We start from the raw sequence: 55492 nt of genomic DNA, 5'->3' as shown, positions 1-55492 counted from the left end.
GAATCTGCGGCTCGTCATCGACGATCAGGATCAAGGGTGCATTTGTGGTCATGGAAGCCTTCAGAAAAAGCGAACACTTGCCGCATGCTACGTTATTGAAAGGCGAAACGCCTCAGCCCTCGCTGTCGCCGAGCGGTTGTGGATGCAGCGGCAGATGCAGGGTCAAGGTCGCCCCCCTTCCGTCAAGGCCGGTATCAACAGTCACGCGACCGCCGTGCGCGCCCACCATGCCTTGGCAGATTGCCAATCCCAGCCCTGTACCCTGTCCGCCTCTATCACCCCGTGCGGCGGTGTAGAACATATCGAAAATCCGGGCACGTTCCGCCTCTGGAATACCGGGGCCCTGGTCGCTCACAGCCAAGCGGATCTCTTTATTGTCATGCTCGACCGCAACGCGCAGGCGCCCGTGCTCCGGGGAAAACCGCGCCGCGTTTTCCAATACGTTGATCAGGGCCTGTTCGATCAGGGCAGGATGCACATAGAGCAGCGGCATATCGAGGGGAACCGACGTTTCGACATGCAGCGGTGCCAGTACAGGCTTCAGTCGGCTCAGGGCGCTGGCCACGACGTCGCCTGGGGAGACCCAGTCGCGGGCCAGCTGCAGCCCGCCATGACCCAACCGGGTCATGTCGAGCAGGTTCTGGATATACCGATCCAAACGTTCGGCTTCGAGACGTGTCGTGTCCAGAAGCGATTGGCGATCCTCGGCGCTGATGCTGTCGCCCAGCGTGGCCAATGTGTCGATAGAGCCGCGCATGGCGGTAAGCGGGGTGCGCAGGTCATGCGATACGGAGGCCAGCAAGGCGCTGCGTAGCTGCTCGGTTTCCCCATGCAGGCGTGCAGCCTCCAGGTCTTCGGCCAGACGCGCCCGCGCCAGCGCCTGGGCCAGCGGCTGACCCAGCGCAGCAAACAGCCGGCGCTCCTCGGCGCTCAGGCTCCTGCCGTCTTTCAAGGCAATACCCAGCAGCGCCAGAGGGCCCTCTTCGGATGCCAGGGGCCACCACCACCAGCGCCCATGGGGCAAGGTATCCGTTCCATGGCCCGCTGGCTGCTCGTGCTTCCACGCCCAGTCAGCCGCGGCACGCTCGCTTTCATTCAGGACGCTGGCGGTCCCAGCCTCGACATGCCACTGCTCATGGCTATCCCGGCTCATCAGACAGACCTCGATGTCGGTGGAACTCAGCTGCTGCGCCGCAGCCTTCAGTACCGCCTGCCGGTCAGTGGCGGCCGTCAGCTTGCGGGAGAGCTCCAGCAGGGCGCCGGTTTCGGTCTGGGCCTGTCTGAGGCTGTTCAGCTGCCCTCGCTGGCGGGCCGCCAGATTGCCGGTGAGCGTTGCCATGAACAGAAAGAACATGAGCGTCAGCACATCCTGTTCACGTTGAATGGTGAATGAGAACAACGGTGGGATGAACAGAAAGTTATAGGTCAGAAAACTCAGGACCGCGCACAGGATGGCCGGACCACGGCTACTGCGAATGGCGACCAGCAAAACGGCGGTCAGGAACACCAGCGAAATATTGGGAAGCTCAAGCAGGCTGGAGGCGGCCTTGGCCAGAAGGGCAGCGCCCACGGTAGCACCGATCGCCAGCAGGTAATCCCGGCCATTGCGTTGGGGCACCTTTGGCAGGGAGGTGCCCACCTCCTCACGGGCATCCAGCACACTGATCTCAAGCCCCGCCTCGAACTGTAGCAAGCGCGAGGCCAACCCAGTACCAAACAGACGGCGAACCCAGGTGGGCCGGCTGCGCCCAACCATCAACAGGCTGGCCCGCGTTTCCACGGCGTAATTCACCAGGGATTTCGCCACCTCTCCGGCCCGTAGAATGATCACTTCGCCCCCGAGCCGCTCGGCCAGACGCTGGGCGGCTTGCAGGCGGGCGCGCTCGGCCTCGTCCTGTGTCCGCCCGGTCTCGACATGTACCAGGCTCCACGGCAGGTGCCGGCGCTCCGCCACTCGACTCGCATGGCGCACCAGCCGCTCCGCCTGGCCGTCACCGTTGACCGCTACCAGCAGACGCCCCAGGAGCGCCGGAGCATCCTCCCCCTGGGCGCGATAACGCCGGGCCAGATCCGAGTCGACCCGCGCCGCTGCCGTCTGCATGGCCATCTCGCGCAGGGCAGTAAGGTTGGTCTGGCTGAAAAAGGCATCGATGGCAGCCCGCGCCTGCTCGGGCACATAGACCTTACCCTCGCGCAGCCGCTCCAACAGCTCGCGCGGCGGCAGGTCGATCAGAACGATCTCATAGGCATCCTGCAACAGCCGGTCCGGCACGGTCTCGCGCACCTGTACGCCGGTCACATCACGAACCTGATCGTTCAGGCTTTCCAGATGCTGGACGTTGACGGTGGTGTAGACATCGATCCCGGCGGCCAGGAGCTCTTCGATGTCCTGCCAGCGCTTGGCGTGGCGGCTCCCCGGCGCATTGGTATGCGCCAGCTCATCAACCAGCACGAGCCGGGGTGGATTGGCGAGTACACCGTCCAGATCCAGCTCCGCCAGATGCATGCCCCGGTAGTCGTATCGCCGTAGCGGTTGTTGCGTAAGACCGGCGACCAAGGCTTCGGTCTCCGCGCGTCGGTGGGTTTCCACAACGCCGATCCGCACGTCCACGCCCTGTCGCTGCAAAGCCTGGGCGGCCTGGAGCATGGCGTAGGTCTTGCCGACACCGGGCGCCGCGCCCAGGAATACCTTTAGCCGGCCACGTCCTTCGGCGTGGTCGGCAAGCAGTGCATCGGCGCGCTCGGCGGCATCGGTCATCGCGTACGCTCATCTAGGGCCAGATTAAGTTGCAGCACATTAACCACTGGCGGCCCGATCAACGAGCGTTCCGTATGCTCGACGACCAGTTTTTCCAGCTCATCGGCCGGTATGCCACGCGCCTGGGCTATCCGGGCGATCTGATAACGGGCGGCAGCCGGTGGCAAATCCGGGTCAAGCCCGCTGCCCGACGTCATGACCAACGCCAGCGGCGCCGGACCACTGCCCTGCTCATTCCCCAGCGACTCGGCGATTCGCTGTACCAGTGCCGGGTTGGACGCCGCGAGATTGCTCGCACTGCTGGACACCGTGGCAAAATCACCCGCCGAGGGACGCGGGTGAAACCATTGGTTTCCAGTAAAGGGCTGTGCGATCAATGCCGAGCCGATGACCTGACCCGCCGGGTTGCGAATCAGACTTCCATTGGCCTGGCTGGCAAAGGCGGCCTGTCCGACACCAGCGACCACCAGCGGGTAGGCCACGCCAGTGATCAGACTCAGGACCAGCATCATGGACAGGGCGGGACGAACGTGCGCAAACATAACGATTCTCCTAAGGAAGACCGGCCGCTCAGGCCAGCCCTGCGGCAGTCAACAGCATATCGATCACCTTAATGCCCACGAATGGCACCAGCAGACCGCCGAGGCCGTAGATCAGCAGGTTACGGCGCAGTAATTGGCTAGCATTGGCGGCCTGGATACGCACGCCGCGTAGCGCCAGGGGGATCAGCACCACAATGATCAGGGCATTGAACACAATGGCGGACAGGATCGCGCTTTGCGGACTGTGCAGGCCCATCACGTTAAGCGCGCCCAACTGCGGATAAATACTGGCGAACAATGCTGGCAAGATGGCGAAGTATTTGGCCACGTCATTGGCGATGGAAAAGGTGGTTAGCGCACCACGTGTAACCAATAGCTCCTTGCCCACCTGCACGACGTCCAAAAGCTTGGTAGGGTCGGAGTCCAGATCCACCAGGTTGGCCGCTTCGCGAGCCGCCTGGGTGCCGTCGTTCATGGCCATGCCCACATCAGCCTGGGCCAGCGCCGGAGCATCGTTGGCTCCATCACCGCACATGGCGACCAGCTTGCCGTCCGCCTGTTCCTCACGGATGCGGGCCAGCTTTTTTTCAGGCGTGGCTTCGGCGATCACATCATCGACCCCCGCCTCGGCCGCAATCGCCGCGGCGGTCAGCGGGTTGTCACCAGTCACCATTACCGTGCGGATACCCAGCTTGCGCAGCTCGGCGAAACGCTCACGGATGCCGGGCTTGACCACGTCCTTCAGGTGAATGGCTCCGAGCAGTTGTCCATCGGCGCAGACCAGTAGCGGTGTTCCGCCATCCTTGGCAATGCGGTCGATCTCGCGGGCCAGCACATCGGGCAGTTGGCTACGTGTCATGCCCAGAAAACGCAGCACGGCGTCCACTGCCCCCTTGCGGTAGACGTGGCCGTCCCAATCAATACCGGACAGGCGTGTCTCGGCGCTAAAAGTGATTGGCGTGACCGCATCACGGGCAGGCTCGTTCATGGGATGTAGGGCCCGCAGGTATTCGACAATGGATTTGCCCTCAGGGGTATCGTCCACCAGTGACGCCAGCAGGGCGCCTTCAGCCAGCTGTTTGGCCGTGATACCGCTTGCCGCATACATGGCGCTGCACCGGCGGTTGCCAAAGGTGATGGTGCCGGTCTTGTCCAGCAACAGCGTATGCACGTCCCCGGCAGCCTCCACAGCACGGCCGGATTTGGCAATCACGTTCAATCGCACCAGACGATCCATCCCGGCAATGCCAATGGCCGAAAGCAGGCCGCCAATGGTGGTCGGAATCAACGTCACCAGCAGTGCCGCCAGGTACAGCATGGGCAGATCGCCACCGGCATAGCGAGCAAAGGGCTGAAGCGTGGCGACCACCAGGAGAAAGATCAGAGTCAGGCCGATCAACAGGATATCCAGCGCGACCTCGTTAGGCGTCTTCTGCCGTTTGGCCCCCTCCACCAGGGCGATCATCCGGTCTAGCGTAGATTCGCCCGGATTGGTCGTGATGCGTACCAGCAGCCAGTCCGAGACAATCTGGGTATTGCCGGTTACGGCCGAGCGATCCCCGCCGGACTCACGGATGACCGGGGCGGATTCGCCTGTAATAGCCGCCTCGTTGACAGCAGCGATCCCCTGGACGACCTCACCATCTCCCGGAATCAGCTCACCTGCCTCGACGCGGACCACATCTCCTTTGCGCAACCCCACGGCCGGCACCATTTCGAACAGACCGTCCGCGGTCTGGCGACGGGCCATAAGGTCCTGCCCTACGCCTTTCAGGCTATCGGCACGCGCCTTGCCGCGTCCTTCGGCCAGGGCTTCGGCAAAGTTGGCAAAGAGCACCGTGAACCACAGCCACAAAGTGATTTGTACGGCCACGGCGGTACTCACCCCGGCTTGCGGCAAAAAGCACAGCACGGTGGTGAAGACGGCAGTCAGCTCCACGACGAACATGATCGGCGAGCGCACCAGCTGCCGTGGGTCCAGCTTCACAAAGGCCTGGACCAGCGCGGCCTGCCAGAGCGGTTTGCCGGGCGCAGGCGCAGCGGCAGCAGTGGTCGGTTGGGTATGCATGTTCATATCAATGTCCACCGAAAAGCATCAGTTGATCGGCAATCGGCCCAAGGGCCAGGGTCGGCAGGAAGGTCAGGCCACCTACCAGAAGGATGGTCAGGGTTAGCAGCGTGACGAACAGCGGGCCGTGAGTAGGAAAGCTGTTTGGTCCCTGCGGTACGGTACGCTTGGCGGCGAGGCTCCCGGCAATGGCCAGTACCGGCAGGATGTAGCCATAACGGCCAAGCAGCATGGCCAGCCCCTGCATCAGATTGTGAAAGGACGTGTTGGCACCGAACCCGCCAAAGGCCGAGCCGTTATTGGCGGTGGCGGAGGTATAGGCATAAAGCAATTGGCTGAAGCCGTGGGGGCCGGGGTTGCTGATGGCCGATACCGGTCCCGGCAGGCTGATGGCCAGAGCCCCCAGCACCAGCACGCCCAGCGGCATGACCAGGAGTGTTGCCACCAGCAGGCGAACCTCCCGTGCTTCAAGCTTCTTGCCCAGGTATTCCGGGGTGCGCCCCACCATAAGCCCGGCCAGGAACACCGCAATCAGGACGTTGAGCAACATGCCGTAGAGCCCGGCGCCTACCCCGCCAAAGATAACCTCGCCCAGCATCATATTGAACAATGCCACCAGCCCGGACAGCGGCGAAAGGCTGTCATGCATTGCATTGACTGACCCGTTGGAGGCCGCCGTGGTGGCAACCGACCAGAGCACCGAGGCTGTGATGCCAAAGCGGCTTTCCTTGCCCTCCAGCGAGGCGCCCTGCTCAACCGCCAGCGAGGCCAGAGCCGGATTGCTCTGCCATTCGGACCACAGCGATACGCCTATGCCGATCAGCAAAAGGCCCAGCATGCAGGCCAGAATCGCCCGGCTCTGCCGCAGATCCTTCACATAATGGCCAAAGGTAAACACCAGTGCGGCCGGGATCAGCAGCAGCGAGACCATTTCCAGGAGATTGCTCAGCGCCGTCGGGTTTTCGAAGGGGTGCGCGGAGTTCACGCCGAAAAAGCCACCGCCATTAGTGCCCAACTGCTTGATGGCGATTTGACTGGCGGCTGGCCCCAGCGGCAAGGCTTGCGTACCGCCCTGGACCGTCTTGGCGTCGATATAGGCCGAAAAAGTTTGCGGAACGCCCTGCCAGATCAGCAACACGGCCAGCACCAGGCTGAGCGGTAGCAGGATATAGAGCGTCGCGCGGGTCAGGTCGACCCAGAAATTACCCAGTGCCAGCGCGCTGCGGCGGGTAATGCCGCGGCTCAAGGCTACCAGCACGGCAATCCCGGTCGCAGCACTTACGAAGTTTTGTACGCCCAACCCTACCATCTGACTGAAATACGACAGCGACGCCTCACCGCTGTAGGCCTGCCAGTTAGTGTTGGTGACAAAGCTGATCGCCGTGTTCAGTGCCAGGGTCCATTCAAGACCCGGCAGATGCTGCGGATTGAGCGGCAGATACGCTTGCTGCAGAAGCATCAGAAACAAGGCCAGCAAGCCGACCAGATTGAACATGAGCAGTGCCAGGGCGTATTGCTGCCAGCTCTGCTCATGATGGGAATCGACTCCGCCAAGGCGATAGCCCACCCGCTCCAGCGGCGCCAGGACCGGGGTAAGCCAGGTGCGCTCGCCTTCGAGGGCACGGTAGAAAAAACGCCCCAGAAGAGGCGCTGGCGCTAGGAACAACGCCAAAAACAGGAAAATCAACAAGCCATCGGCAGTGCTCATGGTCGTGGCCTCACGAACGGTCGGCGCGCATCAGCGCCACCAGCAGGTACACGAACAGGCCCACGGCCAATAGCAGGCACAGGCTATCCAGAACGCTCATGACTCTCTCCTTTACGCGGCACGACCGCTGATGGAGAGCATTGTCGGGAGGAGTCCTGTAAAGGATCGAGACGTAAGCCCCCAGGGAGGCGTAAAGAAAGCGTTAAGAAATGCAGGGCGACCCGTCAGGACCGGCCCTGCAAGGGAAGGTATTACACCTTGAACTGGCCGAGCAGATGACCCAACTGATCGGCAATGCCACGCAGCTGCTGGCTGGCCTGACTCGTCTGCACGCTCGCCGTGGCGTTGGTTTGAGCAAGGCCGGCCACCTGCACGACGCTCTGATTAATCTCCTCCACCACATGGGACTGCTGCAGGGTAGCGCTCGCAATCGAGGCGTTTACCGCTGCAAGGTTACGCAGGGTCTGGTTGATCTGCTCAAGGCTGTCGCTGGCCTGACCGGCCTGCTCGATGGTGTGCTGCGAAGCCTGCCGGCTCTCCTGAATGACCCGAACCGCCGCGCCTGAATTGGCCTGCAGCCGCTCGATCATGGCATGAATTTCCTGGGTGGACTTCTGCGTGCGCTGTGCCAGAAGCCTGACCTCATCGGCCACTACCGCAAACCCGCGCCCCTGCTCACCGGCACGTGCTGCCTCGATAGCAGCGTTAAGGGCCAGGAGGTTGGTCTGGTCGGCAATGGAGCGGATCACGTCCAGTACGGTGCCGATCTGGGTACTCTCCTGCGCCAGTGATTCAATGACCTGGGCGGCCTGAAGAATGGTATCTGACAACCCTTCGGTCTGGTGGAGGCTGGTCTGGATACTGACCTGCCCCTGATCGGCCCGACGCTCAGCACACTGCACCTCGCCTGAGGCCTGCTCGGCGTGGCGGGCCACGTCCTGGATGGCATGCGTCACTTCATTGATAGCCGTGGCGAGCATATCCATCTGCTGGGTCTGGGTATCGCTGTGCCGCTGGCTTTGGGCCGCAATGGCACCCAGCTCGCCTGAATGACGATCCAGCGAATGAGCAGCCGTCAGTAGCTGACGAATGAGTTCACCCAAATGCTCCGAAAACCGGTTGAAATGGCGGCCCAGCTCAGACAACTCGTCACGGCCCGACGTGTCGAGCCTGTGGGTCAGGTCGGCCTCGCCACTGGCGATACTGGCCATTGCCCTGACGGTCGACGTCAGCGGTCGGGTAATGCTGCGCTGAATGAGAAAGATCAAGACGCCCATGAGCACTACGATGACGGCCCCGACGCCTGCCGTCTGCCAGACCTGTGCGCGAAACTCGACCTGCAGATCATCCAGGTAGACGCCTGTTCCCAGTACCCAGCCCCAGGGCTCGAACTGCTTGACGTAGGAAACCTTGGGCACCGGCTCACTGGCACCGGGCTTGGGCCAACGGTAGGCCACAACCCCACCGCCGTTTTTTGCCACGACTACCATCTCATTGAACAGCGCTTTGCCGTCAGGATCTTTATAGGTAGAAAGGTCCTGCCCGTCGAGCTTGGGGTTCATCGGATGCATGACCATGCGCGGTTGCAGATCATTGACCCACAAGTAGTCGTTGCGACCGTAGCGAAGCGCTTTGAGCACAGCCAAGGCGCCTTGCTGCGCCGCCTCGCGACTGAGCGTACCGCCCGCTTCCAACGCCTGAAAATGCGTGAACACACCTAGAGCGGTTTCGACCACATGCTGCGTCTTTTCGGCCTTGCCCTGATAGAGGTGCTCATAGGACGCCCTGAGCGTCAGCGCGCCGAAGGCCAGCAGCATCAGGGCCGCGACGGTCAGGATCAACCACAGACGCGCACGAACGGGGTATTTGCGTAAGACATCCATGCAACAGGCTCCTGTTTATTCTTGTTGAAGCTCACATGACATGACGGTGCCCGGACTCTTTTTCGGGCTGTCTTTGGATTCATCGACTCCCTTTCGGGGATCTGAAGCCCGACCCGATGACTGGCTACGCTCGCCCGGCCAGTGGCTCTTTGGGCGGATGCGACAGAATGAAGCAAACTTTCGCCTAAACCTTCGCGTCTATTGGCCGATAGTCCTGGCAGCCAAGTTGAACTCCTGAACAGGTCGCACATGCCCAAGCACAATCCGTCCGATGACTCCCTCTCGCTGCTGCTGTTCTCATTGCGCAGCGGAAAGCTCATGGCCATCAACCTGCTCAAGGTCAGCGAAATCATTCCGTGCCCGCCCCTGACGCGCATGCCTGAGTCGCATCCACATGTCAAAGGCGTCACGACCCTGCGAGGCGCCTCGCTATCGGTGATTGACCTGAGCCGTGCCATTGGCGAACAGCCCCTGGTCGACCCTTCTGGCGGCTGCCTGATCGTGACCGAGATCAGCCGTACCAAGCAGGCGCTACACGTCCAGAACGTTGCCAAGATCATTCACTGCCGGTCGAGCGACATCATCCCGCCCCCCTTCGGCTCGGGTAGTCGCGCCTTTGTCACCGGCGTGACCCAAGTGGAAGGCACGCTGGTTCAGGTGTTGGATATCGAAAAGGTTATCCACGGTATTGCACCGCCTGCCATACCGCAGACGCCTTCGGCCCTGAACGAAGAAGATATCGAAGCCCTGGAGGCAACGCGTATCTTGATCGTGGATGACAGCCAAGTCGCGCGCAACCTGTCGCTTCATGCCTTGCAGACATTGAATATCCGCTGCCATGTTGCCCGCAGCGGCAAGGAAGCCATTGAAAAGCTTCTAGAGCTACAAGGTACAGATGATGAGATCAACGTGGTTGTCTCCGACATTGAAATGCCGGAAATGGACGGCTACGCCTTTACCCAGAGCCTGCGCGAGAGTCCGGACTTCAGCAGTCTCTACGTACTGCTGCATACGTCACTGGACAGCTCCATGAACAGCGACAGGGCCAAGAAGGCAGGTGCCAACGACGTACTCACCAAGTTCTCTCCACCGGAGCTGACCCGCTGCGTGATTCGAGCGGCCCATGCCGTTCAGGGGCGCTGACCTCGCCTGTCAGCCTCGATACGGTAGAATGTCCGGGTCCGGTGAAGATCCGGGCATTCCAACCGTTACCCTGTGAGGCTTTATGGACCCGAAGGATCTGCAACTGCTGGTGACCCGTGAAATGCCCTATGGCAAATACAAGGGTCGCGTCATTGCCGATCTACCCGGCCATTACCTCAACTGGTTTGCCCGCGAAGGATTTCCCAAGGGCGAAATCGGCCGCCTGATCCAGCTGATGCAGGAGATCGACCACAACGGTCTGTCACCGCTGCTCGAACCGCTGCGCAAAGCGCACCCGCCCAAGTCTGGAACCCGCTTTCCAGACAAGCCCCCGCGACCCAAGCGGTTCTCCTTCGACTAGCCGTCTTTCTTCCGCCTGAACACCTGAGGCGTTAGGACAGCGCGTTCCGTGCTCGTTGCATTCCAGACGACGCAATCAAGTTGCTATCAACTCGTTATTGATAACGATTATCATAATATATAGCATCCGCATCCTATCTCCGCGTCTGGCGGTTCTTACCAAGGAAAAGAAGAAGAAATGCGGCGTCTTATCGTCCCCGTGCTCTCTCTGCACGCCTTCACCTGCTATGCCCAGGAAACCCCATCCGACTCCGAGCCAGCCTCGTTATTGCAGATGGAAATCACAGCCAACGTGACCGAAAGCGCTCAAGGCCCCGTTGAGGGTTATCGGGCAACCCGTTCGGCCAGTGCCACCCGTACCGATACGGCCATCCACGAGACGCCGCAGTCCATTAGCGTAGTGCCGCGTCAGGTCGTAGAAGATATTGGTGCTACCCGGCTTGAAGATGCCCTGGACTACGCGGGTGGCGTAGAGCGAGGCAACAACTTTGGCGGACAGGGTCTGACTGAGTTCCTGGTGCGGGGCTTTAGTACCCAGGAGTTCTACCGCAACGGCTTTGCCGTCAACCGTGGCTATCCCAACATGCCGGATGCCAGCACGATCGAGCGCCTGGAGGTACTTCGTGGCCCTGCATCCATGCTGTATGGCCGAGGCGACCCGGGCGGCACGTTCAATATTGTCAGCAAGCAGCCCCAGGCCGATCGGAAAACCGTTCTGGGCAGCCAGTTCAACACCCAGGGGCTGCGCCGCGGCACGCTGGACACCACCGGTGCACTGGATGAAAACGCCGAATTTACCTATCGCCTGAATCTGGTGGCTGAAGGCAGCGACAGCTTTCGTGACCATGTGGAAAGCGAACGGTACAACGTAGCGCCCGTGCTGCGCTGGCAGCTGAGCGACCGTACCGCTGTGATCCTAGAGGGCGACTATCTGCACAACCGCCATCCTATGGATCGGGGCGTTACCCGTTATGCCACCCAGGCCGGTCAGCTTCCACGCGATCGTTTCCTGGGCGAGGAGGACGCTGGCAAACTTCGTAATGAAAACGCCACCACCCAGCTGCGTCTGGAACACCAGCTCAATGACGACTGGGCCATTCGTGGCGGCGTGCAGTATCTCGACGGTAGCCTGGACGGCGGCGCCGTAGAGAACAATGGGCTGGCAGCCGATGGCCGCACCATTGGCCGGAACTATAGCGAGCGCACCCTGGAATGGGACGATATAGCCTTTCAGACCAACGTTGAAGGCCACTTCAAGACCGCGGGCTTTGCTCACACCCTGCTGGCTGGTGTCGAGTACGACGATTTCAATTACACATCCTTTATCCGCCGCTCCAGCGGCAGCGTCAGTGCCTTCCCGCTCGACCTCTATGCGCCGGTGTATGGCCAGCCGCTGCCTGCCCTGACCCGTACGACCACCCATGATGACGAGAACCTGAAGTCTTACGCGCTGTACCTGCAGGATCAGGTCGAACTTACCGACCGGCTCAAGGCCCAGGTTGGTGCGCGGCTGGAGCGCTTCGAGCAGCAGTACACGAACTACCTGTCCGCATCAGGCAGCTGGGAGCAAGCATATAACGCCGTCTCGCCTCGCTTCGGCCTGGTGTATGACCTGACCGACTCGCTGGCCGTGTATGCCAACACGGCTCGCTCGTTCAAGCCCAACCGGGGCGCCGATCGCAGCAGCCAGGCCTTCGACCCGGAAAAAGGCATCGCCTACGAGACTGGCATCAAGTACGACGTGCCGGAGCATGACCTGAGTATTACGGCAGCCCTGTTCCATATCACCAAGGAAAACGTCCTCACATCGGACCCGCTCGACAGCAATTACCAGATTGCGGCAGGCGAAGTGCGCAGCCGTGGCTTCGACCTCAGCCTGGCTGGCAATATCACGCCGCAATGGCGCGTTATTGGCGGTTATGCCTATGTCGATGCCGAAGTGACCAAGAGCACGACGTCTACCATGCCCACCGGCAGCCGTCTGGCAAACGTTCCCAAGCACAGCGTGAATCTGCTCAATACCTATGAATTCGATTCGGGTCTGTTGAGCGGGCTGGGCGTGGGCGTAGGGCTCAAATACGTAAGCGACCGCAAGGGCAGCACCTCGTCCACGGCGTTCGACATGTCGTCCTATAGCGTGGTCGACTTGCTTGCCTATTACCCGCTGACCGACCGTATTCGCCTGAACCTCAACCTCGACAACGTCTTCAACGAGGAATACGACGAGCGTGCCTGGGGTTCGATCTGGGCCTACCCCGGGGCGCCACGCACCCTGCAGGCCGGGGTTTCCATCACCTTGTAAACCGAACGCGGCGTGTGCCGGATTCATCGCCTGCACACGCTTCGCTTTTATCGAAACGCTGTATCCCGTCACGCTCGCTACAGGAACCTCGACATGAATACCAAGCACACCCTGGTGGCCGCCACCCTTGCGTTGTCCGTTTTCAGCGGCTCGCTGTTTGCCCATGCGCTCTGGCCGGAGGAGCGCCGCGGCCAGATCGAAGTAGTCTTTGGCGAAGGCGCCGAAGAGGACGCCTATGACCCTGCACGGATTTCCGGTGCCTGGGCATACGACACCTCCGGCAAGCCCGTACCGATCACGGTTGAAAAGCAGAGCGACCATGCGCGTCTGAAACCGGCCGCTACACCAGCGGTGCTGGCGGTTGCACTGGACAATGGCTATTGGGCACAAGGCCAGGACAAGAAGTGGGTGAACAAAGGGGCAACTGAGGTATCGGGCGCCCTCGCCTCAGGACGCTATTACAAGTACAGCCTCGCGGTTATGGAAAAAGACGCCAAGCTGCCCTCTCTGGACGCACTTAAATTCGCCATTATTCCTCAGCGCGATCCATTGGCCGTAGAGCCGGGTGAGACGCTGGAGGTGCAAGTCCTGCTCGACGGCAAGCCCGCCTCCGGTATCAAGCTGTACGACGATGTGATCAACGACCCTGATCACGTCAGCGTCACGACCGATGCCCAGGGCCGGGCACAGATTACGGTGCGCCATCATGGTCGTAACGTGATCGGCGCCAACACGGAGGTCAAGCAGGACGACCCCAACGGCCGCGTGCGCGGGATGTTTTCCACCCTGGTCTTTGTCAGCCCGAGCGACCACCACCATTGATGCCGACGTAGACCTCTGAAACAGCCTCGTCACCAAAAAGCCGTTCAAGTGCATTTCGGTGACTGGGCTGCCAGTACCGGCCGAACGCAGTATGATCCGTGCTCCGCTGATCGCGAAGTCTGCCATGCGCCTGTCCCGTTCCTCGCGTCTGTTCGTTGCCTCGCTCGTCATCGTGGCCGGTGCCGTGCTGGTGGCCTATGCCGCCACACGTCAGGCTGAGCGCTATGCCCTGCGCGAAGCCGGTGCCCTGAGCGAAGAGCAGCTGCACCTTTATGCCCGCAACCTGCAAACCCTGATCGACCGCTACCGCTCCTTACCCGCCGTTCTGGCACTTGATCCCGAGATGAGCCAGAGTCTGGCCGGGCCCCTGAGTACCGAAGCCCAGCATCGGCTCAACCTTAAGCTCGAACAGCTCAACCGGGCCGCTGGCTCATCCACGTTAGAACTGCTTGACCGCACGGGCCTTGCCGTGGCTGCCAGCAACTGGCGCCTGCCCACCAGTTATGTAGGGCATAACTACGGGTTTCGCCCCTATTTTCTACAGACGCGCACCCGGGGAGCGGGTCGTTTCTATGCAGTAGGCGTCACCACAGGCATACCCGGCTACTTTCTCTCCCAGGCGGTGACGGCCGATGACGGCACCTTTCTTGGGGCCATTGTGGTCAAGCTGGAGTTTCCAGAGCTTGAACACTCCTGGAGCCAGCAGCCGGATATCATCCTGGTAAGCGATGCGCGTGGAATCGTGTTTATCGCCAACCAGCCGGGGTGGCGCTATCGCATCCTCGAGTCGCTAAGGCCCGATGACCATGCCGAACTTGAGGAGACCCGGCAGTACAACCGTCAGCCCTTGTTGCCGCTCACTTATCAGCCCATGAACACCCTGGCGCAGAATCAGCGCCTCACCCGGGTCCACGGCCCCCTGGGCGTGCAGGATTTTCTCTGGACCTCACTGCTCCTCACCGAAGAAGGCTGGACGCTGCACCTGCTGCGTGACCGCTCTCGTCTTCCTGCCACGGCCCAGACCACGGGCCTTGCGGCCGCCGGTGCCTGGTTTGCCCTGGTCTTCGCCCTGCTCTTTCTTCAGCAGCGGCGGCGCCTGGCCCGTGAGCGCCAGCGCAGCCGTGATGAGCTGGAGCGTCTGGTCGAAGCCCGTACCGCCGACCTGCGAACCGCCCAGGACGGCTTGATCCAAGCCGCCAAACTGGCCGCGCTCGGGCAAATGTCCGCCGCCCTCGCCCATGAGCTGAACCAGCCGCTCACAGCCCAGCGCATGCAGCTGGCCAGCGTTCGCCTCCTGCTCGACCAGCAGCGTCACGATGAGGCTCGCCAGAGCCTTATCCGTATCGATGAACTCCTGGGCCGCATGGCTGCGTTGACCGGTCATCTGAAAACCTATGCCCGCAAGACGCCTGCCGGTCTTCGCGAACCGCTGGATCTGGCCTGCGTGGTAGACAAGTCCTTCGAGCTGCTGGCACCACGTGTCCAGAACGAGCGGGTCGACGTCAGCCTGCGCATGAGCCGACCCGCCAAGGTGCGTGGTGATGCCATCCGTCTTGAGCAGGTGCTCGTCAATCTCCTGCGCAATGCACTGGATGCCATGGCGGACAAATCGATTCGCCAGCTGGATATTGCCCTGACACCCGAGCGAGGCCGTTGGCTACTGTCCGTCACGGATTCCGGCGGCGGGATTGCAGAAGAACATCTGAGCCAGGTTTTCGATCCGTTCTTCACCACCAAGCCGGTCGGTGAAGGATTGGGCCTTGGCTTGGCCGTCTCGTACGCTATCGTCCACGAACTGGGCGGCGAGCTGACGGTTGACAATACGGCCCAGGGTGCGCGTTTTATGTTGACCCTGCCCATGGTGATCGAAGAGGACCCAACATGACGGACCGCGTAATCGTCATCGATGATGAATCCACTATCCGGGAAGCCATTCAGCAATGGCTGCAACTCTCGGGGTTCGAGGTCGCGTTGTATGCCAGCGCCGAGGCCTGCCTGGCGCAGCTGACGCCCGACTTCGCCGGTGTGATCATCAGCGATGTCCGCATGCCCGGCCTGGACGGGCTCTCCCTGCTCGAGCAGCTTCAGACCCTGGACAAGGACCTGCCGGTCATCCTGCTGACCGGCCACGGCGATGTGACCATGGCCGTCGAAGCGATGCGCCAGGGTGCCTATGATTTCCTGGAAAAGCCTTTCAGCCCCGAGGCCCTGCTCGGCAGCCTCAAGCGCGCCCAGGAAAAACGCCGTCTAGTGCTGGAGAACCGGCGTCTGCACGATCACTCGGACCAGAAAGCCCAGCTGGCTGCACGTCTGATTGGCTATTCACGCCCCATGGAAACGCTGCGCAGACAGGTGCTTGAACTGGCCAATACGCCCGTCAATATCCTTCTGCGAGGTGAAACGGGTAGCGGCAAGGAGCTGGTCGCCCGTTGCCTGCATGACTTCAGCACCCGTAGCGCCAAGCCCTTTGTGGCGCTCAACTGTGCCGCCATCCCCGATACGCTGTTCGAGGCGGAGCTGTTCGGGCATGAGAGTGGCGCCTTTACCGGGGCAACCGGCAAGCGGATCGGCAAACTGGAACATGCTAACGGCGGCAGCCTGTTTCTCGATGAGATCGAAAGCATGCCTCTCGCCCAGCAGGCCAAGCTGCTGCGAGTCCTGCAGGAGCAGCAGCTGGAGCGGCTCGGCTCCAATCAGAGCATTCCTGTGGACCTGCGCATCATTGCCGCCACCAAGCCTGACCTGCTGGAAGAAGCCCGTGCCGGCCGGTTCAGAGAGGACCTTGCCTACCGTCTCAACGTAGCGGAGCTTTATCTGCCACCGCTGCGCGAGCGCCGTGAGGACATCCCCCTTCTGTTCGAGCATTTTCTTCAGCAGGCTGCCAAACGTCTGGGCCGCGAGCCCGGCACGCCCAGTGGTAACCAGTTGGCGCGCCTTCTGGCCCATGACTGGCCGGGCAATGTCCGGGAGCTGGCCAACGCGGCCGAGCGGCATGTGCTGGGCCTGGATAGCAGCGCTCCGCAATCAACGGCGGACCTTTCCCTCTATGAGCAAATGGAAGCCTTCGAGGCGCAATGCCTGCGTAATGCGCTGGCCCGGCATAAAGGCGACATAAAGGCGGTACTGGAAGAGCTCAAGCTTCCACGGCGTACCCTCAATGAAAAAATGCAGCGCCATGGGCTGATGCGGGAAGTCTTTCTGGAAACCGACGGCTGACCCAGACGTAACCAGCGGCATAGGCGGAAATCCGCTTATGGTTTAAAGGCCTTCGGCAAGATTCCGCTTACATCCTCCTCTACAACCCGCTGGATACGGCCAGCACCCTGATGGCACGCCTCGTGCAGTCAGGATGACAAGCCGTGCGTTCACGCAGCGGCATACAACAATGATAAGAGAGGATTCCGAATGGAAAGCACCGCCACCCTGGCCGCGGGCGTAACGCCCAAGACCACGTCACAGCGCATCAAATCCATCTTCAGTGGCTCCGTCGGCAACCTGGTCGAATGGTACGACTGGTACGTCTATGCCGCCTTCTCGCTTTATTTCGCCAAGGCCTTCTTTCCGCAAGGCGACCTCACCGCTCAGCTGCTGAACACGGCCGCCATCTTTGCCGTAGGTTTTCTGATGCGTCCCATCGGCGGCTGGCTGATGGGCGTTTATGCCGATAAAAAAGGGCGTAAAGCTGCGTTGATGCTGTCGGTCGTCATGATGTGCGGCGGCTCGCTGATCATCGCACTCACGCCCAGCTATGCCACCATCGGGGTAGCCGCTCCCGTCCTGCTGGTGCTGGCCCGCCTCTTACAGGGGCTTTCCGTGGGGGGCGAATACGGCACCTCCGCCACGTACCTCAGTGAGATGGCGACCAAGGAACGCCGTGGCTTTTTCTCCAGCTTCCAGTACGTCACGCTGATCTCCGGCCAGCTCATCGCCCTGGCAGTATTGATCATCCTGCAGCTGACGTTGACCAACGAGCAGCTGGAAAGCTGGGGCTGGCGCATTCCGTTCCTGATCGGTGCGGCCTGCGCTGTCACCGCGCTATACCTGCGCCGTGGGATGGAAGAAACCGCCTCCTTCAAGAAAAAGGATGAAAGCGTCGTCCAGGAAAGCCTGATGCGTACGCTGATGCGCCACCCCAAGGAGCTGCTGACCGTGGTAGGCCTGACCATGGGCGGCACCCTGGCGTTCTACACCTACACCACCTACATGCAGAAGTATCTGGTAAACACCGTAGGCATGAGCAAGTCCGACTCGACCATGATTTCGGCGGCCACGCTGTTTCTCTTCATGCTGCTGCAACCCGTAGTAGGCGCGTTGTCCGATAAGATCGGCCGTCGCCCCATCTTGATCGCCTTCGGGGTACTGGGCACGATATTCACCGTTCCGATCCTGTCTGCGCTGCACACGATTCAGTCCATGTGGGGCGCGTTCTTCCTGATCATGGCGGCACTGGTCATCGTCAGCGGCTACACCTCAATCAATGCGGTGGTGAAAGCCGAGCTGTTTCCCACTGAAATCCGTGCCCTGGGTGTGGGTCTGCCCTATGCACTGACCGTTTCGATCTTTGGCGGCACCGCGGAGTACGTAGCCCTGTGGTTCAAGAGCATCGGCATGGAGACCGGCTATTACTGGTACGTTACCGGCTGTATCGCCTGCTCACTTCTGGTCTACCTGTTCATGAAAGACACACGAGACCACTCCCGCATTACCCACGAATAATCCTTCCTCCAAAGGCCCCGCAAGGGGCCTTTTTTGTCGCAGCCAGCATCAATCAGGACGCTTTTGCCATCACAGGGGGATAGCCCTTGCGCAACGCATGGTCCATGATCCGAACAGCATTTCTTGTGGCTTCGGATTGTTTATGAGGGTCATCACCCGGCTGGTATCGTCCTTTCGTCAAACCTGGCAGCACCTGAGCGAACGACTCGGCAATACTGAAAACCTGAGTACCCTGCTCTGGGCCATCCCGATCGGGATCGTCGGGGCGCTGGTCACGCTGGGCTTTCGCCATGCGATTGACCTCATCCATCTCGCGGCCTTCGGCAAAACGGCCGATGTGGTCGAGCTGGCCCAATCCAGCGAATGGTACATGCGCCTGATCGTGCCCACACTGGGCGGCATCGTGGCGGGCTTCCTGCTCCTGCTCAGCCGCCGCTACACCAAGGCTACAGCGCATTCGGACTATATGGAGGCCATCACCCTCGGCGATGGTCGCATCCCGGTTCGGCAGACGCTGGCACGCAGTTCATCTTCACTGTGCTCGATTGCCACCGGCTCCTCTATCGGACAAGAAGGCCCCATGGTGCAGCTGGCCGCCCTCTGCGCCTCTTTGGTGGGTCGCTTTCGCACGATTTCACCCGAGCAGATGCGGACCTTGGTCGCATGCGGGGCCGCAGCCGGGATCACCTCCGTGTACAACGCTCCGATTGCCGGCGCCTTCTTCGTGGCGGAGATCGTATTGGGCTCCATCGTGGCGGAGCGCATGCCTCCGCTGATCATGGCGTCCGTGGTAGCCAACCTCACCATGCGCTCGCTGCCGGGGTATCACTCGATCTACAGCGTACCGCTGTTCGAGCCCCTGAGCCTGTCGCAAGACCTGATGTTCATCCTGCTGGGTATTCTGCTCGGCGCGCTGGCCCCGCTCTTTCTCTGGCTGCTAGAACACTCGCGCAAGCGAATCGACCAGATTCACCTGCCGCTGCCCGTCAAGCTGGGGTGCGGCGGCCTCGTGGTCGGCCTGATTTCAGTCTTCTATCCACAGACCTGGGGTAACGGCTATAGCGTCATCAATGACTTCATCAACCACCCATGGCCCTGGACAGCCGTGGCGGCTCTGCTGGTCTTCAAGGTCCTGGCGACAACCGCCTCAGCCGGTACGGGAACGGTAGGCGGCATCTTCACGCCGACCCTGTTTGTCGGCGCCGCCATGGGTGTGCTGTTTGCCAGCCTGGTCGAGCATCTCGCCCCTACCCTGCATGCGCCAACCTTTACCTATGTCGTGGTCGGCATGGGCGCGTTTCTCGCTGCCACCAGCCGGGCGCCGCTCATGGCAATCCTCATGGTGTTCGAGATGACGCTGAGCTATGACATCGTGCTGCCGTTGCTGCTGTGCGTGGTGGCTGGCTACTACATCAGTGGCGCGTTCTCGCCCCGCTCCATGTACGCCGTGACCGCCAAAAATAACGAACTCTGGAAAGCCCGTAACCAGACGCGCAACCTTAAGGTTAAAGCCATTCTTAACGAGGGCGCGCAAACCGTACCAGCATCAGCCACGCTGGAAGAAGTGCTGCAAACGTTCCGCGAGCAGATCGTCAAGTTTGTGTACGTAATCGACGAAAATGGCCTGCTGGTCAAGATCGTCGCGCTGCGAGACCTCAACAGAGCCCAGGCGGCTGGAACACTTGATGCCAACCTGCTCGCCAGAGACCTGCCGGGTCATACGCTTCCCCTGCTGCACCCCTACGATAACCTCACGGTTGCCCTGGAAGCTTTCCTGAACCATCCCGGCGAACGCCTGCCAGTAGTAGAAAGCCAGGCCTGCCCCAGGCTTTTGGGCTATATATCGAAAAGTCAGGTCCTGGCGCACCTGAAGCTGTATTTATAAGGCGGGTTTTGCAGGGTATCGCCCCGGTGGCAATTCCCTGCTGTCTCTTGCGTCAGGCTTTAATGCGGGAAGACCCAATCTTCTCTCACCTTTTCGCCTTTGTGCTGTCCAAACCATCATCTATCGAGCGTCCCGCGCCGCGCCTGCACATTCAGGCCCTGCGCACTCGATTCGTTGTATTGATTCACCCTGACAGGAGTGGCCTGCATGACACTAAGCGAATTAATGGGAACACTCCGCTTTCTCAAGGATGCCGAGATGCTGAAGGATACCCTTCGCACCGCCTATACCCGCTCGGGAAAGCAGGAGAGCACCGCGGAACACACCTGGCGGCTATGCCTCATGGCCATGGTGTACGAAGACGAACTCCAAGGCATCGACTTTGCCAAGCTGCTGAAAATCTGCCTTATCCATGACCTGGGCGAAGCCATCAGCGGTGATATTCCGGCCGTGCTACAGCGACCGGGCCTGAGCAAGTCCGGGCAGGAACGCCAGGACTTGCAAACCCTGCTGGCCTCGCTCCCCGCGGAGCGTCAGGAACGTTTTCTGGCGTTGTGGGACGAGTACGAGAACGGCTCCTCTCCAGAGGCCAAGCTTGCCAAGGGCCTGGATAAGCTCGAGACTATTCTCCAGCACAACCAAGGCTTGAATCCGCCAGACTTCGACTATGGCTTCAACCTGAACTACGGCCGCCAATACACCTCCGCACACCCGTTGCTGGCTGCCATCCGTGAGCAGCTGGATGAAGAAACCGAGCGCAGAACAGTCGCTCACTAGGCTTACATGAGATGAAACCGGGCCTTGCCGGCCCGTTTTGCCTCATACATGGCCGTGTCGGCAGTCTTGATAAGGTCGTCCGCCGAGAGGGCGGAGCCCGGCGTGTAGAGCGTGATGCCAATACTGGCACTTACTCTGGCCTCGTAGTCTCCCAGCCAGATCGGCGCCTGAATCTTTTCAAGCAGAAGGCTGGCCAGACGACACGCATCACTTGCGCCATCCACAAGCCCTTCCAGCATGACCGTGAACTCATCGCCGCCCAAGCGGATGACTTCATCGGACTTGCGGACGCCCTCTTGCAAGCGCTTTGCGATTTCACGCAGCAGCGCATCGCCGGCATCATGTCCCCGGGCATCGTTGACGGCCTTGAAACCATCCAGATCGAGAAAGAGTAGCGCCAGATCCACCTTGTTCCGCTCAGCTCGCGTAATGGCCTTGGGCAAGACGTCCATCAGGGCACGACGATTCAATAGTCCCGTCAGTGCATCATGGCGCGCTTCGTATTCACGTCTTGCTTCAGCCGCCTTGCGCTCGGAAATATCGTGCAGGAAAGCGCTGAAAAAGGACTGCCCCTCTACATTCAGAGCCCGGATACGCACCTCGACCGGAATATCAGACCCATCACGCCGTATGGCAGGCAGTTCCAGGCGCTGGTTGAGCACCTTAGCCTCACCGGTCGACAAATAACGGGCCATTCCCACCCGATGCGCTTCGCGCAGGGCGGGCGGAATAATCATGTCACTCAACGGCTGGCCCAGGGCTTCTTCCACCGTCCAGCCAAAGGTTTCGACTGCCTGACGATTCCAGGCTGTGACAATCCCCGCCTCGTCAATACGGACATAGGCATCATTAATACGGACATAGGCATCATTGGCATGCTCGATCACGCTGCTGAGTTCTGCCTCACGCCGACGAAGCGCATGCTCAGACTGTAGCTGGTGCGCCATTGCCTGAGATAGCTGCTCATTGGCACGTTGAAGCTCATGGGTTCGAAGCACTACACGCTGCTCCAGATCCTCCTTCAGAGCCGCCAGGGCCTCTTCGGCTTCCTTGCGCGCATGAACATCGATAATGATCGCAACGATGCTGCTGGCATTGCCGTCGTGATCCTCCAGACGGCTTACACTCAGCCGGACCCATACAGGCTCGCCCTGCTTATTGAGCGCCCGCCGTTCAAGGTCGATGGCGTCGATCCTGCCGGTACTGAGCCACTCGGCCAACTGCCTGAACTCCTCCAGGTCGTCCGGATGAATAAGCTCCCAGAACGTCAGCGTTTGCAGCTCCTCGCGGCTGTAACCAAGGATGCGGCAGAGCGCATCGTTGATATCGATCCACCGATCATTCCTGCCTACCAGAGGGATGCCTACGGCAGCCCGTTCGAAAATGGCGCGAAACCGCGCCTCACGTGTCTCGAACACCGCTTTCGACCGTTTGACGTGACGGCGGGCCAGCAGGGTTGTTTCGCGCAGCTGAACCTCATGACAGACCAGGGCGGCCAAGTCGTTGAGCGCCTCAAGCTCCTCTGCCTCCAGCCTGCGCGGCGTTGTGTCCATGACACACAATGCACCGAGCGCCAGTCCTTCGATACTCGTGATGGGGATCCCGGCATAAAAGCGAATATGCTTGCCACCCTTGACGAGATGATGGTTTTTAAACCGCTCATCCAGCTTTGTGTCTTCGATAAAGATAGCCTGCTGCGCCAATACCGTATGAGCGCAGAAAGAGGACTCCCGACTGGTTTCCACGATATCCAGGCCAATCTGGGACTTGAACCATTGCCGCTTGTCATCCACCAGCGAGATATAGGCGATGGGCATACCCAGTGTACGTACCGCCAGCCGGGTAATCCGGTCGAAAAAAGGCTCGGCAGGCGAATCCATCAGCTCAAGCGCATTCAGGACGCGCAAGCGCTCGGTTTCGTAGGAAGGATCGGCTGCTGGCAACATGGCAATGGTCAGGCTAAAGCGGGACTATTTCATAGTCTGACAGATAAGCAGCCGTTTCTGCTCATGGTTTCGTCAGGCCACAGTATGTCATTGATAGCGTTTTGATCCGATAACCTGAACCAGTACGCCTTGTCATGTCTCGAACCATAACGTTTCAGTATCAGGTATCCATGAGCGCATGACTTTCATTCAATGGGCAGGCGTACTCAGTACGTTACTGCTGGTTCTGGCCTTGGCATCGGCCTACCTTCGCTGGCTTCCTGTCACTACATCCGTCGTTTGCCTGGCATTTGGCATTGCTATTGGCCCGCTGGGGCTGGGCCTCTGGCAGGAAAGCTTTCAGGACGTGGCCCCCTGGATGGAGCATCTGACGGAAGTTGCCGTTCTGATCTCTCTGTTCGTGACCGGACTCAAACTGCGATTACCCCTGACAGACCCGGCCTGGCGCGGTGCCTATATGCTGGCCGGACCGATCATGCTGTGCTGTATTACCGGCAGTACCCTGGTCTGTCATTACCTGTTTGGTCTCAACTGGGGCACCTCCCTTCTCATCGGCGCGGCACTGGCCCCTACTGACCCGGTCCTGGCCGGGCTCGTCCAGGTCGTTCATGCCCGGGACTTCGACCGGGTGCGCTACTCGCTGTCCGGTGAGGCAGGCCTCAACGATGGCACGGCCTTTCCGTTTGTTGCCCTGGCCCTGCTGGTCATGCACCACGATAGCGTACAGGCCGACTGGCTGGGTGAATGGGTTCTGCATCGCCTGCTCTGGGCCGTGCCTGCAGGCCTTCTGATCGGCTACACCCTGGGGCGGTTGATGGGACGATTCTCCATTTACCTGCGGATCAAGCACCGCGATAGCGTCATCTCTCCCAATGACTTTCTTGCACTGGCCCTGATAGGTCTGGCCTATGTACTGGCCGATCTGGTCGGCGCCTGGGGCTTTCTTGCCGTGTTTGCAGCGGGCGTGGGGTTGCGTCGAGTGGAGGTCTCATCCTCCGGCCACGCCAAGATTCCAGCCGAGGAGCAGACCCAGCCGGTACTGGGCCACATGACCGGATCGGTCGTACAGGCCAATCAGCTCGACCAGGACAAACTGAGCAGCCCCACCGTGGCAGCCGGCGTACTGATGGGTGACATGCTGGCCTTTGGCAACCTGCTGGAACGCTCCCTGGAAGTGTTGCTGGTCACGCTGCTGGGCGTATTGCTCTACCCCCACTGGGATTGGCGCGCGGCAGGGCTGGCGCTGATATTGTTCTGCGTGATCCGCCCTTTAAGCGTGTACTTGCTGATGGGTCGACGTTGGGCGACCCCTGCCCAGCGCACACTGATCGGCTGGTTCGGCATACGAGGGATCGGCAGCCTGTACTACCTGAGTTATGCCCTGAACCACGGCCTTACGGAAGGCTCACTCAAGGACAGTATCGACATCACTTTGACCGTCGTGACTATCAGCATCCTGCTGCACGGAGTCACTACCCAGCCCTTGCTGGATCGCTATGAGCGTAAACATGCGAAAGAACAGGCATGAGCTAGCGCGCGGGGCTTATACCGTGTCGGTAAGTGCTTTGACCGTGTCGATGACTTTGAAGACGTCGAAAGGCTTTTCGAAGATGGCATTGAACAGATGCTGGTTCTGCTGAGCGATATGCGCCTGCGCACCGGTGGTCAGGATGATGGGTATCGCCTTGAGATCGGGATGGTCGTGAATGGCCTGGGCCAACTCCATGCCATTCATCAAGGGCATCATGAAATCCGTAATGACCAGCGCAGGCTGCTCGCGCAGCAAGGCATCCAGCGCCTTTTGGCCATTGCTGGCCGTTTTGACCTGGAACCCGGCATCCTCAAGCGCGAACGAGAGAATTTCTGCGATTAAAAACTCATCATCGACCACCAGAATCGTCGTCATGTATTTACCTTCCCTGTAATGACGACATCAGCCCTGACTGTTCGACGTTGCTGAGCCTGAAAGAACCATCTCCGCATTTCTGAAAGCCTTAGCTAAATCAATACCACTATCACTGATAACAATTTCACGAAGTGACGGGTCGAAGTGGCTGTCCCGCACCTTCAATATGGAAATGACCCGCTTGAGTTCGGCATTCAATTCCGCATAGCGCATCATGAACAGATTGTCTGTAATGCCTGACAGTTCAGGCGCAGGCGCGTGAATATCCGACCCGAAGAGGTCTTTCATCTCCCACGTGCCATACACTGTGACACCCATAGACCTGAGCTGGTTGGTGAGCGCGGTAAAGAATTCCATGAGTCGATCCTCCTTGCTGGCCATGCGAGCAATGGCGCCGAGGCTGTCAATCAATAACCGCCTGGCCTTCAATCGGCGGACCTCATCAATAATCTGATGGCCTACTTTATCCAGCTGCAACTCAACCGTTGGCTGCCAATGAATATGTACAGCGCCGCTATCGATCAGGCCGCCCAGATCCAGCCCTATACTGCGTGCCTTGATGCGGAGCCGGTCTGGCGTCTCGTAAAACCCGAAGATCAGGCCGGGTTCCTCTAGAGAGGACTGGGCAATAAAGCTCAGGCCCATGGAGGTTTTGCCGCTGCCTGACGGCCCCATCAGCAAGGAGATGGAGGATTGACTAAGGCCTCCTGCAAGCATCTGGTCAAAACTGGTCAGCCCTGTGCCGACTCGGCGCTCATCAATCTGTTCCGGACGATAAGGCGTGTTGTAGACAGCCTCGAGCCTTGGATAGACCACAAACCCATCTTCAGTGATCTGATACTCATGCAGCCCGGCAATCGCAGGGCTACCACGCGTCTTGCGCAGGCTCATGCGACGAATGGAGCGCACGCCACGAATCTCCTCGCCCACGTCCAGCACACCGTCGACCATGGTCAACTCGGGGCTGCCGTCATCGAGACGTGAGCTGGTCAGGAACAGAACCGTACAATTGGCAAAGGCGGCATGGGCCTGCAATTCGGCAATAAATCGCTTCGTGTCCAAAGGCGTTTCGGCTCTGGAGCGGGCATTGAGCAGTCCATCGACCACCAGCAGCGTCGCCTTTTGTCGGGAGATCTCCCGGCGCAGCAGCTTGACGACCGGCTCCAGCCCTTCCTGCTCCATGGTGTCGAACGCACTAAGGTATTGGATATCACCGCCGATCTGGCTGTGATCGAAAAAGCTGAGCGTGGAAAGAAACTGGAACATCCGCTCATGGGATTCGGACAACAACGTGGCGAACAGGACACGCTCACCCTTGCGCACATGGTTGAAGGCAATCTGATTGGCCAGAATTGTCTTGCCGGAACCCGGACGGCCCTGAATGACATATGACGCGCCGGCCACAAAGCCGCCCCGTAATAAGGTATCCAGCCCCTCGATTCCACTTTCCAGGCGCGTTAGTTGCTTCAATTCGATTGGCCCTGCCAGAGAGTAAAAGATCATTGATCGACCACACCGTGGCGGTCTGAACAGGTCGACAAGACTATGGCTCAGCGCCTGAAATATCCAGATGAATGCTTCGGAGAGAGGCCCAGGGTACTTATCAGAGATGACAAATGAGCAGGAGTTCTCAGACGGCAACGCCTGGGGCACCACGCCTGTAGAGACGGGAGCGGTAGCTGCCGCTCCCTGAGGAGAATGTTACTTGTCTGGCTGAGGCGTCATGCGCAGGTAGGGGCGCAGCGCCTGATAGCCTTTCGGGAAGCGCTGCTTGATCTCGTCTTCATCCTTGAGCGAAGGCACGATCACCACATCGCCACCCTGCTCCCAGTTGGCTGGCGTAGCCACCTTATGGTTATCGGTCAGCTGCAGCGAATCGATCACCCGCAGGATCTCATTGAAGTTACGTCCCGTGCTGGCGGGGTACGTGATGATCAGCCGGACCTTTTTGTTCGGGTCGATGACAAACAACGAGCGAACCGTCAGCGAGTCGTTCGCGTTCGGATGGATCATGTCGTACAGGCCCGACACTTTCCGATCTTCATCGGCAATGATGGGAAAGTTGACGGTGGTCTTCTGAGTGTCGTTGATGTCATCGATCCAGCGGCGGTGAGAATCGGCCGGATCGACCGACAGGGCAATGACCTTGACGTTTCGGGCTGCGAATTCGTCCTTCAGCTTGGCCGTGAACCCAAGCTCTGTCGTACAGACGGGCGTGAAATCGGCCGGGTGCGAGAACAGCACGCCCCAGCTATCGCCCAGCCACTCGTGAAAACGAATACGGCCTTCGCTGGAATCCTGTTCGAAATCGGGTGCTATATCGCCCAATCTAAGGCTCATGGTGATCCTCCTGTATCGGTTCAAGGGGCCACCTGCCTGGACAGATGGTCCGGATAAGTTAAGCCCGGTATCGTGACGTTCGCTCGATTTGATGCTGCAGCTGGTACAGGAATGTGAAACCGTCCTCCCAGCGTTCATGACCGGACTTCACATTGATGTGACCGACATCGGTCAGGATCGTTGAGGCGGCGCCCCAGATATTCGCCAGATAACGCGCGCGCTCCGGTGTGGCAGCGGGGTCGTTTCCGGAGCCGACAAGCAGCGCCGGAAACGGCAGAGCCTGCCGAGGCAATGGCGCAAAATTCTTTAGCGGCGCGGGACAGGCCGGTCGCTCGACGTCTGCAGGTGCAACCAGCAACGCACCGACTACACGCTGTCTTGTTTCAGGGTCGGCCTGCTCGGCCCAATGGGCCACGGTTGCACAGCCCAGGCTGTGGGCGATCAGGATAACCGGAGCGTGGCAGGCCTTCAGGCTGCGCTCCAGTTCATCCACCCATTCCTGACGTTGCGGCATGAACCAATCCTTTTGCTCTACCCGAGAGCAATCAGGCAGAACACGCTGCCAGTGGCTTTGCCAATGGTTGTCAGGCGAGCCCTGCCAACCGGGAACAATCAGGTACTGTATCGGAGTGGTGCCCATGGCGATGCCTCTACAGGAGTCATGCCAGCAGTGTACGCACGCCTAAAATACGCATAAAGAATAAGTAATAATTTATTTATTCTTTAATGGAATAAGTCTTGTTCCTCGACAAGCTGCCGCGCTTTGGCCTGGATGATTACGCCCCCTATGCCATTGGTCTTCTTTCTTACCATCAGCCCGTAATATCTGAACTCCCGGCGGATATCCCTCTCCTTACCTAGGAAGGCTGTTGATCATCAATAGCCGAATCAGGGGTTCCCCCTGGAGAATTCAAATGACTGCTAAAAACGACAACCCAGGAAATTTTGCCAACGACCGCGAAAAAGCCTCCGAAGCAGGCAAGAAAGGGGGTCAGAACAGCGGCGGTAACTTTGCCAACGATCGGGAGAAGGCCTCTGAAGCAGGCAAAAAAGGTGGCCAGAACAGCCATGGCGGCGGCCGCAGCTAGCAGCTTAGTGGTTGAGCGGAGGCCCAGCTTCCGCTCAAGCTCTGTTTTCAGGCGCTGCTGAAGACACTTCTTACCGTTTGAGTAAATCCACGCTTTTACCAACCTCTAATACCCCTCTTTGATCGTCACCCTCCCTGACATGACCTGATCGCTCGCTTCAGACGTATCTGCCTGAGCGATAGAAAGAGCCTGCTCTTTGGAGTATTTCGGCCTCCAGAGAAGAGCTCAAGCGCATGAGGGTCTGGCATAGCCTCTCTAAAATAGAGCTACACAGAGACATCTGCCTTAAGCGTGTAAAAGTAATAACCTGATGAGGGCAATTGGGAATTGCAGGAGGGCTTATGAATTAAATGGGCAGAACAGACACACCGATAACCAGAGCTTAAAAAACAATATCGGTAAATTCATCTTCCTATGGTTTGCACAATAGCGGCATCGCTGAACTCTTCCATCCGCAACAATTTCAGCGAAGCGAGGAACGCATGAGCCTGATGTTCATGGCGAAATTCAATAGACGGCCGCTGGGATTCAGTACACATAGCCGGTATGTTTCTTTCCTGCCATACCACCGTGACCAACTTTCCTCGTAATGAACAGCTATGTAGCGTTCTTCCGTCACTGGTCTTGATTGTCCAGGCAGTCATGAAGTACCTGTATAGTTAATGAATAACCGTTGCGCCTCGTTAAACTTTGGCCAGACTATTCTTTCTTCGAATATCAAACTGATTATCTATTTCACGCTTGATACCCGTCACCCACACTTGCGCCTCACCCTGGCTCATTTGATAAGGTGAACTATCTCGTCTAGCTTCTAGAATGGTAATACCGCTTTGCTGATTGAAGATGCGTACGGCGAAGCCTTTTTCGCTCTCTTCCAGCACTTGGAAACCCAAGGGCAGAAACTGCGACTTCATATAGGTGAGAACAGGGGCTGATACGTCAGTCGACATGAATTTTCCTTACGCTAATAAACGTGAAAAACCCCGGCTTGGCGGGGCCTTATGTTAACGCTCTCTGACCTGTCCCGCTTCGAAGCCCTTAGGCCCTACGATCAGTTGATAACTCACAAGCTGGCCTTCATTCGGGCCTCTGAAGCTTCGGCTTTCAAAAGAGTTCGTATGAATGAAAAGGTCTGGTCCTTCTTGCGGAGTAATAAAGCCAAACCCTTTATCTTCACTAAACCACTTGATGGTGCCTTGATGTCTGATGGACATGATTTTTCTCCTGGGTATATGAATCACGGCAGCCTTTGAAATGCGCCGAGACTGCACCTAACGGGCAGAGGAACCGAGGAGATGATTTCAGACAGGCCATCAAGTCAGCATCGCGGTGACAATTAGCTATACAGTAAGACCACTGTACTCTCTTTCACGTCCATGTGTTGCTTTTATACTGAACCTAGACGGACGGAATAAATAAAAACAGATATGACTATTACTACTCCATTATTTATGCTTCCCAAATATTATAGGTCAGCCATTTATTTGGTCTAACACCCTGATTTTATTAGGCAAGTGTTATTTAAATCGTTTTTAGCAGAGAAAAATAATCGAGAAAATAAAAATAAAGGTATACAAGAGCTGAAAAAAGCGTATTGTGATCTCACTGCTTTGCAACTGCTACTTCGATACCTGGCTTGATGTTCTGTTTTTCGTTTCATCTCCTCGGCTCGTTTTACTTTCGCACCTCAGTCTCGGCCTGAATGTTTCAGCGCCGCAGCCTTATTTTACCCTGGAGATACATCATGTCTGGTCGTCAAAATGGCACCGTCAAATGGTTCAACGATGAAAAAGGTTTTGGTTTTATCACTCCTGAGAGTGGTCCGGACCTGTTCGTCCATTATCGCTCGATCGAAAGTTCAGGCTTCAAGAGCCTGAGCGAAGGTCAAGCAGTGTCCTTCGTGGCCGTCAAAGGTCAGAAAGGCATGCAAGCTGATCAGGTTCAAGTCGCTTAAGACACCTGATCCAAAAAAGCCCCGCACTGCGGGGCTTTTTTATTGCCTTGGAAAATAGCCTGCCAACCGATTCGCCCAAGGCATACCCCGTGAGCATGCCTGCACCTGGACAATGATCAGGTAGGCACGGGCCCATCCGGTGATATAAACGGCTTTGTAAAACCCGGTGCTAAGGGTGCCAATGCCCACTCACTGCGGAATCGGCTGAGGTACACCATGTTGCTGCGGGTGGCGGCTTTTCGGTTCATTTTCCCAGCCATAACCGCGAGCTGCGTCTTGATACCATCAATAACCGTATGTAACCGCTCCTGATCATCCAGATCGGCTGCGGAAATCACACGTATGGCCACCACATCCTTGTTTTGCGTTGAAAACGTTAGCGTCAGACTGCCATCAGGTCGAACGGCTGAAATGACGGGCTGGTTAACCTCAAATGAGGATGACAGGGTCTTGAGATACGCCTTCATGTGAAACACCTCGCCGAGCAGAATGGTAGATATTGGCAGCCAGCGCTGCGTTTATGGCTCCAGAAGCCAGTGCGAGGCACCTAGAGTGCCTCGACATGTTCAGCCTGCATGCCCTTCCCTAATTTGCCTTCAGCGGCAATGTAGGAAACCGGCTGGCCCGCGATCAGCTGCTTGACCGCATGACCACCGTTGACCGACTTGTGGTGCACAAACAATTCAGGCCCCTGGGCCTGAACAATGAAGCCATACCCTTTGACACGGTCGAACCATTTGACGGTACCGGTTTGACGATCAGACATGAAAGGCTCCTGGATAAGGTAGGCCGCAGGGAAACATCCCGTGCGAGCCGAGGCGGCAGTGATCCAAAGAGAGGCTGGGGTGTAGATAAAACACCCTCAAGGGGTCATGGCAGCATGATAGCAACGTAGTTACTTCACCATAGGCGCATTCGGCCTGGGGTGTGCGGCTATTTAGGTGTGCGGCGACGGGTGGGAATCCTTGCTCTGCCATGCGATCAAAGCGACAAACTGTTCAGCACAGCGGCAGGCCTGATTGAGCACGTATAGAAAGCCCATGCCAGACGGGTTCTTATCGCTGATGCAGGCGCAGGCGCGGTACTGATATGAACCGAAGGCATTCAGCCTGGGAGAACTATGTACTACGGAGAGCGATTCAACGCCTGGACGCACCTGATCGGCGCAGCCCTGGCATTCATGGGTGCGGTATGGCTACTGGTACGGGCCACCCTGGACGGCTCACCAGCCAAGGTCATCAGCATCATTATTTATGGCGTCACGCTGGTGCTGCTCTATAGCGCCTCGACGATTTACCACAGTGTGCAAGGCCGTGCGAAAACGGTCATGCGCAAGATGGATCACCTCTCCATCTACCTGTTGATTGCTGGCAGCTACACGCCGTTCTGCCTGGTGACATTGAAAGGCCCCTGGGGCTGGACGCTGTTCGCCATCGTCTGGGGGCTGGCGGTCATCGGTATGCTGCAGGAGATCAAACCCCGTTCCGAGGCCCGCGTTCTGTCTGTCGTGATTTATGCCGTGATGGGCTGGATCGTTCTGGTCGCGGTCAATCCATTGCTGGCGTCGCTGGGCGCGGCAGGCTTTACCTGGCTGGTCACGGGGGGTTGCCTTTATACGTTGGGGATCGTTTTCTTCGCGTTCGATCACCGTTTTCGCCACTGGCATGGCATCTGGCACTTATTCGTTATGGGGGGCAGCCTGCTGCACTTTATTACCATCGCCCTGTATGTGGTGTGATACCTTCAATTCAGTAGTATTGAGCGAACACAGGTATCAGGCCGGAGCCAAGCCATTTGTCTGCTACTGAAAAAGACCTGAATCAGACGCTATGCTTGAAGGTCTTTGCTCATAGCATTGTTGCTACTTTTGAGCGCTGTCTTGGACACTATAAAAGCTTTAACAGGTTTGCCTGACAGTACTCCTGCGCAAGGCTTGCTACTTACATTTCGCCTCACCCATAGGCGACCCGCTGGATCGTACGGGATTATATGAACACCACTACCCAACCATCGGTTCCTGACAATCAGAAGAACCTGACTCGCAGCGATATTGATTTTCCGGTGGTAGGTATCGGCGCCTCGGCAGGAGGGCTGCAAGCCCTTCTGAAGTTCTTTGAACACATGCGCAGCGATAGCAACATGGCGTTTGTGGTCATTATGCACCTGTCGCCCAAGCACACGAGCGCGGCTGACCGCATCCTGCAAAACGTAACCAAGATGCCGGTCATTCAGGTCACAAGCCCTATCCCTGTCGAAAAGAATCACGTCTATGTAATACCGCCGGGCAAAGACCTCAGCATGAACGACAGTTACCTGCGCCTGGGAGAACCACAGCGTACCCGCGGGGATCAGGTAGCAATCGATTTGTTCTTTCGGACACTGGCCGATGTTCATCGGAGCAAGGCCATTGGTATCGTGCTATCGGGTGCCGGAGCCGATGGCTCGGTGGGGCTTGCCCGGGTAAAGGAGCAAGGCGGTATTACCTTTGCCCAGTCCCCGCAAGATGCTGAATATGACTCGATGCCTAACAGCGCCATTTCTACCGGTGCGGTGGACATCGTCCTGCCTGTGGTTGAAATGCCACAAAAGTTGCTGGAAGTCGCTGCCAATCTGGTAAATATCCAGATACCGATCAACGATCCCCGTGAAGAGAACGAGCCGCAGATCGATCCTCAGATCAGGAATCGAACGAATCAGCTGGCCCTTCGGGATATCCTGACGCTGCTGCTAACGCGCACCGGCCATAACTTCAAGCAATACAAGACCGCCACCATATTGCGCCGTATCGAACGGCGCATGCAGGTCAACTCCATCCCGGACATGAGCAGTTATGCAACATTTCTGCATGACCATGTCGAGGAAACGCCCTCCCTGCTCAAAGACATGCTGATAGGCGTGACCAATTTCTTTCGGGATCGCGAAGCCTTCGAGGCGCTTGAGCGAGACATTATTCCCGACCTGTTCGAGCAGTTCGCTGCGACAGAGAGCGAAGACGGTGAAATGCGGATATGGTCTGCTGCCTGTTCGACAGGTGAAGAAGCCTATTCCCTGGCCATGCTGTTCACCGAACAGGCTGAGCTAAGAGGCTCGCCTGCCAAAGTCCAGGTGTTTGCAAGCGATATCGACAATCAGGCACTGGCCACAGGGCGTGCAGGCCTATACCCACAAGCCATTGTCACGGACGTTCCTCCGCCCCGTCTGCGCCAGCATTTTACGAAAGAGCAGATCCATTACCGGATCAAGAAAGAGCTTCGCGAGCGGGTGTTGTTTGCGGCGCATAACCTGTTGAGCGACCCCCCTTTTTCCCGGCTGGACCTGATCTGCTGCCGCAACCTGCTGATTTATCTGGACCGTGAAGTGCAGAGTGAAATCCTGCAAACGTTTCACTTTGCGTTGAAGCCAGGGGGCTATCTTTTTCTAGGCAGCTCCGAATCAGCCGACATGTGCAGCAACCTGTTTACGACAGTCGATAAAAAGAACCGTATCTATCAGGCCAAAAACACGGCCGGGATCCTTCGGTCCCGCCCGGTACTGCAACTCAGCACAGGCTATCCAGCGGTACAATTGCCCCAACATCAGGGGAGCCGCAGCAAGAAGGTTTCTTTTGCCGAAGTGCATCGCCGGGTACTGGAGCAGTATGCGCCACCCAGCGTAATCGTCGATCACGAATCGAACATTGTGCACATGTCGGACCGTGCCGGGCGGTTCCTGCGCTATGTGGGCGGCGAGCCGTCTCACAACTTGCCAACCCTGGTACTACCCGAACTGCGCGTTGAATTGCGGACTGCGCTCTTCCAGGCGATACAGTCCAATAAGAGCGTCGAGGCACGGCGGGTGCGAATCACCCGTGACGATCGGACGTATTACATCAACATGGTCGTGCGCCCCTTCCGCGACGATGAGGCCAACAGCGATTTCATGCTGGTGATCTTCGATGAAGTCGAGGATGTGATGAGCATGGAGTCCAGCACACCGCATACCGAAGCCAAGGACAGTGTACTCACCCAGCTCGAAGCGGAGCTGCACCGCACCAAGGAGCAATTGCAGCTCACCATCGAACACTCCGAAACCTCCACTGAAGAACTCAAGGCATCCAACGAGGAGCTTCAGGCCATCAATGAAGAGTTGCGGTCGGCCACCGAGGAGCTGGAGACCAGCAAGGAAGAGTTGCAGTCGATCAACGAAGAGTTGATTACCGTCAACGCTGAACTCAAGAGTAAAATTGAAGAGACCGGCAAGATCAATGACGATCTCCAAAACCTGATCACCTCGACGGATATCGCCACGGTATTCGTGGACCGTCGCATGCGTATCAAATGGTTCACGCCCCGAGCAACCGAGTTGTTCAACATCATCGCCAACGATGCCGGGCGTTCATTACTCGATATCACGCATCGGCTGGACTATGACGAACTGGCTGAGGACGCGACCCGGGTCTTCGAATCCCTGCATTTGATCGAGCGCGAAATCCGCGCCTCGAATGGGCATTGGTATCTGGCCAGAATGCTGCCCTACCGCACGGCGGATGATCGAATAGAAGGCGCGGTACTCACCTTTATCGATGTAACCGGGCGACGCGAAGCTGAAGAGCAGGTACGCGCCAGTGAAAACCACATGAAGCTGGTGGCACAAAGCGTCAGTGACTACGCCATTATCACCATGGATCAGAACGGACTCATCACCACCTGGAACCATGGCGCCGAAATCATGTTCGGGTATTCCGAGGCGGAGGTGGCCGGGCACTGCATCGAGACCATCTTCACGCCTGAAGAGCGAGCCAAGGGCATACACCTTGAGGAGCTTAGAATTGCCCGGGAGAAAGGCCATTCCCTTGATAAACGCTGGCATCAGCGCAAGGATGGCAGCCGCTTGTATTGCAGTGGTGTCACCTACCCTATGCGGGATACCGAGCTACGCGGCTATGCCAAAATTGCCCAGGACACCACAGAAGAGTATCAACGTGCCTGCGAGAGGGACGATCAACTGGTCCGCTCGGAAACCAGCAGCCAGCTCAAGGACGAGTTTTTTGCCGTCATGTCCCATGAGCTGAAGCATCCGCTGAACCTCATCCAGCTGAACGTTGAATTGATTGCCCGTGCGCCTTCGGTTCGTGCCTCCGCCGCCACACTGCGCGCCGCCGAAACGATCCAGCGCTCGGTACGCAGTCAGGCCCAGATCATTGATGATTTGCTCGATTTCTCGCGTGTGCGAACCGGTAAGCTCAAGCTCGATCGCACGATAGTAGATGTTGTCAGCCTGCTGCAGGAAATTGCCAATGTCCTGCGGCCTACGGCAGTTGCCGAGTCTATCCGCCTGGAGGGTCCCAATGTGTCCGAGCAGCCCTTGCTGATCGAGGCGGACCGCACCCGGATGGAACAGATCGTATGGAATCTGCTTAACAATGCGGTGAAGTTCACGCCTGCTGGCGGCACCGTTACGCTTCGCCTGAGCGAAGAAGACGGTAGTATCCGGCTGGATGTCATCGATACCGGGCAAGGCATTGCGCCTGAGTTTCTACCCAGAGTATTCGATATGTTTGGTCAGGCCGAAATGCACAATACGGCGCGCGCCCGGCATGGCCTGGGCATTGGCCTGGCCTTGGTAAAGCAGTTGGTCGAAGCTCATAACGGCCGGATCGAAGCCGAATCGGCCGGTTTGGGCCAAGGCTCACGCTTTACGGTCTGGATACCGAAATGCAGCCACAACGAGGCAACTGGCGAGTGTATCGACGCCTGCTCGGAGGCGGGACAACTGCAGGGGCTCAAGCTGCTGCTGGTGGATGATTCCGAAGACATTGTCGAAACCATGCAAATGCTGCTGGAAAGCGAAGGGGCCGAGGTTACACCGGCCTGCAGCGGTGAGCAGGGACTGGCACTTGCCAAAGAGCAGGTCTTTGATCTGATCCTGTCCGATATCGGCATGCCGGGCATGGATGGACACGAGCTGATGATTGCGTTGCGTCAGGACAGTCTCAACCAGCAGACGCCAGCGATTGCCTTGACGGGTTACGGCAGCAAGGCGGACATCGACAAGGCTATGCAGGCGGGCTTTGATGCTCATTTAAGCAAGCCCATCCAGTTCGATACGCTTATCCAGCACACGCTTGAAACGGTCAATCGGCGGCGGTCTTAAAAAGAGCCCGCCTCGCGGCGGGCTAAAGGTGCCTTATAGGGGAATAACTACAGGCAGCGTGACGTGGATGACCGCGTGGCAATCAGAGTTTGGCGATCGAGACCTCCGTGGACTTCACGAAGGCAATCACCTCGCTGCCGACCACCAGCTCCAGCTCCTTGACCGAGCGCGTGGTGATCACGGAGGTAACGATCCCGGCAGCGGTTTGTACGTCAATTTCGGAAAGCACCGACCCTTCGATGATTTCCTTGATGGTGCCTTTGAACTGGTTACGAACGTTGATGGCTTTAATGGTCATGGTTGTGCTCCTCAAGTGATCAAAGTGCCCAGCGCAGTTGCGTGGGTTGGTAGTCGGTGTCGTGATGGTCGGGCAGTGAAGGTTGGGCCAGTACGCGGGCCAGCACCTCGGCCTCCAGAGCGGCAAGCCCGGCCGAGCCGCGGTTGCGCGGACGCGACAGATTGATGTCGAGGTCCAGGCCGACCCGGCCCTCCTCGATCAGCAGCACGCGATCCGCCATGGCTACGGCCTCGCCCACGTCGTGCGTGACCAGCAGGACGGTGAACCCATGCTGCTGCCAGAGACGCTCGATCAACTGCTGCATCTCGATGCGGGTCAGGGCGTCCAGCGCACCCAAGGGCTCATCCAGCAGCAACAGGCGCGGCTCATGAATCAGGGCCCGCGCCAAGGCCACACGCTGCTTCTGTCCACCCGACAGCGCAGCCGGCCATTCATGGGCACGCTCAGCCAGCCCCACGGCGTCCAGCGCCTCTAGTGCCTTCTGCCGCCAATGGCCTTTGAGGCCCAGGCCGACGTTATCGATGATGCGTTTCCAGGGCAGCAGGCGGGCATCCTGAAACATAAGACGGGTCGCCTCCTGATGCCGGGCAAGCGGCTCCTTGCCCGCCAGCAGTTGCCCGCCGGTCGGCTTATCCAGTCCGGCCACCAGCCGCAGCAAGGTGCTCTTGCCGCAACCGCTGCGCCCCACCACGGCCACAAACTGACCGGAGGGGATTGTCAGGTCGATTCCCTGAAGGACGTCGCGCTCACCGAACCGCTTGCCGACCCCTTCCAGGGTCAGGGCTGTTCCCCGCTTGTAAGGGAGACTGTGCAAGGCCGTCATGCTGCACCTCCTGTTTTCTGATAGGCCGGATGCCAGCGCAGCCATGCGCGCTCAAGGCCGCGGGCCGCAAGATCCGCCAGCTTGCCGAGGACGGCATACAGCACGATCGCCAGAACCACGATGTCGGTTTGCAGGAACTCACGGGCGTTCATGGCGAGGTAACCGATGCCGGAACTGGCCGAGATGGTCTCCGCCACGATCAGGGTCAGCCACATCAACCCAAGCGCAAAGCGCACCCCCACCAGGATCGACGGCAGCGCCCCGGGCAACACGACCTGCGTGAACAATCGATAGCCAGAGAGCCCGTAGCTGCGCGCCATTTCCACCAGGGCCGGATCGACGTTGCGAATGCCATGATAGGTATTGAGGTAGATCGGGAAAAACGTACCCAGGGCGACCAGGAAGATCTTGGCCGACTCGTCGATCCCGAACCACAGGATGACCAGCGGGATCAGCGCCAGGTGCGGTACGTTGCGGACCATCTGCACGGAGCTGTCGAGCAAACGCTCGCCCCAGGTCGAAAGCCCTGTGATAAAGCCCAGAAGCAGACCGATACCACCTCCGATAGCAAAGCCGATACTGGCGCGCCAGCTGCTGATGGCGAGGTGTTGCCAGAGCTCGCCACTGCGCACCAGGCTCCAGCCTGCCTCCAACACTGCACTGGGTGCCGGCAGGATACGGCTGGACAAGAGGCCGGTTTCCACAGCCACCTGCCACCCGGTCAGGAGCAGCACGGGCAGCACCCAGGGCGCTACGCGTTGCAGGGAGGTGTTGATCGTATGATTCATACCGCCTCCTCAGCTCTGCGCGGCATACTTCGTGGTTGAGGATGGCACGATGTCGTTGGCCACGATCTCGCCGAAGGGGCTGATGTTATTGGCACCCGCCGGCTGCTCGGGTCGGCTGAGCGGCAGGTGCGGGAACAGGAGTTCGGCCACGCGGTAGGACTCCTCCAGGTGCGGATAGCCGGACAGGATGAAGGTATCGATGCCCAGTTCGGCATACTCCTTCATCCGCTGGGCCACCGTAGGGCCGTCACCGACCAGGGCAGTCCCTGCTCCGCCACGCACAAGCCCTACACCGGCCCAGAGGTTGGGCGCGATTTCCAGCTTGTCACGCCGTCCGCCGTGCAGCGCAGCCATGCGTTGCTGACCAACCGAATCGAACCGCGCAAACGAAGCCTGGGCCTTGGCGATGGTGGCATCATCCAGATTGGCGATGAGCCGGTCGGCCGCCTTCCAGGCCTCTTCATTCGTTTCACGGACAATTACATGCAGACGGATACCGAAGCGAACAGTACGGCCATGACGGGCCGCCTTTTCACGTACGGACTCGATCTTCTCGCGCACCGCCTCAAGCGGTTCACCCCAGGTCAGGTACAGCTCGACCTGCTCGGCAGCCAGCTCCTGGGCAGGCTCGGAGGAGCCTCCAAAGTACAGTGGCGGACGCGGCTGTTGCAGCGGCGGATAAAGCAGCTTGGCGCCCTTGACCTTGATGTGCTTGCCGTCAAAGTCGACCGTCTCGCCTTCCAGCACGCGACGCCAGATATGGGTGAACTCTTCCGAGGCCTCGTAGCGCTCCTCATGGCTCAGGAACAACCCATCTCCGGCCAGCTCTTCCGGGTCGCCGCCGGTCACGAGGTTGAACAGCGCCCGCCCGCCGGACAGGCGATCGAGCGTAGCGGCCTGACGAGCAGCAACGGTGGGTGAAATGATGCCGGGGCGCAGCGCTACCAGGAATTTGAGTCGCTGGGTCACAGGGATCAGCGAGGCCGCCACCAGCCAGGAGTCCTCGCAGCTGCGGCCGGTAGGAATTAGTACGCCGCCAAACCCGAGGCGGTCCGCCGCCTGGGCGATCTGTTGCAGGTAGCCGTGGTCAACGGCGCGGGCGCCCTCTGCTGTGCCGAGGTAATGGCCGTCGCCGTGTGTTGGTAGAAACCAGAAAACGTTGAGATTGCTCATGTACAGTGCTCCGTCAGATGGAAATCTGGGTCAATTCGAATGTGGGCTTCAGGGTGCTTTCAGCGGCATCAGCCGTGGGCACCAGGGGCAAGGGCTGCACATGGGCGTCGACAAAGGCACACCATGACGCGCGCCATCGCCTGATCCATCCCATTCAGGTAGCGCTCGACCAGACGGCTGGCGATCGTAGGCAGGGGCTTGGTATTCATGGCGTCACCTCGGTGTTGGTTTGGCGTTGCGCAGTAACCGGTACGGCGGGCGTCGCAACGTCGGCCACGCGTATCGGCTTGGGAATCAGGCGGTTCTGGTAGAACAGGTCAGCGGTTTGCTGCTGGTTTTCGATGTCCCTGGCGGTAATCGAGCTGATGGGTAAATCCGGGCGGTGGCTGAAATACGAGGCCACCACAGCCCGCGGCAGTCCCAGCTGACGCGTCATGATCTCAATGCTGCCCTCGGGGCTGGCACGTGTGAGCGCTTCAGCCTGATTCAGCGCATCGAAGATCTGTGGAATGAGGCCCGGATTGCGCTCGGCAAACGGGCGGGCCGCCAAGTAGAAGGAGCCCGAATTGGAGAGCCCATTGCGGCCATCGGTCAGCACACGCACCTGACCGGTTAACAGCGCCGCCGAATAGAAGGGATCCCAGATGGCCCAGGCGTCCACGTTGCCCTGATCGAAGGCTGCACGGGCATCGGCAGGCGGCAGGTAGACCGGCTGGATATCGGTGTAGTTGAGGCCTGCCTGATTAAGCGCTCGAAGCAGCAGCGCATGGGAGCTGGAGCCTTTCTGGAAGGCTACCTTTTTCCCCTTGAGATCCGCCAGGGTGTGGATCGGGCTGTCCTTGCTCACCAGAATGACTTCGGCCAACGGCTTGGCGGGCTCGGTGCCAACATAGAGCAGATCGGCTCCGGCAGCCTGGGCGAAAATCGGTGGGATATCACCTGTCGCACCCAGGTCGATGCTGCCTGCGTTCAGGGCTTCGAGCAGCTGCGGCCCGGCCGGAAACTCCACATAACGAACCTGCGTGTTCGGGAAGCGCGTCTCCAGGAAGCGCTTCTCCCGCGCCACCACCAGATTCACGGCACTCTTCTGATAACCGATGCGCAACTCGGCGGGATCGGCCGAGGCGGTCTGGAACGCGAACGCTGCCAGCGTGCCGAGCAGGATCAGGCTGCGGGTTAGGAAAGCAGGCTTCATGGTTTTACCTCCGCGCGCTGGGCAAGGTTGGCAGGCGGTGTCCAGATCACGTCACGAACCGCCAGCGTTTTAGGAATCAGACGAATCTGCGTAAAGGCATCAGCGATCTTCTGCTGCGCGGTTACCACCTCGGGTGTAATGAACTGGGCCCCATAGCCCTGCCGCGCAACGACCGTACGGGCAATGTCTTCCGGCAAACCGAGCAACGGCGCGACCTGCTTGGCGACCTCCTCAGGATTTGCCTTTGCCCACTCCCCTACCGAGCGAACCTCGTCGACCAGCGTGGCAATGACTTGCGAGTGCTGTTGGGCGTAAGGGCGTGTTGAGAGGTAGAACTGGTGGTTGTCGACTAGCCCGGTACCGTCGGTAAGTGTGCGCGCCTGAAGCTGTTTTTCCGCAGCCGCCTGATACGGGTCCCAAATAACCCAGGCATCGGCGCTGCCGCGCTCAAAAGCGGCGCGGGCATCAGCCGGAGGCAGGTAGATTGGTTGGATGTCGCTGTATTTCAGGCCTGCCTTTTCCAGCGCGCGAACCAGCAGATAATGAACGTTGGAGCCCTTGTTCAGGACGATCTTCTTGCCCTTGAGATCGGCCAGCGTCTGGATGGAAGAATCCTTGGGCACCAGGATCGCTTCGCTGGTCGGCGCTGGCGGCTCATGGGCGACATATACGAGGTCAGCACCCGCCGCCTGAGCGAAAACGGGCGGGGTTTCACCAGTAACACCAAAGTCGATGCTGCCAACATTCAGCCCTTCCAGTAATTGGGGGCCGCCGGGAAATTCAGTCCATTGCACGGTAACGCCCTGCTCGGCCAGGCGCTTTTCCAGCGCGCCACGGGCCTTGAGCAGCACCAGCGTGCCGTATTTCTGATAGCCGACCCGTAAGGTTTCGGCGGCTTGAACGGTGGCATCGAGCGACAGGGCCAGCAGCAGCGCGGCAACCCATCTTCGATGCAAGGGTTTGACGCGCATCGCGTGCTCCTTGGCTTCGAGTGGTGTCCTGCCTGCTGCCCCGTTGTCGGGTCAGTAAGGTGGGTAATCTGTTCTCCCGTGTGGGAGTGGTTACATCAGATGCTCCAGCGTGCCTGTGTCAGCTGCGCTGTCAAAACATGTGGCTCGACCGGCTTCGGTCGGCGAGCCAGTGCGGCCAGAAAAAGCTCCAGTGACTCGTCCAAACGCTCCGCCAGTGCAGGCGAGAGCGGTGTCTCGCGTTCATAGCTGACCTGGCTGTCATCGGCGAACACGCCGGGCAGGATCTCCTGCGCCTTGAGCGCAGCCAGCACTGGCTTGAGTGCGTAGTCCACCGCCAACATATGTGCAATCGAACCGCCGGTTGCCAACGGCAGCACTACCTTGTGGCTGAGTGCCCGCTCCGGCAACAGATCAAGTACCGTCTTGAGCACCCCGGAAAACGAGGCCTTGTAGATCGGTGTGGACACCACAAGACCATCCGCATTGTGCACGTGCTCGACAAAGGCCTTGACCTGAGGGCTCTCGAACCGCGCCTGGATCAAATCTTCGGGCGGGAAATCCTGGATGCGCCAGGAGGCTACCTCGACCCCATGTGCGTTCAGCCATTGCCGGGCCTCGCCGAGCAGTACGCTCGATCGGGATCTGGCCCCCGGGCTGCCCGCCAGCGAAACCACTAGCATGCCGTTCCCCTTCAACTATCCTGTCAGGGTCGGTATGCCCTTCAGGTATGTAGCGAACCATAGCAAGCCTTAGCTTATACCTAAAAATCATTTTTATTCATTTGCTTATAACTTTTTGTATAAACGAAAAACCCCAGCGCGCAGGCTGGGGTTTTCTGGTGTTGCAAGGCTTGCAAGCAGAATGCGGACGATCGGTACTGCACCCTCGATTTACAGGGTGAAGCGCCCTTACTGCGGCGCTTTCTGGATTTCAGCCTGCACCTGATCGAACAGCGGTTTGCCCACGGTATCGATAACCGACTGGATGGCCGGCTGCGCCTTTTCACGCATGCGCTGGGTTTCTTCTGCGCTTACCTGGTTGATTTGCATTCCGTGGGCCTTCAGCTCTTCCAGGGCTTTTTCGCCTTCGGCGCGTGTGTCCAGCCGCTCGGCATCACGTGCCTTTCTGGCTGCCGCCATCAGGATGTCCTGTTCGGTCTTGGACAGCCCATCCCACCAGCGCTTGGAGGCCATCATGATCCAGGGGCTATAGACGTGGTTGGTCACGGTCAGGTACTTCTGCACCTCATAAAACTTGGATGACAGAATCGTGTTGAACGGGTTTTCCTGCCCATCCACGGCCTTGGTTTCCAGGCCGGTAAAGAGTTCGGAGAACGGCAGCGGCACGGCATTGGCACCCAGCTGCTTGAAGGTATCCATGAAGACCGGGCTCTGCATCACCCGCACCTTGATGCCAGAGAAGTCTTCCAGCTTGTTGATCGGGCGAACGTTGTTGGTCATGTTGCGAAAGCCGTTCTCCCAGTAGACGAGGCCGACGAGGCCCTTATCCTGAAGCTTGTCCATGATCTGCTGGCCGACCGGCCCGTCGAGCACATAATCCGCCTGCTTTGCATTGGAAAACAAAAAGGGCGTATCCCAGATCGCCATTTCCTTGGTGATGCCGACCAGGGTCGCGGTAGAGCCCACCATCATTTCCTGCGCGCCGCCAATCAACGCATTCTGCATCTGGGCATCCGGGCCCAGGCTACCGGCGCCAAAGGTGCGCACCTTGAGTTTGCCGCCTGACGCCTTGGCCACCTCCTCCGCAAACACCTTGGCGCCGCGTCCCTGGTTGCTGTCTTCGTTTAGGCCATAACCGAAGCGGATCATGCGGGGGCGAATGTCATCGGCGGCCTGGGTTGTCAGGGCGGCCAGCGGACCACAGAGCACAGCCGTGGCCAGGGTTGCGAAGATAAAGCGTTTCATGGGCATTCCTTTTATTGTTGTTGATAAAGCCTGATGCCTGGGCGCTACAAGGGCCCAGGCCGTTCAATGCAACCATTTCAGCGGTACGGTAATGATCTCGGGAAAGATCACCAGCAGGACAACAATGGCGATATAGGTAAAGAAGAAGGGCAAAACCCCTTGCACCAGCTTTTCCATGCGGATACGCCCGATCCCTCCGACCACGTTCAATACGGTGCCCACCGGCGGCGTAATCAGGCCGATCGAGCCGATCAGCACAAACATCACGCCAAAATAAACCGGGTTGACGCCCGCCTTGGCTGCAATGGGTGCCAGGACAGGTCCCAGGATCAGGATGGTGGGCGTAAGGTCCAGCACCATGCCGATGGCTACCATCAAGAGCATGATGGCGGCTACCAGCAGCTTGGGATTGTCGGCAATCGGTCCCAGCATGGCAGCGATTTCATCGGGGAGCTGGGCCAGTGTGACCATATAGGCCGAAACGGTCGCGGCCGCACACAGGAACATCACCGAGGCCGTGGTGCGGCTGGCCCGGGTCAGCACTTCAACCAGTGCGTTCCAGCTCAGTTCCCGGTACAGCAGCGTGGACACCAGTAGCGCATACACCGCCGCGACCACGGCTGCCTCGGTGGGTGTAAAGATACCGCCCCGCAGGCCACCTACAATAATCACCGGCAGCATCAGGGCGGCAATGCCGTCCACGATGGCGTGACGGCGTTCCGCCCAGGAAGCCTTGGGCTGCGGCGGCTCGTGAATGCTTCGGGCGATCAATGTCCAGGCGATGATCAGCCCGGCCCCCATGATGAGCCCAGGGACCAGACCCGCCAGGAATAACTGGCTGATCGAGGTATTGGTTACAACGCCGTAAATCACAAAGGGCATCGACGGCGGAATGATCGGCGCAATAATGCCGCCTGCCGACACCAGTCCACAGGAAGAGCTGAGCGGATAGCCGCGCTGACGCATCATGGGCAATAGCAGGGTTGCCAACGCCGCGGTATCGGCCAGGGCCGAACCCGACATGCTGGCCAGCAGCACCGAGGCGGCAATGGCAACGTAACCCAACCCGCCTTTCTTGTGGCCGACAAAGGCTTGGGCCATGGTGATGATGCGTCGGGAAATGCCGCCTGCGTTCATCAGCTCGCCAGCCAATATAAAGAACGGTACAGCCAGGAGCGGAAAGCTGTCGGCACCGGCCTGTAGGTTCTGGGCCAGCAGTTGCACATCCCAGAAGTCCAGGTACCACATCAGCACCGCGCCGGTCAGCAGAAGCGCAAACGCAATCGGCATCCCGAACGCCATGAAGCCCAACAGGGAGGAAAGAAAGACAGCAACGGTCATGATCAGCCCTTAAGGGAGGCAGTGCCTCGTAGTCTTGTTATTGGAATCGACTGATTACACCGGGCTCAGTCTGCCGTGACATTTGCCAGGGCCGGCGGTACCTCCCGCTCGGTACGCCAGGCATTGAGCAGTTGCACCAGTGCCAGCACCGCGAGCGCGATCATGCTGACCAGTACCGGCAGCATGGCGATAGCCAACGGGTAGCCCACCACGGGGCTCGCGTTCTGCCAGCCAAACTGCATCTGATACCACGCGCCCCATGCAGACAAGCCGCTGCCTGTGGCAATCAGCAAGGCGCTGACCGAATCGACAAGCCGCCGGGCAATGCGCGGAAACTTGTCACGGATCAGGGTAAAACTCATCAGCTCGCCGCGACGCATGCTGGACGCAACGCCAACAAAGATCAGCCAGACGAAGGCCAGCCGGGACAGCTCCTCGGCCCCGGCCCATCCGGAGCCGAACGCATAACGCAGCACCACATTGACAAAGACAGCACCCACCATGAAGGCCATCAGAATGGCCATCAAGCTGTCGGTGAGCTTATCGAAGCGCTGGGCCGTGCGGTTGTTATAGATCGGCTCGCTGGTCAGGAGCGGCTCGTTCCGCGGAGAAGGTGCATCGGGCATCTTTGAGGCCAGGCTGATCAAGGCGGCCATTTCGCTACTTGGAATTGGCGCATGCATCCAGGCGCTTACCTCCTGAACAACCGCATCGCTGGCCTTGGAGGCATCGACATACAGCACCCCTGGCTCTCCTCTGGGAGATTCGAGGGTGTCGAACTGGCTCTTGACGAGTGACGTAGGCATGTAATGGCCAGAACGCTCTCCGACGCGCTGGAGCGCCGTTTCGTAATCAACCGACAGATACGCGAAACGCAGGCCGGGTACGGCATCACGCAGACGGTCCCGGTAGCTGCGACGCAGTGCCGAGCAGGACAGGACGAATCCCGTGCCATCCTGAACGGCCTTTTGCATCTCAAGCCGCAGGCGATCGAGCCACTCGATACGGTCGGCATCGGTCAATGGCGTACCGGCCTGCATGCGGGCCACGTTTTCAGCGGAATGGAAATGGTCGGCTTCGATATGACGAAAACCAAGACAGCGGGCAACGCCCAGGCTCGTCTCGGTCTTCCCTGAACCGCTGACGCCCATGATGACAAGGGCCTGAGCGGGTGTAGCGGAGGTACTGACGGGTGAAGTCATGGCGCTCTCCAGAGCGCCTTTCGGTGCGCTCATTCTTATTTTTGTTTGATGTTAGCGCTAACATCACAATTGGGCAATGAGACTGAAAGGCCACCAGTCGAACGTGTTCCGTATAGACGTAACAAGATATTTCATGAACCGAGTGGGATGCCCTGCGCTAGAGCAATGGGCAGATCAGTAGTTTTCCCACAGCCCCGGCGTTGCCAGCTCAACCAAATGACCGTCAGGATCACGAAAGTACAGGCTCACTCCGCCCTTCGGCCATCGCACTTCACCTTCGATCACAATCCCGTGAGTCGCCAGATGCTCACGCCACGGCTGTAGATATTCAGGAGCAATGGAAAAGGCGTAATGAAGTCTGCCTGAACCGTCATGGGGTGGAATGGTGCCGCCGGGAAGCTGAGCAGGCGTATCGGTCGTACCCTGCTGGAAAAGCAGTAAAACGCTACCCGGTGCGGCGTCATAGGCCGCGACACGCTCATCATGAAACATGACGCTCAGGCCCAGCAGTTCCTCATAGAAACGGCGAGCCTTTTCCAGGTCAGCCACATAAAGACCGGTTTCCAGTACTGGACCAAGGGGCGGAGCGGTTGGAGATGTCATCAGCCGGCCTTTTGCTTCATGGGATCATGCCCCCAGTTCATCAGGGACTTGCGCCAGCGCGTATCACCTACCTCACCATCCGGGCGCTGCTTGATGTGCCGATGCACATAGCCGATGACCTTACGCATGGCCAGGTAGTCATCTTCGCTCAGCTCAGCCTGCCGCTTGCGTTTAATCTCGAGGATACGCTCGCCCATCTCATGGCCAACCGCCTCGCCGTCAGCCTTTGCCTTGACCTTTTGGCCTTTGGCCGTCATGCCGACAGACTGGCTCTCCTCGCTCTGCAACCACTTGCGCAGCCGGGCAGGCGGCATGTTGACCACCTGTTTGAATTCACTGCGCAGTTCTTTCTTGTCCGCATCGGTAAGCGCTTTTGCTGTCATTATTCACCTGCCTGCTTGAGTGCATGAATCAGCTCGTCCTTTTTCATCCGCGAGCGCCCACGGACCTGATGGTGTGCTGCACGCGCCATCAGCTCGGTCTTGGTCATATCGGATAGCGCGGTATTGCGGGCAGACGCCGTCTTGCGGGCAACATCCTCCGGCTGTTTGGAGTGCTGCTTGCCTCGACGGGTATCCCGCCGCTTATTGGCAGTGCTGCGGGCATATTCGCTGTCGCTGATCTGCTCTCGTGCCTTTTTAGGCAGATAGCGCTCACCCGTCTCGGTGGACTTATCGCCGGACTTTGTCCCCCAGTCCTGCTCGGTCCATTGCTGGAGATGGTTATCGGGACCCTTGCCGCCCTCATAACCTCCACCCCGCTTCTGGTATTCCTGGCTCGCCAATTGCGCTTTTCGCGCCGACCACTGGCCGGCACGACCACCCTTCGAGCCACGCGTCACATCCTCTTTAACACTGTTCCACAATTCCGGATCGGTCTTCCTGGCGGTAGCAGACATCTGTCTTTCTCCTCAGTAGAGTTTCGGACCCCTCGGAAATGGGGACCACCTATCGAGACGCTTGTTCTAGCTAGGCGACGAGGTGTATCAAGAAGGACGCTTCAAGAAGGACATGGTCATGCCGCTACCCTCGCTTCAAATCCGTGATGCCACCGAGTCGGATATTCCTGCTATCCAAGCCATTTATGCCCATCATGTTCTGCATGGAACGGCCACCTTCGAAGAAATTCCACCCGATGAAGCCGGCATGAAACGACGCCTGCGGACCCTTCAGGAAGCTTCCTTGCCGTTTCTGGTCGCCGAGCTGGATGGCATGGTACGAGGCTACTGCTATGCCAACTTCTATCACACGCGATCGGCCTATCGTTACACCCTGGAAGACACGGTTTATCTGGAGGAAGGCTGGCGTGGCCGCGGCCTGGGTAAAGCCCTGTTGAGTGCGCTGCTTGAGCGCTGCGAAGCGGGAGGTTGGCGGCAAATGGTGGCGCTTATCGGCGACAGCAGTAACGCAGGCTCCATCGGGCTCCATCGCAGCCTGGGCTTTCGTCAGATAGGTATTCTGGAAAAGGTCGGCCTCAAGTTCGGCCAGTGGCATGATGTGGTGATGATGCAGAAAAATCTGGGTAAAGGCAGCAGCGATACACCGTAAGTCGGCTGTACAGAACTTCGGTTACTTCGGCTCCTCACAACAGGTACACCCACTCAGAGGAGACCTAGCATGGCCGATAAATCGCCAGTAGCACCAGAGCGCCAGGAAGCGGAACTGTCCCCGGATGACTTTGAAGAAATGCCTGAGGACGAAGAAGAGTAACGCATGCGCCCATAAAAAAGCCCACCGCATGCTCAGGTGGGCTTTTCATGAGCCTCGCATCAGAAGATCAACTTGATGATGCCGATAACCACGATCAGGCCGATAATGAAAATAACGCCGGCGGTGCCCCCAATAAACTTCAACATACTCATGCTCCTTAATTAAGTGCGTTCACTTATTAAGACGCCAGTTGTTCGCAGACGTTCGCTGAAATATTCATTAAAGGCTTCTGCCGAACGGCCAGGCAGGTTTTCCAGTCTCTTTTAGGTAACGCGCCTCCAACGGTCTATCTGCATTTCGCAAGAGCCCTATTCATGTCTACCACATTGATTCGCCGCCGCTGGCGCCCCTTGGCCTTTCTTGCCTTGTTGCTGGGTGTGGGTCTGCCGTTTGGCTGTTCTGAACTCGCCCACAAAGAGCGTGAGTTGGTGTTCAACATCGAACCCGGCACTGCCAGTTGGTTCTCGGGCGTGCCCACCGGTGTCCAGCAGTTCAACATCCCGGTCACGACTGGGCTCAGCAAGACGCAATATGTCCATGCCTGGTGGTGGCCTGCTGCAAAGAAAGATGCCCCTGCTGCCCTGTACCTGCATGGGACGCGTTGGAACCTGACCGCCCAGGTGCGTCGCATCACTACCCTGCGCAGCCTGGGCTATTCCGTTCTGGCCATCGACTACCGGGGCTTTGGTGAAAGCCCTGGCGATCTGCCCTCGGAAAACACGGTGTATGAGGATGCCCGGGTGGCCTGGAAGCGCCTCGTTGAGCTGCAGCCCGACCCTAAAAAACGCTATATCTACGGACACTCGCTGGGCGGGGCAATAGCCGTCAACCTGGCTCAGCAGATTTCAAAACAGAAAGACCCGGAGGGCGACCCCGCCGCCGCAGCCGGCCTGATCATCGAGTCGACCTTTACCAGCCTGGCGGATGCGGCAGCTGCCGTGGTCGACACCTCGTTGCCGATCCGCTGGATCATGTCGGAGAAATTCAATTCCATCGACAAGATCGACCAGGTCGATATGCCGGTACTGATCGTCCATGGAACAGGTGACCAGTACGTACCCTCCCGCTTCAGCGAGGAGTTATTCAGGAAAGCTCAGGATCCGAAGCGGTTATTGCTCATTGAGGGAGGCAACCACACCAACAGCATGTCCATCGGAAGCCAGGAATATGCCCGGGCAGTACGGGATCTCTTTGGACTGAAAGGCGCGTACTAGAGATCAGCGCGCCCTGCACTATCAACGAGAACATATGCCACCTCGATTGGGCATCATTTCCGGTGATGTTTGGTATGCCTACGATCCATTTTTTAATCGATCAACTCGAACCGATACTGAATCTGTCGAAACGATCCCATCGAGGAAACAGATCATGAAACGCACTATCGCATTCGGTATCGGCCTCACCGCCTTGGCATTCAACACTCTGGTTGCTGCTCAATCCCTGCCCCAAGCCGCTCAGCTGTACGCAGAAGATGGCAGCCAGTACACCGTGGACAAGATGATCAACCGTCAGACCAAAAGCATTGAAGAACGTCTGCTGACCGAGAACGGCTCCGACCAGACCTTGGGCCGCCTGATCGAGCGCCAGCAAAACCGCTTGAATACTCCTGCCCAACTGGCCGAAGACGGTACTGAGCAGACCATCGACAAGATGATTCATCGTCAGCAACATCAGATCCAGTTAGCTGAAGATGGTACCGAGCAGACCATCGATAAGATGATCCATCGCCAGCAGCACCAGCTTCAGGTAGCCGAAGATGGCACCGAGCAGACCATTGACCGGATGATCCAGCGTCAGCAGGAGCACATTCAGCCGCAGCTGGCTGCCGATGATTCACAGCAAACCATCGACCGCTCGCATCACCGCATGCACCGGATTGTCTGATGCCGGCCCCATAAAAAAGCCCGACCAGTTGATCGGGCTTTTTTATTTATAGCGACTGCTTCACGCGACTATTTCATGCGACCGTTTCACGCGACCGGCTTTTCATCCGGGAGGCCATCGGAGCGGCCAATGTTAGGCGGCGTATCCACCATCAGCTCCTCGGGCACTTCCTCCACGCGGGGGTCGAGCGTTGCGGCCATCGGGCTAACTGTATCCGGCATCGCCACGTGATGCAGTGGTGCTTCATCCACGAGATGCTCATTTGTTACGAAGCGAGGCTGAACCCAGATGATCAAAATGACGGCATAGATCGACACCAGAATGTAGAACATGCCGGGACCAAACTGATTCATCAGCGCACCGGCCAGCAGCGGACCAATACAAGCGCCCACGCCATAGGTGGTCAGCAGCATGGCGGAGAGCTCCACGCGGCGCGAAGGCTCCACATGGTCGTTGGCATAGGCCACTGACAACGGATACAACGTGAACAGCAGCATGCCGGTCAAAAAGCCGGTGCCGAGCAGTCCGGCATAGGGCAAGGTGATATATCCCCACATCGGAATTGCGGCGAGGCAGAGCAGCACGGCGTTGGCGCGGATCAACTTGCAGCGGTCGACCCGATCGGACAGCCAGCCTAGCGGCCACTGCGCACAAAAGCCTGCCACGATGCACATACCCACGAACATACTCGACTGCGCCGTATCAAGCCCGTTGCGGTTGGCGTACACCGGCGCGAGACCATAGAAGGCACCGACCATCAGGCCAGCGGCAAAGATCGTGACCAGTGACTGCGGTACGCGCTGCCAGAAGAACTTGATTTCAAGGGGCGCGGCGACCAGCTTGGCCGGGTGTACACGACGCGTCATGGCGATGGGAATCAGGCAGGACGCAAAGCAGATTGCCACCAGCAGCAGCGGCTTGTAATCCAGTGCCGGGTGTACGGCCAGCAAGGCCTGCCCAACCACCAGTCCCAAGTCCACCGCCACCATGTAGCCGGCAAACACCTTGCCCCGCTGGTGGTTTTCGGCCTGCTCGTTGAGCCAGCTTTCAATCACCATGTACTGGTTCATCATCAGAACACCCATGATGAAGCGCAGCACCAGCCAGACGCCCAGATGATCGGTCAGGGCGTGAATGAGTACCGTCACCGTCGCGCCGCCGGCGCAGGCGACGTATGAGCGGATATGCCCTACGTTGGCGATCAGCCGGTGGCCGAGTTTGCCACCGCAGACCAGCCCGAAATAATACGCCGCCATCAGGCAGCCGACCCACAGATCGCCCGCCCCCTGTTCCGTCAGGCGAAGGCCGATGTAAGTGGTGAAGAGGCCGGAACCGGCCAGCATCAGGAGCGTAGCAATATAGAGCGCGGGAAATGTGACAAGCGGGCTGAACATGAGTCGTCTGATTTGAGCTGAGCCAATCCTGGCGGGAAGAGAGCGATCGAAGGCACGGCTATCGGCCGTGGGTGCTTCATCTTTAAGCGCATCGATTATCACCTGGATAGTGCGCCATATGCAGACAGACTACCGGCGCCCGGATTTTGTCACACGACAAGTGTTTCAACCGGACGTGCGGGTATTTGATAGAGTACCCCCTTGCCTGATTGGAAAACCGCCATGTCCTCCCGCGCCGAGCAAAAACTGCAAACCCGCCATGCCCTGCTGGATGCTGCACGTATGCTCATGAGCAGTGGCCGCGGCTTCGGCAGTTTGAGTCTCAGGGAAGTGACCCGCAGCGCCGGTATCGTTCCGGCGGGGTTCTACCGGCACTTTCCCGATATGGATGCCTTTGGACTTGCGCTGGTTGCCGAAGTGGGCGAGACCTTTCGCGAAACCCTGCGCCGGGTACGTCATAACGAAATCGAACTGCGTGGTGTGATTGATGCCTCGGTCGGCATCTTTATCGAAGCCGTCGCCGAACACCGTAGCCAATTCATCTTTCTTGCCCGGGAGCAGTACGGCGGTTCGCTGTCGATTCGTCAGGCCATCAGTGAACTGCGCCAGCACATCACTGATGACCTTGCATTAGACCTGTCCCAACTCAACCGGCTGCCCCACCTTACGTGTCAGGACATCGATGTTCTGGCGGATCTGGTGGTCAAGACCGTATTCGCCACTCTGCCCGAGCTGATTGATGTGCCTGATGAGGGACTGGAGCCGCACAAGACGCCCCAGGCCAAGATCATTCATCAGCTACGCTTCATCATGATCGGTGCCAAGCACTGGCGCGGCCTTAACATGCTGTTCGCACCAAATCAGGGCGAACCCCTGCCTTCCGACCCGCTGCTGCACCGAAATCAGGCAAACTGAGCGCACGATCCCCTGTGCAACGCCGGTGAAACGAGCCGTTGCGTTCTGGCAGGCCGCTTGCTGTAGTCTTCATAAAGCACAGCGGATACTGCCTTATGTTGGTCATTCATACCCGTCTGCCCTCCCCCGATACCTGGCACGAAGAAATTCACCTTGGCTTCGAGGCGCGCAGCAAGAGCCGGCTGCGAACCGTGACGGTCAGTGGCGAAGATGTCGGGCTGTTTCTCGAACGCGGCCAGCCGCCCCTGTTTGACGGTGAAGGGCTGCGTGCCCAGGACGGCCGTATCGTACGCGTCTGCGCCCGCCCCGAGGCTCTTTTGCACATCACCTGCGCCAATGCCCATGAGCTGACCCGCGCTGCCTACCACCTGGGCAACCGTCATGTGGCGCTGCAAGTAGGCGATGGCTGGCTACGCATTCTGGATGATCATGTACTCAAGGCCATGCTGGATCAACTGGGCGCTACGTGTGAATCGATCCAGGCGCCTTTCCAACCTGAGCATGGCGCTTATGGTGGTGGGCATCACCACTCGCACTACGGTGAGGCTGATTTCAATTATGGCCCTCGGCTGCACCATTTCGGGGTGCGGATATGAGCCCGGCCTGGGCATTGATGCGTCTGGCCAGCCCACAATTACCCATCGGCGGTTACAGCTATTCCCAAGGGTTAGAGGCGGCCATCGAGACCGGCCTCGTAACCGACTCAAGCTCGGCTCGCGTCTGGCTCGAAGATCAGCTGGAGCTTAACCTTGCCCGTTTCGAAGCACCGCTACTGCTGGCTCACTGCCAAGCGGCTGCCTCAGGCGACTGGCTTCGGCTAACTGAATTAGCAGGCCGCCACTCAGCCAGCCGAGAAACCCGAGAGCTGCGCCTGGAGAGCCGCCAGACCGGTTTTTCCCTGACGCAACTGCTCAAGGACTTGCCCGAACTGGACCCCGAAGCACGCGAGCACCTTTTGGCCAGCGAGCCAACGTTTGCCCTGGGTTGGGCGGTTGCCGCGCGTGCCTGGGCCATTGCCCCGGCAGAGGCCGTCTCGGCCTGGCTCTGGGGGTGGCTGGAAAATCAGCTGGCCGTTCTGATGAAAACCCTGCCCCTCGGCCAGCAGGCGGCACAGCGACTGACCTCTGAACTCCTGCCAGCCCTGGACGCAGCCCTCGCAACTGCCCGTGCGCTACCGGAAACCCTCTGGGGCAGCGCACCGTTTGGTCTGGCGCTCGCCAGCATGGCCCACGAACAACAATACAGCCGTCTTTTCAGATCCTAGGAGAACAAGCGCGATGAACACTCAACCCCTGCGCGTCGGTATTGGCGGCCCGGTCGGTTCCGGCAAGACGGCCCTCACCCTCGCCCTCTGCCGTGCCCTGCGTGATCGTTACAACCTGGCGGTTGTTACCAATGATATCTATACCCGTGAAGATGCCGATTTTCTCGTGCGCAACGAGGCGTTGGCCCCTGAGCGCATCATCGGCGTGGAAACCGGTGGCTGCCCGCACACGGCCATCCGTGAGGATGCTTCCATCAACCTGGAAGCGGTAGACCAGCTCAACCGCCGCTTTCCTGGTCTTGATCTGATCCTGGTCGAATCCGGCGGCGATAACCTTTCCGCCACGTTCAGCCCGGAGCTGTCTGACCTGACTATCTACGTGATTGACGTGTCTGCGGGCGACAAGCTCCCCCGCAAGGGCGGCCCGGGCATCTGCAAGTCTGACCTGCTGGTTATCAACAAGGTGGATCTTGCCCCAATGGTCGGTGCCTCACTTGAGGTGATGGACCGTGACGCCCGCAAGATGCGGGGCGAGAAGCCGTTCGTGTTCAGCAACCAGAAAGTGGGCCAGGGCCTGGAGGACATCATCGCCTTTATCGAAAAGCAGGGCATGCTGACGGCTGCGTAGCGCCCCATACTGCAAGGCACATGCGCAGCATAGCCAAACCAATAGTAAAGGGGTTCCCATGAGTCACGCTGCTGCCTTGCGCTGGATCATCGATCTGCTGAACGAGCGACACATCCCCTTTCTTTTATGCGGCGGTCTGGCGGCCCATGTTTATGGCGCCAGACGCCCGCTGAACGATATTGATCTCCTGGTTCCAGCAGACCGTTTGCAAGAAATAGCCGCTGCCGGCGCTGCTGTCACGACCAAGCCCCTCGAGCGCCGCTGCGAGGAGGGCTGGGATGTGGAGTATGTGCAGTTCAAAGTTGAAGGCGTGAAGATCGAGATAGGCGGCACGCCCGGTGCCCGGATTTTCGATAAGGGCCACTCAACCTGGAGAGACCTTGAGGCAAACCTGGCCAAAGCCCGCCCCGCAACGCTGCTGGGCGTAGCCCTTCAGGTAATGGACCGTGATGAGCTGGCCGCCTACAAAGCTATGCTCGGACGCGAAGTGGATACAGAAGACCTTATCGCCCTTTCGACGCCACACCCATGACCTTGGTGACGAGTACCGCTACGCTGGCGCCAAGCAAGCCACCGGCGACCACATCGGAAAAGAAGTGGTAGTTACACAGCAAAAGCCCCACCGGTACCACCGCGGCTATTACTACCGCAAGTCCCCTCAGGCGGGGCCAGCACAGGGCAATCGCCACGGCGGCAGCGTAGGCAACTGTGGTATGTCCGGAAGGAAAGGACGCGTACCAGTCTCCGCCGTGAAACCAGTTGAAGCCATAAGCCTGATTATGGATCAGTGAGGGATTGCCATGGGTCCAGGTCTCCGGCCAATAACGACCGAAGACAGGCTTGAGCGAATCCTTCACGCCCTTGGCGACCAGGACGCTGAAGGCCAGCACGAAGCAGCGGTGACGATGCACGGGCAACAATCGCTGACCGATGCCCAGGACAATGATCAGCAGTACCGCCAGCACCGTCAGCCAGTCCGCCACATGGGTCATCAGGTTGGGCCACGCCAGACGGCGCAGGTCGCCTGCATGGGCCCAATAGGCAATGGG

At 58.9% G+C, this 55492-nt stretch carries 55 protein-coding genes and 1 pseudogene (2 of these 56 cut by a window edge); 22 read left to right on the top strand and 34 right to left on the bottom strand.

Annotated features, from left to right (window positions below):
- The 8 genes and pseudogenes from PLU01S_RS03160 to PLU01S_RS26520 all read right to left on the bottom strand — a co-directional run.
- Window positions 1-52, bottom strand: the beginning of a protein-coding gene (locus PLU01S_RS03160; protein WP_010795807.1) for a response regulator. It extends 650 nt beyond the left edge of the window; the window shows 52 of its 702 coding nt (coding positions 1-52); the start codon lies at window positions 50-52; its stop codon lies beyond the left edge, outside the window.
- A gap of 60 nt (window positions 53-112) precedes the next feature.
- On the bottom strand, window positions 113-2758 hold the full coding sequence (locus PLU01S_RS03155) for a sensor histidine kinase (RefSeq protein WP_074822033.1): 2646 nt from the start codon (window positions 2756-2758) through the stop codon (window positions 113-115).
- The gene (gene kdpC / locus PLU01S_RS03150; protein ID WP_074822030.1) at window positions 2755-3300 is read right to left on the bottom strand and encodes a potassium-transporting ATPase subunit KdpC; all 546 of its coding nucleotides are present in this window, start codon (window positions 3298-3300) and stop codon (window positions 2755-2757) included. Before kdpC ends, PLU01S_RS03155 begins: the two co-directional genes overlap by 4 nt.
- Window positions 3301-3328: 28 nt before the next feature.
- On the bottom strand, window positions 3329-5374 hold the full coding sequence (gene kdpB / locus PLU01S_RS03145; RefSeq protein WP_074822027.1) for a potassium-transporting ATPase subunit KdpB: 2046 nt from the start codon (window positions 5372-5374) through the stop codon (window positions 3329-3331).
- Between the two features lies 1 nt (window position 5375).
- Window positions 5376-7076: a potassium-transporting ATPase subunit KdpA gene (gene kdpA / locus PLU01S_RS03140; RefSeq protein WP_074822025.1), complete on the bottom strand. Its 1701-nt coding sequence runs from the start codon at window positions 7074-7076 to the stop codon at window positions 5376-5378.
- A gap of 10 nt (window positions 7077-7086) precedes the next feature.
- Entirely contained in the window at window positions 7087-7176 is a 90-nt protein-coding gene (kdpF, locus tag PLU01S_RS03135) for a K(+)-transporting ATPase subunit F (protein ID WP_010795812.1), read from the bottom strand.
- A 151-nt stretch (window positions 7177-7327) separates the two neighbouring features.
- Window positions 7328-8056: a methyl-accepting chemotaxis protein gene (locus tag PLU01S_RS26525; protein ID WP_374940298.1), complete on the bottom strand. Its 729-nt coding sequence runs from the start codon at window positions 8054-8056 to the stop codon at window positions 7328-7330.
- A 132-nt stretch (window positions 8057-8188) separates the two neighbouring features.
- Window positions 8189-8893, bottom strand: a pseudogene (locus tag PLU01S_RS26520) (cache domain-containing protein); the annotation flags it as partial.
- Window positions 8894-9208: 315 nt separating this feature from the next.
- Here PLU01S_RS26520 and PLU01S_RS03125 point away from each other — a divergent pair.
- From PLU01S_RS03125 to PLU01S_RS03085, 9 genes are all read left to right on the top strand, one after another.
- Window positions 9209-10102 (top strand): chemotaxis protein, encoded by an 894-nt coding sequence (locus PLU01S_RS03125; RefSeq protein ID WP_074822021.1) that lies wholly within the window; start codon window positions 9209-9211, stop codon window positions 10100-10102.
- Window positions 10103-10184: 82 nt separating this feature from the next.
- Window positions 10185-10463, top strand: coding sequence for a DUF3820 family protein (locus PLU01S_RS03120; protein WP_083397824.1), 279 nt, complete (start codon window positions 10185-10187; stop codon window positions 10461-10463).
- Window positions 10464-10640: 177 nt separating this feature from the next.
- A complete protein-coding gene (locus tag PLU01S_RS03115) occupies window positions 10641-12764 on the top strand; it encodes a TonB-dependent siderophore receptor (protein WP_074822019.1) in 2124 nt (707 codons plus the stop codon).
- Window positions 12765-12857: 93 nt separating this feature from the next.
- Window positions 12858-13586, top strand: a complete 729-nt coding sequence (locus PLU01S_RS03110) for a DUF4198 domain-containing protein (protein ID WP_074822016.1) — start codon at window positions 12858-12860, stop codon at window positions 13584-13586.
- Between the two features lie 124 nt (window positions 13587-13710).
- Complete coding sequence (locus PLU01S_RS03105) at window positions 13711-15471, top strand: sensor histidine kinase (protein WP_233432115.1); 1761 nt, start codon at window positions 13711-13713, stop codon at window positions 15469-15471.
- A complete protein-coding gene (locus tag PLU01S_RS03100) occupies window positions 15468-16802 on the top strand; it encodes a sigma-54-dependent transcriptional regulator (RefSeq protein ID WP_074822012.1) in 1335 nt (444 codons plus the stop codon). The genes PLU01S_RS03105 and PLU01S_RS03100 overlap by 4 nt, the downstream gene beginning before the upstream one ends.
- A gap of 189 nt (window positions 16803-16991) precedes the next feature.
- A complete protein-coding gene (locus PLU01S_RS03095; RefSeq protein WP_010795820.1) occupies window positions 16992-18302 on the top strand; it encodes an MFS transporter in 1311 nt (436 codons plus the stop codon).
- 142 nt (window positions 18303-18444) lie between these two features.
- On the top strand, window positions 18445-20187 hold the full coding sequence (locus tag PLU01S_RS03090; protein ID WP_083397823.1) for a ClcB-like voltage-gated chloride channel protein: 1743 nt from the start codon (window positions 18445-18447) through the stop codon (window positions 20185-20187).
- A 207-nt stretch (window positions 20188-20394) separates the two neighbouring features.
- A complete protein-coding gene (locus tag PLU01S_RS03085) occupies window positions 20395-20964 on the top strand; it encodes an HD domain-containing protein (protein ID WP_010795822.1) in 570 nt (189 codons plus the stop codon).
- A 2-nt stretch (window positions 20965-20966) separates the two neighbouring features.
- Here the strand turns inward: PLU01S_RS03085 and PLU01S_RS03080 are convergent, their stop codons facing one another.
- A complete protein-coding gene (locus PLU01S_RS03080) occupies window positions 20967-22910 on the bottom strand; it encodes a PAS domain S-box protein (protein WP_074822011.1) in 1944 nt (647 codons plus the stop codon).
- A 178-nt stretch (window positions 22911-23088) separates the two neighbouring features.
- On the opposite strand from PLU01S_RS03080, the gene PLU01S_RS03075 reads away from it, so the two are divergent.
- Window positions 23089-24438 carry a cation:proton antiporter gene (locus PLU01S_RS03075; RefSeq protein ID WP_173869035.1) on the top strand — a complete coding sequence of 450 codons (1350 nt, stop codon included), beginning with the start codon at window positions 23089-23091 and terminating at the stop codon, window positions 24436-24438.
- 15 nt (window positions 24439-24453) lie between these two features.
- Here the strand turns inward: PLU01S_RS03075 and PLU01S_RS03070 are convergent, their stop codons facing one another.
- From PLU01S_RS03070 to PLU01S_RS03055, 4 genes are all read right to left on the bottom strand, one after another.
- Window positions 24454-24816 (bottom strand): response regulator, encoded by a 363-nt coding sequence (locus PLU01S_RS03070; protein WP_074822007.1) that lies wholly within the window; start codon window positions 24814-24816, stop codon window positions 24454-24456.
- Window positions 24817-24843: 27 nt separating this feature from the next.
- Window positions 24844-26286, bottom strand: coding sequence for an ATPase domain-containing protein (locus tag PLU01S_RS03065; protein ID WP_074822606.1), 1443 nt, complete (start codon window positions 26284-26286; stop codon window positions 24844-24846).
- Between the two features lie 231 nt (window positions 26287-26517).
- A complete protein-coding gene (locus PLU01S_RS03060; RefSeq protein WP_010795827.1) occupies window positions 26518-27156 on the bottom strand; it encodes a peroxiredoxin in 639 nt (212 codons plus the stop codon).
- Window positions 27157-27214: 58 nt separating this feature from the next.
- Window positions 27215-27796: an alpha/beta hydrolase gene (locus tag PLU01S_RS03055; protein WP_074822006.1), complete on the bottom strand. Its 582-nt coding sequence runs from the start codon at window positions 27794-27796 to the stop codon at window positions 27215-27217.
- 274 nt (window positions 27797-28070) lie between these two features.
- On the opposite strand from PLU01S_RS03055, the gene PLU01S_RS03050 reads away from it, so the two are divergent.
- On the top strand, window positions 28071-28244 hold the full coding sequence (locus PLU01S_RS03050) for a con-10 family general stress protein (protein WP_010795829.1): 174 nt from the start codon (window positions 28071-28073) through the stop codon (window positions 28242-28244).
- 683 nt (window positions 28245-28927) lie between these two features.
- Here PLU01S_RS03050 and PLU01S_RS03045 read toward each other — a convergent pair.
- Together PLU01S_RS03045 and PLU01S_RS03040 are read right to left on the bottom strand one after the other, a co-directional pair.
- Window positions 28928-29194 carry a hypothetical protein gene (locus PLU01S_RS03045; protein ID WP_074822004.1) on the bottom strand — a complete coding sequence of 89 codons (267 nt, stop codon included), beginning with the start codon at window positions 29192-29194 and terminating at the stop codon, window positions 28928-28930.
- A 54-nt stretch (window positions 29195-29248) separates the two neighbouring features.
- Complete coding sequence (locus PLU01S_RS03040; RefSeq protein WP_074822001.1) at window positions 29249-29458, bottom strand: cold-shock protein; 210 nt, start codon at window positions 29456-29458, stop codon at window positions 29249-29251.
- Between the two features lie 530 nt (window positions 29459-29988).
- Between PLU01S_RS03040 and PLU01S_RS03035 the strand changes: the two genes are divergently transcribed.
- Window positions 29989-30198, top strand: a complete 210-nt coding sequence (locus PLU01S_RS03035; RefSeq protein WP_010795833.1) for a cold-shock protein — start codon at window positions 29989-29991, stop codon at window positions 30196-30198.
- A 116-nt stretch (window positions 30199-30314) separates the two neighbouring features.
- Here PLU01S_RS03035 and PLU01S_RS03030 read toward each other — a convergent pair whose 3' ends face one another.
- Together PLU01S_RS03030 and PLU01S_RS03025 are read right to left on the bottom strand one after the other, a co-directional pair.
- Complete coding sequence (locus tag PLU01S_RS03030; RefSeq protein WP_074821998.1) at window positions 30315-30665, bottom strand: DUF3509 domain-containing protein; 351 nt, start codon at window positions 30663-30665, stop codon at window positions 30315-30317.
- 80 nt (window positions 30666-30745) lie between these two features.
- Window positions 30746-30964 carry a cold-shock protein gene (locus PLU01S_RS03025; protein ID WP_010795836.1) on the bottom strand — a complete coding sequence of 73 codons (219 nt, stop codon included), beginning with the start codon at window positions 30962-30964 and terminating at the stop codon, window positions 30746-30748.
- Window positions 30965-31318: 354 nt separating this feature from the next.
- Between PLU01S_RS03025 and trhA the strand changes: the two genes are divergently transcribed.
- Both trhA and PLU01S_RS03015 read left to right on the top strand, forming a co-directional pair.
- Complete coding sequence (gene trhA, locus PLU01S_RS03020) at window positions 31319-31936, top strand: PAQR family membrane homeostasis protein TrhA (RefSeq protein ID WP_074821997.1); 618 nt, start codon at window positions 31319-31321, stop codon at window positions 31934-31936.
- A gap of 251 nt (window positions 31937-32187) precedes the next feature.
- The gene (locus PLU01S_RS03015; protein ID WP_074821994.1) at window positions 32188-36330 is read left to right on the top strand and encodes a CheR family methyltransferase; all 4143 of its coding nucleotides are present in this window, start codon (window positions 32188-32190) and stop codon (window positions 36328-36330) included.
- Between the two features lie 82 nt (window positions 36331-36412).
- Here the strand turns inward: PLU01S_RS03015 and PLU01S_RS03010 are convergent, their stop codons facing one another.
- From PLU01S_RS03010 to PLU01S_RS02950, 14 genes are all read right to left on the bottom strand, one after another.
- Window positions 36413-36628 carry a TOBE domain-containing protein gene (locus PLU01S_RS03010; protein ID WP_010795839.1) on the bottom strand — a complete coding sequence of 72 codons (216 nt, stop codon included), beginning with the start codon at window positions 36626-36628 and terminating at the stop codon, window positions 36413-36415.
- 19 nt (window positions 36629-36647) lie between these two features.
- The gene (gene ssuB / locus PLU01S_RS03005) at window positions 36648-37451 is read right to left on the bottom strand and encodes an aliphatic sulfonates ABC transporter ATP-binding protein (RefSeq protein ID WP_074821990.1); all 804 of its coding nucleotides are present in this window, start codon (window positions 37449-37451) and stop codon (window positions 36648-36650) included.
- Window positions 37448-38239 carry an aliphatic sulfonate ABC transporter permease SsuC gene (ssuC, locus tag PLU01S_RS03000; protein WP_010795841.1) on the bottom strand — a complete coding sequence of 264 codons (792 nt, stop codon included), beginning with the start codon at window positions 38237-38239 and terminating at the stop codon, window positions 37448-37450. The genes ssuB and ssuC overlap by 4 nt, the downstream gene beginning before the upstream one ends.
- Before the next feature lie 9 nt (window positions 38240-38248).
- Window positions 38249-39412: an FMNH2-dependent alkanesulfonate monooxygenase gene (ssuD, locus tag PLU01S_RS02995; protein ID WP_074821989.1), complete on the bottom strand. Its 1164-nt coding sequence runs from the start codon at window positions 39410-39412 to the stop codon at window positions 38249-38251.
- 68 nt (window positions 39413-39480) lie between these two features.
- Window positions 39481-39621, bottom strand: a complete 141-nt coding sequence (locus tag PLU01S_RS25625) for a hypothetical protein (protein WP_010795843.1) — start codon at window positions 39619-39621, stop codon at window positions 39481-39483.
- Window positions 39618-40607, bottom strand: a complete 990-nt coding sequence (locus PLU01S_RS02990) for an aliphatic sulfonate ABC transporter substrate-binding protein (RefSeq protein ID WP_074821985.1) — start codon at window positions 40605-40607, stop codon at window positions 39618-39620. The genes PLU01S_RS25625 and PLU01S_RS02990 overlap by 4 nt, the downstream gene beginning before the upstream one ends.
- On the bottom strand, window positions 40604-41578 hold the full coding sequence (locus tag PLU01S_RS02985; protein WP_074821982.1) for a sulfonate ABC transporter substrate-binding protein: 975 nt from the start codon (window positions 41576-41578) through the stop codon (window positions 40604-40606). Before PLU01S_RS02985 ends, PLU01S_RS02990 begins: the two co-directional genes overlap by 4 nt.
- Window positions 41579-41673: 95 nt before the next feature.
- Entirely contained in the window at window positions 41674-42258 is a 585-nt protein-coding gene (gene ssuE, locus PLU01S_RS02980) for an NADPH-dependent FMN reductase (protein WP_074821979.1), read from the bottom strand.
- A gap of 228 nt (window positions 42259-42486) precedes the next feature.
- Window positions 42487-43503, bottom strand: a complete 1017-nt coding sequence (locus PLU01S_RS02975) for a TRAP transporter substrate-binding protein (protein ID WP_074821976.1) — start codon at window positions 43501-43503, stop codon at window positions 42487-42489.
- Between the two features lie 63 nt (window positions 43504-43566).
- Window positions 43567-44844, bottom strand: a complete 1278-nt coding sequence (locus PLU01S_RS02970; RefSeq protein WP_074821974.1) for a TRAP transporter large permease — start codon at window positions 44842-44844, stop codon at window positions 43567-43569.
- A gap of 65 nt (window positions 44845-44909) precedes the next feature.
- Window positions 44910-46046: a gluconokinase, GntK/IdnK-type gene (locus tag PLU01S_RS02965; RefSeq protein WP_074821971.1), complete on the bottom strand. Its 1137-nt coding sequence runs from the start codon at window positions 46044-46046 to the stop codon at window positions 44910-44912.
- A 174-nt stretch (window positions 46047-46220) separates the two neighbouring features.
- Window positions 46221-46649, bottom strand: a complete 429-nt coding sequence (locus tag PLU01S_RS02960) for a VOC family protein (RefSeq protein WP_074821968.1) — start codon at window positions 46647-46649, stop codon at window positions 46221-46223.
- On the bottom strand, window positions 46649-47032 hold the full coding sequence (locus PLU01S_RS02955) for a DUF3140 domain-containing protein (RefSeq protein ID WP_074821966.1): 384 nt from the start codon (window positions 47030-47032) through the stop codon (window positions 46649-46651). Before PLU01S_RS02955 ends, PLU01S_RS02960 begins: the two co-directional genes overlap by 1 nt.
- Window positions 47032-47547: a Rho termination factor N-terminal domain-containing protein gene (locus PLU01S_RS02950; protein ID WP_074821963.1), complete on the bottom strand. Its 516-nt coding sequence runs from the start codon at window positions 47545-47547 to the stop codon at window positions 47032-47034. The genes PLU01S_RS02955 and PLU01S_RS02950 overlap by 1 nt, the downstream gene beginning before the upstream one ends.
- Before the next feature lie 118 nt (window positions 47548-47665).
- On the opposite strand from PLU01S_RS02950, the gene PLU01S_RS02945 reads away from it, so the two are divergent.
- On the top strand, window positions 47666-48196 hold the full coding sequence (locus PLU01S_RS02945; RefSeq protein ID WP_162842006.1) for a GNAT family N-acetyltransferase: 531 nt from the start codon (window positions 47666-47668) through the stop codon (window positions 48194-48196).
- A gap of 221 nt (window positions 48197-48417) precedes the next feature.
- On the opposite strand, the gene PLU01S_RS26745 is transcribed toward PLU01S_RS02945, so the two are convergent.
- Window positions 48418-48510 (bottom strand): small membrane protein YohP, encoded by a 93-nt coding sequence (locus PLU01S_RS26745; RefSeq protein ID WP_446677047.1) that lies wholly within the window; start codon window positions 48508-48510, stop codon window positions 48418-48420.
- Between the two features lie 162 nt (window positions 48511-48672).
- Between PLU01S_RS26745 and PLU01S_RS02940 the strand changes: the two genes are divergently transcribed.
- Window positions 48673-49572, top strand: coding sequence for an alpha/beta hydrolase (locus PLU01S_RS02940; protein ID WP_074821961.1), 900 nt, complete (start codon window positions 48673-48675; stop codon window positions 49570-49572).
- Window positions 49573-49726: 154 nt separating this feature from the next.
- Entirely contained in the window at window positions 49727-50242 is a 516-nt protein-coding gene (locus PLU01S_RS02935; RefSeq protein ID WP_010795858.1) for a hypothetical protein, read from the top strand.
- Between the two features lie 86 nt (window positions 50243-50328).
- Here PLU01S_RS02935 and PLU01S_RS02930 read toward each other — a convergent pair whose 3' ends face one another.
- On the bottom strand, window positions 50329-51636 hold the full coding sequence (locus PLU01S_RS02930) for an MFS transporter (RefSeq protein WP_074821958.1): 1308 nt from the start codon (window positions 51634-51636) through the stop codon (window positions 50329-50331).
- Between the two features lie 222 nt (window positions 51637-51858).
- Between PLU01S_RS02930 and PLU01S_RS02925 the strand changes: the two genes are divergently transcribed.
- The 5 genes from PLU01S_RS02925 to PLU01S_RS02905 all read left to right on the top strand — a co-directional run bounded on the left by PLU01S_RS02925 (window position 51859) and on the right by PLU01S_RS02905 (window position 54975).
- Window positions 51859-52551, top strand: a complete 693-nt coding sequence (locus tag PLU01S_RS02925) for a TetR family transcriptional regulator (protein WP_074821955.1) — start codon at window positions 51859-51861, stop codon at window positions 52549-52551.
- Between the two features lie 95 nt (window positions 52552-52646).
- The gene (ureE, locus tag PLU01S_RS02920) at window positions 52647-53147 is read left to right on the top strand and encodes an urease accessory protein UreE (RefSeq protein ID WP_074821952.1); all 501 of its coding nucleotides are present in this window, start codon (window positions 52647-52649) and stop codon (window positions 53145-53147) included.
- Complete coding sequence (locus PLU01S_RS02915) at window positions 53144-53815, top strand: urease accessory protein UreF (protein WP_074821950.1); 672 nt, start codon at window positions 53144-53146, stop codon at window positions 53813-53815. Before ureE ends, PLU01S_RS02915 begins: the two co-directional genes overlap by 4 nt.
- Window positions 53816-53828: 13 nt before the next feature.
- Complete coding sequence (gene ureG, locus PLU01S_RS02910) at window positions 53829-54443, top strand: urease accessory protein UreG (RefSeq protein WP_010795863.1); 615 nt, start codon at window positions 53829-53831, stop codon at window positions 54441-54443.
- Between the two features lie 58 nt (window positions 54444-54501).
- Entirely contained in the window at window positions 54502-54975 is a 474-nt protein-coding gene (locus tag PLU01S_RS02905; protein ID WP_074821947.1) for a nucleotidyltransferase family protein, read from the top strand.
- On the opposite strand, the gene PLU01S_RS02900 is transcribed toward PLU01S_RS02905, so the two are convergent.
- Window positions 54947-55492 carry the 3' portion of a phosphatase PAP2 family protein gene (locus PLU01S_RS02900; protein WP_074821944.1) on the bottom strand. The gene runs 78 nt beyond the window's last position, so 546 of the gene's 624 nt are visible here — the last part of the coding sequence; its start codon lies beyond the right edge, outside the window; it ends in the stop codon at window positions 54947-54949. The genes PLU01S_RS02905 and PLU01S_RS02900 overlap by 29 nt on opposite strands.

This window comes from Pseudomonas luteola NBRC 103146 (assembly GCF_002091675.1).
In the GTDB taxonomy this organism is placed as follows: Bacteria; Pseudomonadota; Gammaproteobacteria; order Pseudomonadales; family Pseudomonadaceae; genus Chryseomonas; species Chryseomonas luteola.
This window is presented reverse-complemented; position numbering and strand designations above follow the sequence as displayed.

Excerpts from the sequence above, each read along its gene's own strand:
- PLU01S_RS03155 (WP_074822033.1), bottom strand. The coding sequence starts at position 2,758 with ATGACCGATGCCGCCGAGCGCGCCGATGCACTGCTTGCCGACCACGCC.
- kdpC (WP_074822030.1), bottom strand. The coding sequence starts at position 3,300 with ATGTTTGCGCACGTTCGTCCCGCCCTGTCCATGATGCTGGTCCTGAGT.
- kdpB (WP_074822027.1), bottom strand. The coding sequence starts at position 5,374 with ATGAACATGCATACCCAACCGACCACTGCTGCCGCTGCGCCTGCGCCC.
- kdpA (WP_074822025.1), bottom strand. The coding sequence starts at position 7,076 with ATGAGCACTGCCGATGGCTTGTTGATTTTCCTGTTTTTGGCGTTGTTC.
- kdpF (WP_010795812.1), bottom strand. The coding sequence starts at position 7,176 with ATGAGCGTTCTGGATAGCCTGTGCCTGCTATTGGCCGTGGGCCTGTTC.
- PLU01S_RS26525 (WP_374940298.1), bottom strand. The coding sequence starts at position 8,056 with ATGCTCGCCACGGCTATCAATGAAGTGACGCATGCCATCCAGGACGTG.
- PLU01S_RS03125 (WP_074822021.1), top strand. The coding sequence starts at position 9,209 with ATGCCCAAGCACAATCCGTCCGATGACTCCCTCTCGCTGCTGCTGTTC.
- PLU01S_RS03120 (WP_083397824.1), top strand. The coding sequence starts at position 10,185 with ATGGACCCGAAGGATCTGCAACTGCTGGTGACCCGTGAAATGCCCTAT.
- PLU01S_RS03115 (WP_074822019.1), top strand. The coding sequence starts at position 10,641 with ATGCGGCGTCTTATCGTCCCCGTGCTCTCTCTGCACGCCTTCACCTGC.
- PLU01S_RS03110 (WP_074822016.1), top strand. The coding sequence starts at position 12,858 with ATGAATACCAAGCACACCCTGGTGGCCGCCACCCTTGCGTTGTCCGTT.
- PLU01S_RS03105 (WP_233432115.1), top strand. The coding sequence starts at position 13,711 with ATGCGCCTGTCCCGTTCCTCGCGTCTGTTCGTTGCCTCGCTCGTCATC.
- PLU01S_RS03100 (WP_074822012.1), top strand. The coding sequence starts at position 15,468 with ATGACGGACCGCGTAATCGTCATCGATGATGAATCCACTATCCGGGAA.
- PLU01S_RS03095 (WP_010795820.1), top strand. The coding sequence starts at position 16,992 with ATGGAAAGCACCGCCACCCTGGCCGCGGGCGTAACGCCCAAGACCACG.
- PLU01S_RS03090 (WP_083397823.1), top strand. The coding sequence starts at position 18,445 with ATGAGGGTCATCACCCGGCTGGTATCGTCCTTTCGTCAAACCTGGCAG.
- PLU01S_RS03085 (WP_010795822.1), top strand. The coding sequence starts at position 20,395 with ATGACACTAAGCGAATTAATGGGAACACTCCGCTTTCTCAAGGATGCC.
- PLU01S_RS03080 (WP_074822011.1), bottom strand. The coding sequence starts at position 22,910 with ATGTTGCCAGCAGCCGATCCTTCCTACGAAACCGAGCGCTTGCGCGTC.
- PLU01S_RS03075 (WP_173869035.1), top strand. The coding sequence starts at position 23,089 with ATGACTTTCATTCAATGGGCAGGCGTACTCAGTACGTTACTGCTGGTT.
- PLU01S_RS03070 (WP_074822007.1), bottom strand. The coding sequence starts at position 24,816 with ATGACGACGATTCTGGTGGTCGATGATGAGTTTTTAATCGCAGAAATT.
- PLU01S_RS03060 (WP_010795827.1), bottom strand. The coding sequence starts at position 27,156 with ATGAGCCTTAGATTGGGCGATATAGCACCCGATTTCGAACAGGATTCC.
- PLU01S_RS03055 (WP_074822006.1), bottom strand. The coding sequence starts at position 27,796 with ATGGGCACCACTCCGATACAGTACCTGATTGTTCCCGGTTGGCAGGGC.
- PLU01S_RS03050 (WP_010795829.1), top strand. The coding sequence starts at position 28,071 with ATGACTGCTAAAAACGACAACCCAGGAAATTTTGCCAACGACCGCGAA.
- PLU01S_RS03045 (WP_074822004.1), bottom strand. The coding sequence starts at position 29,194 with ATGTCGACTGACGTATCAGCCCCTGTTCTCACCTATATGAAGTCGCAG.
- PLU01S_RS03040 (WP_074822001.1), bottom strand. The coding sequence starts at position 29,458 with ATGTCCATCAGACATCAAGGCACCATCAAGTGGTTTAGTGAAGATAAA.
- PLU01S_RS03035 (WP_010795833.1), top strand. The coding sequence starts at position 29,989 with ATGTCTGGTCGTCAAAATGGCACCGTCAAATGGTTCAACGATGAAAAA.
- PLU01S_RS03030 (WP_074821998.1), bottom strand. The coding sequence starts at position 30,665 with ATGAAGGCGTATCTCAAGACCCTGTCATCCTCATTTGAGGTTAACCAG.
- PLU01S_RS03025 (WP_010795836.1), bottom strand. The coding sequence starts at position 30,964 with ATGTCTGATCGTCAAACCGGTACCGTCAAATGGTTCGACCGTGTCAAA.
- trhA (WP_074821997.1), top strand. The coding sequence starts at position 31,319 with ATGTACTACGGAGAGCGATTCAACGCCTGGACGCACCTGATCGGCGCA.
- PLU01S_RS03015 (WP_074821994.1), top strand. The coding sequence starts at position 32,188 with ATGAACACCACTACCCAACCATCGGTTCCTGACAATCAGAAGAACCTG.
- PLU01S_RS03010 (WP_010795839.1), bottom strand. The coding sequence starts at position 36,628 with ATGACCATTAAAGCCATCAACGTTCGTAACCAGTTCAAAGGCACCATC.
- ssuB (WP_074821990.1), bottom strand. The coding sequence starts at position 37,451 with ATGACGGCCTTGCACAGTCTCCCTTACAAGCGGGGAACAGCCCTGACC.
- ssuC (WP_010795841.1), bottom strand. The coding sequence starts at position 38,239 with ATGAATCATACGATCAACACCTCCCTGCAACGCGTAGCGCCCTGGGTG.
- ssuD (WP_074821989.1), bottom strand. The coding sequence starts at position 39,412 with ATGAGCAATCTCAACGTTTTCTGGTTTCTACCAACACACGGCGACGGC.
- PLU01S_RS25625 (WP_010795843.1), bottom strand. The coding sequence starts at position 39,621 with ATGAATACCAAGCCCCTGCCTACGATCGCCAGCCGTCTGGTCGAGCGC.
- PLU01S_RS02990 (WP_074821985.1), bottom strand. The coding sequence starts at position 40,607 with ATGAAGCCTGCTTTCCTAACCCGCAGCCTGATCCTGCTCGGCACGCTG.
- PLU01S_RS02985 (WP_074821982.1), bottom strand. The coding sequence starts at position 41,578 with ATGCGCGTCAAACCCTTGCATCGAAGATGGGTTGCCGCGCTGCTGCTG.
- ssuE (WP_074821979.1), bottom strand. The coding sequence starts at position 42,258 with ATGCTAGTGGTTTCGCTGGCGGGCAGCCCGGGGGCCAGATCCCGATCG.
- PLU01S_RS02975 (WP_074821976.1), bottom strand. The coding sequence starts at position 43,503 with ATGAAACGCTTTATCTTCGCAACCCTGGCCACGGCTGTGCTCTGTGGT.
- PLU01S_RS02970 (WP_074821974.1), bottom strand. The coding sequence starts at position 44,844 with ATGACCGTTGCTGTCTTTCTTTCCTCCCTGTTGGGCTTCATGGCGTTC.
- PLU01S_RS02965 (WP_074821971.1), bottom strand. The coding sequence starts at position 46,046 with ATGACTTCACCCGTCAGTACCTCCGCTACACCCGCTCAGGCCCTTGTC.
- PLU01S_RS02960 (WP_074821968.1), bottom strand. The coding sequence starts at position 46,649 with ATGACATCTCCAACCGCTCCGCCCCTTGGTCCAGTACTGGAAACCGGT.
- PLU01S_RS02955 (WP_074821966.1), bottom strand. The coding sequence starts at position 47,032 with ATGACAGCAAAAGCGCTTACCGATGCGGACAAGAAAGAACTGCGCAGT.
- PLU01S_RS02950 (WP_074821963.1), bottom strand. The coding sequence starts at position 47,547 with ATGTCTGCTACCGCCAGGAAGACCGATCCGGAATTGTGGAACAGTGTT.
- PLU01S_RS02945 (WP_162842006.1), top strand. The coding sequence starts at position 47,666 with ATGCCGCTACCCTCGCTTCAAATCCGTGATGCCACCGAGTCGGATATT.
- PLU01S_RS26745 (WP_446677047.1), bottom strand. The coding sequence starts at position 48,510 with ATGAGTATGTTGAAGTTTATTGGGGGCACCGCCGGCGTTATTTTCATT.
- PLU01S_RS02940 (WP_074821961.1), top strand. The coding sequence starts at position 48,673 with ATGTCTACCACATTGATTCGCCGCCGCTGGCGCCCCTTGGCCTTTCTT.
- PLU01S_RS02935 (WP_010795858.1), top strand. The coding sequence starts at position 49,727 with ATGAAACGCACTATCGCATTCGGTATCGGCCTCACCGCCTTGGCATTC.
- PLU01S_RS02930 (WP_074821958.1), bottom strand. The coding sequence starts at position 51,636 with ATGTTCAGCCCGCTTGTCACATTTCCCGCGCTCTATATTGCTACGCTC.
- PLU01S_RS02925 (WP_074821955.1), top strand. The coding sequence starts at position 51,859 with ATGTCCTCCCGCGCCGAGCAAAAACTGCAAACCCGCCATGCCCTGCTG.
- ureE (WP_074821952.1), top strand. The coding sequence starts at position 52,647 with ATGTTGGTCATTCATACCCGTCTGCCCTCCCCCGATACCTGGCACGAA.
- PLU01S_RS02915 (WP_074821950.1), top strand. The coding sequence starts at position 53,144 with ATGAGCCCGGCCTGGGCATTGATGCGTCTGGCCAGCCCACAATTACCC.
- ureG (WP_010795863.1), top strand. The coding sequence starts at position 53,829 with ATGAACACTCAACCCCTGCGCGTCGGTATTGGCGGCCCGGTCGGTTCC.
- PLU01S_RS02905 (WP_074821947.1), top strand. The coding sequence starts at position 54,502 with ATGAGTCACGCTGCTGCCTTGCGCTGGATCATCGATCTGCTGAACGAG.